The organism is Streptomyces sp. NPDC006208 (assembly GCF_040613775.1).
GTDB lineage: Bacteria > Actinomycetota > Actinomycetes > Streptomycetales > Streptomycetaceae > Streptomyces.
The window spans coordinates 1-52,333 of sequence record NZ_JBEXSW010000053.1 but is presented as its reverse complement, the minus strand read 5'-3'; the positions used below and the strand labels follow the sequence as shown (position 1 = coordinate 52,333).

Below are 52,333 nucleotides of genomic sequence, written 5' to 3'. Positions count from 1 at the left end.
CGGCCGGACCGCACCGCACACGGTCCGGCCGGCGCGCCCGGTACACGGCCGCCGTCCAGGAAGCGGCCGTCACCCCGGCCGGCCGGGCCGGGTCCCGCACCGCCCGGCCCGGCCTCTCGTCCCACCGACCGGCCGGGCCCCACGGCCTACCGCCCGGCCCTCTCCGCCCAGTCGCCTCCCTCGATCGTCCGGCCCCGGTCCCGCAGTTCGCGCGCGACACCCTCCGCGGCGACATACACCCAGGCCCGCACTGCCGTGCCGTCCTCGCCGATGACATCGCGCGCCACCCGCTCGTACAGATTGCGCGGGTGGCCCGGTGCGATGAACTCCTCCAAGTGGTCGAGCACCACGAGCAGCTCCCGGTACTCCCCCGGCGCCGCCGTCACCACCTCGCCGGCGACCGTGCCACCGGCGGGGTCCTCGACGGCGTACGGATAACCCGGCCCGTCGTACAGCAGCGCGCCCGGCAGGGTCGCGGGCTTCTCGGCGGCCGTGCGCCCGTGCAGAAAGGCGTCGTGGTTGTGCTGACCGGGGCGCAGCGTGCCGTAGACGAAGAACGGGAGCTCCACGGCGGTCATCGCGCGGCGGTCTCCGCCCGGACCCAGGCCGTGTACGCCGCGGAGCCGCGTACCACCGGCGTGGCGATGATCTCGGGCGTGTCGTAGTCGTGGGCCGCGATCAGATGGGCTTCGAGCGCGTCGTAGCTCTCCGGGGTGGTCTTGAAGAGGATCTGCCATTCCTCCGCGGTCTCGATCGCGTTCTGCCAGTGGTAGACCGAGGTGACGGGCGCGGAGATCTGCGCGCAGGCCGCCAGCCGTGCCTCCACCGCGCCCTGGGCCAGTTCATGCGCCTTCTGCGCGCTGTCTGTGGTGGTCAGCACGGCCAGCAGCGCCGGCGGGGCGGGCGGTCGGTCCACGGCTGGGACTCCTTCGTGGTGATCGGCGGATGCCGGGCCGGTAGGGCCCACGACGCCACCGTACGCAGGCCCCGGCCGCACGCCGCCCCCGGTGCGGCGAGCGCGCCCGGCCGGCGCCGACGGCACGGACGAGGCGCCCGCGTCACCCATTCGGTTCGGCCGGTGTCCCATGCCACCCGATCAGCCGCGCGCCAGGCGTTGACCTGCAAAAACGCTTTCTGTCCAGTGCGACACGCCATATCGACCAGGTGAATCTGATGGCTCATCAGCAGGCGCGACGGGCAGGTCGGCCCTTACCTCGGAAGAGGACGGCCCATCGCCCCACCCGCTTTCCGGAGGACTCCATGCGCAGCACGTCCCGCCTGCTCCCCGTCATAGCCCTGACTCTCGGCTGGACAGGCATCGGCGCCCTGGCTGCACACGCAGGGGACCGGGACGCGCTGGAGGTGTTCCCGTCACCGGCGAAGCCCGGAACGACGATCACCGTGAACACCACGGCGTGCGGCAAGGACGACCACGGGAAGAAGGACGACCAGGCGAAGGACGACCGCGAGAAGGGCGACCGCGAGAAGGGCGACCGCGGGAACGACGACCAAGCGAAGGACGATCGCGAGAAGAGCGACCGCGAGAAGGACGACAAAGCGAAGGACGACCGCGGGAAGAGCGACCGCGGCACAGGCGACGCGCGGTCGCTCGACGCCGGCGTGTTCCCGCTGCGGGCCGCCACCCACAAGGAGGTCTCGGTGGGCCAGTTCACGGTCCCCGACCACACCGACCCGGGCACCTACGAGATCAAGGTGCGCTGCAAGAACGGCAACAAGGCCAGTGGCGACCTGGAGGTGCGTGAGCACAGCAGGCCGAGCGGCCATGTCAGTACGGGCGTCGGAGGCAGCGTCGGCCCGGACACCACCCAGATCGCGGCGGGCGTGGCAGTGCTGGCCGCGACCGCCGCCGGCGGGACGCTGCTCCTGCGCCGTCGGGCGAGCGGCGCGCAGGACAGCTGACGGGCCGGTTCCACCGCCCGCACCGCCGAATCCCCCGCTCCCGTCCGGCCGATGACCGACGGGGGCGGGGCACTCTTTTCCCGGCGCCCGGATGCGCCCGGGCGCCCGATCCGCCCCGGCGCCCGGGCCCGGCCCTGGAGGCCGGGGATTCCCGGAGGCCGGAGGAAGGCGGCGAAGTGATGACGCGCAAGGGCAAGGGGTGGTGCATAGCGGTCGGCGTCTGCATCGGCCTGTGGCTCGTGCACAGCGGCATGCAGGGCATCACTCCGCCGATGCCGTCGGCGGCCGAGGCGTTCGCGGCCGGGCCGCGGATCCACACGGACGCCGCCGCCGACCCGCTGCCGCCGTCCGCACCGCTGCGCCTGCGCATCCCGGAGATCGACGTCGACGCCCCGGTCATGCGGCTCGGGCTGAACCGGAACGGCAGCCTGGCGGTGCCGCCCGCCGAGGACCGCAATCTGGCCGGCTGGTACAAGGACGGCACGGCGCCGGGCGCCAAGGGCACGGCGATCATGGCCGGCCATGTCGACAACGCGAAGGGGCCGGCCGTCCTCTACAACCTCGGCGCACTGAAGAAGGGCCACCGGATCGAGGTGGCCCGCGGGGACGGGCGGACCGCGGTGTTCACGATCGACGCCATCGAGGTGTACGAGGCCGACGCCTTTCCGGACGACAAGGTCTACGGGCCGAGCGGACGCGCCGAGCTACGGCTGATCACCTGCGGCGGCGGGTTCACGAAGGGGACCGGATACCGGGGCAACGTGGTGGCGTACGGGCACCTGATCGGAGTGCGCGGGAACGGTACCGCTCACAAATAGTAGCCATGGACATAGTATCCATGTACTGTATTCGCCATGAGCACGGAACCGAAGGGCCCTACGCCCGGCTATCTGGTCTGGCGGCTGTCGACGAAGTGGCGCGTCGCCGTCGACCGGGCTCTCGCACCTCTGGGGCTGACCCACGCGCAGTACACCCTGCTCGCCTCGCTGTACGGCATGCAGCGCTCCGGGCACAGCCCCAGCCAGCGCCGGCTGGCCGACCACACCGGTCTCGAGCCCCTGTACGTCTCCAAGCTGGCCCGCACCCTGGAATCCGCGGGGCTTCTGCGCCGCACGCCCGATCCGGCCGACACCCGGGCGGTACAGCTCTCGCTCACCCCTGAGGGCAAGGAGACCGCCGGGCGGGCCATCACGGTCACCCACGAACTGCTCGACCGCCTGCTGGCCCCGCTCGGCGGACTGCACTCCGGGCGCACCGAAGCGCTCACCCGCGAGCTGAGGCTGCTGCTCGACGCACCCCTCGACGCACCACCCGGCGCGCCCACGACACCGACTTCCACTTCGTCCGAGGAGTAACGATGTCCACCACCCCGACACTCAACAGCCAGATCGTCGGCCGGGCCCACTACGCGACGCGGGCCCTGCTCGACCGCGAACTGGCCCGTACCGGAAATACGTTCCTCCAGTCCATGGCCCTGAACGCCACCGCGAGCGAGGACGGCACCGCCGACGTGGACGCGATCGTGCACCGTCTGACGTCGACCCTGAAGATCGACGAGGCGGCGGCGCTCGCCACCGTGGCCGAGCTGACCGGCGCCGGGCTGCTCGAACCGGCCCAGGGCAAGGCGGGCCGCGTCGCCCTCACCGAGCCGGGCCGCGCCTTCCAGGCCCGGATCGCGGCGCTCGGCGCCGAGCTGGGCGCACGGGTCTACGGCGGCATCCCGGAAAGCGAACAGGCGATCGTCGCGCGGGTCCTGACCGAGATCACCGCACGGGCCGAGACGGTCTTCGCCGAGACGGCGAACGGCTACGCCTCCTGACCGAGGCCTGTCGGCGCCCGCCGGGTCAGTGAGTGCGCAGCAGCCCGGGCAGCGCCCGCATGTCGTCGAAGACCACTGTGTTCTGACCCTTGAGCCGGTGCGCCGGGGTGAGTCCTCCGCAGTAGCCGAAGGCACGCATCCCGGCGGCCCGGGCGGCCTGCACTCCGTAGGCACTGTCCTCGACCACCGCGCACCGCTGCGGCTCCACCCCCATGGAGCGGGCGGCATGCAGGAAGAGATCGGGCGCGGGCTTGCCCCGCGCCACATCGGCCGCACTGAAGATGCGCCCCTCGAAGTGTGCGCCCAGTTCGGTGATCTTCAGGCTGCGCCGGATGCCGTCATGGTGGCCGTTCGATGCCACACAGACGGCGGCGGTCAGGCCGGCCAGGGCTTCCACGATGCCGTCGACGGCGGTCAGTTCGGCGGCGAAGGCGGCGGCGTAGAGGTGCTCGTACCGCAGCTGCCAGTCCTTTTCCAGGCGGCGTCCGAGCCGCTGCTCCACAGCGGCCGTGTAGACCTCGGTGGAGGAGCCCACGAAATTCTCGATGATTTCGGCCTCGGTGAACGAGATCCCCAGATCCGCCATGATCAGCGCGTCCACCTTGACGCAGATCCGTTCGCTGTCCACGAGCACGCCGTCGCAGTCGAAGATCACCAGTTCAACGCTTTCCCGGGTCATTGCGGCAGCCTATGTACCGCCCGGGCAAGGGAGTTGGGTGGCCCCACCGCGCTGGGCACTCGCGGTGAGGCGTCCCCTCCGGCACCGCCGGGCACAAGCTGCAGCGGTGTGACCGACGCCCCCGCCCGCGCGCGGCCCCTAGGCCTGTCCGGGCGATCTTGTCGGGCCTGCGGCGACGGCTACGGCACCTCGCTGTGTTGTCGGAGTCACCCAAGTACGTCCGGTACGAGGGCGATCTCCCCCGGCCTCCGGGCGGGCGGTGCCCCAAACGCCTTGCGATGCTTCCCCTCGGCCCTGGCGGGCCCGGGGAGACCCCACGCCTCGGCCCTGGCGGGCCCGGGGAGACCCCACGCCTCGGCCCTGGCGGGCCCGGGGAGACCCCACGTATCTGACGCCGCAGGCCGATTCTCGAAGATCGCCCGGACAGGGCCTAGGCGGTCCACTGGTCGAAGCCCAGCTTCGCGACCAGCGAGAACACGACGACCAGCAGAACCCCGCGGACGAACTCGCTGCCCTTGCTCAGGGCCATCCGGGCGCCGATCATCCCGCCCGCCAGATTGAATACGGCCATCAGCGCGGCCGGCTGCCACAGCACCGTTCCCTGGTACGCGAACATCGCCAGCGCGCCGGCGTTCGTGCACACGTTGACGATCTTGGCGGTGGCCGACGCGGTCACCAGGTCGAGGTGGAGCACCGCGGTGAGCGCCAGGACCAGGAAGGTGCCGGTGCCCGGTCCGAACAGGCCGTCGTAGAAGCCGATCCCACCGCCGACCAGGACCACCGCCATGGCGGCACGGCTCCGGCCCACCTGCCGCCGGCCGGCGTCCGTCGCGGTGCCGAACGAAGGGCGCAGCATCACGAACGCGGCGACAGCGAGCAGCACCACCATGATCACGGGCCGCAGGACGTCGCTGCTGATCCCCGCCGCGAAGAACGCACCGCCCATCGAGCCGGCCAGGGCGGCCAGGCCGATCCGTACGGCGGTCCTCACCTGGACCGGGGTCTTGCGCACGTAGGTGACGGCGGCGCCCGTGGTACCGACGATGGCGACCGCCTTGTTGGTGCCGAGGATGTGGGCGGCGGAGGTGTGTGGCATTCCGAGCAGCAGGGCGGGCAGGAGCAGCAGTCCACCGCCGCCCACCACCGCGTCGATCCAGCCGGCCACCAGGGCGGCGAGGCACAGGAAGACGACTGTGGTCAGTGAGATGTCGGGCACGACGCGACCCTACGGACGGGATACATGCCCAGTCCAACGATCTGCCGAGTCTTGAGCGTCCCCTGAGGTTCGTGGGGCCCGTCGCCGCACGGCCCGCGGGCACCGGCCTCACAGGCCGGGCAGGGATGCGCTGAGGGCAAGGTTCCCCGTGGGAAACAGAAGGGAACCTGACGGGTAACACCGACGCCGCACGCTGCATGCATGACTTCGGAGATCGTGGTGATCGGCGGCGGGACGGCAGGTGCGCGACTCGCGCGCCAGCTGGGCGCGGGCGTTCGCGTCACCGTCCTCGGGGAGGAGCCGCACGCCCCGTACAACCGGGTGCTTCTCGCGGAGGTCCTCGCCGGGCGCTACGGCCCCGAGGTGATCGCCCTCCCCGAGGTACCGGTGCGGCGCGGCGTGCGCGCAGCATCCATCGACCGTGAGCGGCGCCTGGTGCACTGCGCGGACGGCACCCCGGTGCCGTACGACCGGCTGGTCCTGGCGACGGGATCGAACCCGGTGCTGCCGCCGCTGCGCGGCATCGGACCGGGGCTTCCGGAGGGCGTGCACCCCTTCCGCACCCTCGACGACTGCGCCGCGCTCTCCGCGGCCGTGGTCCCCGGAGTCCGGGCGGTCGTGGTCGGCGGCGGGCTGCTCGGTGTGTCGGCCGCCCGCGCGCTCGCCTCCCGCGGCGCGAAGGTCGTGCTGGCCCAGCAGGGCGAGCACCTCATGGAGCGGCAGCTGGACGTCTCCGCGTCCGCTCTGCTGCGCACGCATGTGGAGGCCCTCGGCGTCGAGGTGCACACCGAGTGCCGGGTGCGCGGGCTGCGCATCACCCCCGAGGGGGCGGTCAGCGCCGTGGTGCTCGCCGACGGCTACCCGCTGGACGCCGAGATCGTGGTGCTGGCCTGCGGGGTGCGCCCCCGGATCGGCCTCGCGGTGGACGCGGGTCTCACGGTGCGGCGCGGCATCGTCGTCGACGACGAGCTGCGCACCTCGGACCCGTACATCCACGCCATCGGCGACTGCGCCGAGCACGACGGCGTCGTCCACGGGCTTGCCGGCCCCGCCCTGGAACAGGCGGACGTTCTCGCGTCCCTCCTGAACGCCGAGGCCACGGACGGCGCCGCACCCCGCTATACCGGCACCCGGGCACTGACCCGGCTCACTCTGACCGCACCCGCACCGGCCGCCGAGAGCGACCGGCATCCGCACGGCGAGGCCGGACCGCTCGACCTGGCCGCGTTCGGCGACCCGACCCCCCGGCCGGGGGACGACGTCGTCCAGCTCACCGACGCCACCCGGGGCGCGTACCGCAAGGTCGTCGTCCGTGGGGACCGGCTCGTCGGCGGGGTACTGCTCGGGGATCTCGCCTCAGTCGGCGCGCTCGCCCGGGCCTGGGAGGGCGACGAGGCCCTGCCCGACTCCGTGCCCCTGCTGCACCTGCTCACGAATGATGGAGGCCTCTGACATGCCTGCGAAGTCCACCCCCACGATCGTGGTCGTCGGCCACGGCATGGTCGGCCAGCGATTCCTGGAGGCCCTCGCGGAGCGGGGGGTCACCGAGCGGGCGCGCGTCGTCGTGCTGTGCGAGGAGCCCCGGCCGGCCTACGACCGGGTCAAGCTCACCTCGTACTTCTCCGGGAACACTCCCGACGACCTGTCCATGGTCGAGGACGGCTTCATGGAGCGGCACGGCATCGAGCTGCACCTGGACGACCCGGCCGAGGCCGTCGACACCGCGGCCCGCACGGTCACCTCGCGGGCCGGCCTGACGATCGCGTACGACACTCTGGTGCTGGCCACCGGCTCGTACCCGTTCGTGCCGCCGGTGCCGGGCAAGGACTCCGAGGGCTGTTTCGTCTACCGCACGATCGAGGACCTGCTCGCGATCGAGGAGTACGCGAAGACGGCGCGCGTCGGCGCGGTCGTCGGCGGCGGACTGCTCGGCCTGGAGGCGGCGGGCGCGCTCAAGGGCCTGGGACTTCAGACCCACATCGTGGAGTTCGCTCCACGGCTGATGCCCGTGCAGGTGGACGAGGGCGGCGGCGCGGCGCTGTTGCGCACCATCGAGAACATGGGGCTGAGCGTCCACACCGGCGTCGGCACCCAGGAGGTCACCGCCGACGAGAACGGCACCGTGAACGGCATGGCCCTGTCGGACGGTTCGGTGCTCCCCGCCGACCTGGTCGTCTTCTCCGCGGGTGTACGGCCCCGGGACCAGCTGGCCCGCGACGCGGGCCTGGCCGTGGGCGAGCGCGGCGGCATCGTCGTCGACGAGCAGTGCCGCACCTCGGACCCGGCCGTTTTCGCGATCGGCGAGTGCGCGCTGGCTTCGGACGGCCGCGTGTACGGACTGGTCGCGCCCGGCTACGAGATGGCCGAGACGGCGGCCGCGGCACTGGAGGGCGACGTGTCGTCCTTCTCCGGCGCCGACACCTCCACAAAGCTGAAGCTGCTCGGCGTCGACGTGGCCTCCTTCGGTGACGCCCACGGTGCGGCCGAGGGCTGCCTCGACGTCGTCTACTCCGACTCCCGCGCGGGCGTCTACAAGAAGCTGGTCGTCGGCCCCGGCGGCGAACTGCTCGGCGGCATCCTGGTCGGCGACGCCGAGGCGTACGGCACGCTGCGCGCCTTCACCGGTGCGGTGCCGCCCGTCTCCCCCGAACAGCTGGTACTGCCCGCCGGCGCCGGCGCTCCCGTCGCGCTCGGCCCCGCCGCGCTGCCCGACGAGGCGGTCATCTGCTCCTGCCACAACGTCACCAAGGGCGCGATCCGCGGCGCGGTCACCGAGCACTCCTGCACGACCGTGCCCGAGGTGAAGAAGTGCACCAAGGCCGGTACGGGCTGTGGCAGTTGCGTCAAGGTGCTGGGCCAGCTGGTCAACGCCGAGCTGGAGGCGTCGGGCGTCGAGGTCGACAAGGGCCTGTGCGGCTGCTTCGGCCAGACCCGCCAGGAGCTGTACGAGATCGTCCGCGCGCTGCGCATCACCTCCTACCAGGAACTGCTGGACAGGCACGGGCGCGAGGCGGCCCGCGGCGGCAACGGCTGCGAGATCTGCAAGCCGACCGTCGGCTCGATCATCGCCTCGCTCGCGCCCACGATCGGCGCCTCCGGATATGTGCTGGAGGGCGAGCAGGCCGCACTGCAGGACACCAACGACCACTTCCTCGCCAACATGCAGAAGAACGGCTCGTACTCGATCGTGCCGCGCATTCCGGGCGGCGAGATCACCCCCGAAAAGCTCATCGTGATCGGCGAGGTGGCCCGCGACTACGGCCTCTACACCAAGATCACCGGTGGCCAGCGGATCGACCTGTTCGGTGCGCGCGTCGACCAGCTGCCGCAGATCTGGGCCCGTCTGGTGGACGCCGGCTTCGAGTCCGGGCACGCGTACGGCAAGGCGCTGCGGACCGTGAAGTCCTGTGTGGGACAGACCTGGTGCCGCTACGGCGTGCAGGACTCGGTCCGCATGGCCATCGACCTCGAGCTGCGCTACCGGGGTCTGCGCTCGCCGCACAAGCTGAAGTCGGCGGTCTCCGGCTGCCAGCGCGAGTGCGCAGAGGCGCAGTCCAAGGACTTCGGCGTGATCGCGACGGCGAACGGCTGGAACCTGTATGTCGGCGGCAACGGCGGCGCGACCCCGCGCCACGCCGATCTGCTCGCGCAGGACCTGTCCGACGCCGAACTGATCCGCCTGATCGACCGGTTCCTGATGTTCTACATCCGTACCGCCGACCGGCTGGAGCGCACCTCGACCTGGCTGGAGCGGATCGAGGGCGGCCTCGACCACATCCGTGACGTGGTGGTGAACGACTCGCTGGGCATCTGCGCCGAACTGGAGGCGCTGATGGCCGACCACGTCGCCAACTACCGCGACGAGTGGTCCGAGACCATCAACGACCCCGAGCGGCTGCGGCGGTTCGTCTCCTTCGTCAACGCGCCCGACGTGCCGGACCCCACGGTGAAGTTCGTGCCCGAGCGCGACCAGGTCAAGCCCGACCTGCCGCTGCTGTCCATCCGTCCGCTGGAAGAAGCCCTGGAAGGTACTGCCGTCCGATGACGATCGCCCCTGAGAAGACGGATACGCAAGTCCAGCTCCGCCTGGACGAGGACTGGCTGGCGGTGTGCTCGCTGTCCCAGCTCACCCGGGGCCGCGGGGTCGCGGTCCTGCTGCCCGGCGGCCGACAGGCCGCGGTCTTCCTGGACCGTGACGGCACGCCGTACGCCATCGACAACCGCGACCCGTTCGGCGGGGCCCAGGTCCTGTCGCGGGGACTGCTCGGCTCGGCCGCCGGCCGCCCGTTCGTCGCCTCGCCGCTGCTCAAGCAGCGCTTCGACCTGGAGACCGGGCGCTGCCTGGACGACGAGTCGGTGACGGTGGCGGCGTACGACGTGCGGCTGCACTGAGCCTGCACGCCCATCCGACTCCGCTCACGCGCCGCCTGTCTCTGCCCTGACTCTTCGCGGCGCGTGAGCGGCACCATCTGTGGCCCGGCCGGGCGGGCGTTCGTAGGCTGGACGGGGACACGCCTCGTCCACGAAGCGGAGGCCCTGCCATGACGGCCTGGCATGCCGGAGACATCCCCGACCAGCGCGGCCGCGTCGCGGTGGTCACGGGAGCCAACAGCGGGATCGGCCTGGTCACGGCCCGGGAACTGGCCCGGCGCGGGGCCCGGGTGATCCTCGCGTGCCGCAGCGAGGAGCGTGGCGCGCACGCGCTGGACCGTATCGCTGCCGACGCACCGGACGTCCTGGTGGAGGTCGGCGCGCTGGATCTGGCGGATCTGGCTTCGGTACGGCGCTTCGCGGACCGGTATCCGTACGACAGGCTCGATCTGCTGATCAACAACGCCGGGGTGATGGCCCTGCCCTACGGCAGGACGGCCGACGGCTTCGAACGTCAGTTCGGCGTCAACCACCTCGGGCACTTCGCGCTCACCGGACTGCTGCTGCCGAAGCTGCTGGACACCCCGGGAGCACGGGTGATCAGCGTCTCCAGCGTGGCGCACACGCTCGCCAACCTCGACATCGGCGACCTCAACAGCGAGCGCGGCTACCGCCGCTGGATCGCCTACGCCCGCTCCAAGACGGCGAATCTGCTGTTCGTGCACGAGCTGGCGCGCAGGCTCGGGGCGGCGGGCTCGGACGTGGTGGCCGCCGCGGCCCACCCCGGCTATGCGGCGACCAATCTCCAGACCGCCGGCCCGAAGATGGAAGGCCGCAGGGCAGCCACCCGGATCATGGAGTTCGGCAACCGGCTCCTCGCGCAGCCCGCCGAGTCCGGCGCGCTGCCGACGCTGTACGCGGCGACGGCTCCCGGCGTGGAGCCCGACTCGTTCACCGGGCCGCGCCTGCTTGGCTGGCGCGGCGGGCCGGCCCCGTCCATCCGGGCCGGCTGGACCAGGAACGACGTGGCGGGCGAACGGCTGTGGGCGGCCTCGGAGCAGCTCACCGGAGTGACGTACGGGGGTCTGGCGAGCCCGGAGCCCGGCACCGGGGCCCTGCCGGGCTGAGTGCCTGCGTCACCGCCCCTCGGCCATCGCCTTCCTCGCCGCGTCCTCGTCCATCCACATGACCTCCCAGTTGTGGTGGTCGGGGTCCTGGAAGGACCGCTCGTACATGAACCCGTAGTCGTGGGGGTCGTTGGCGGCCGTGCCGCCGGCGGCCAGGGCGGCGTCCACGAGCTCGTCGACCTTCTCGCGGCTCTCCGCGCTCAGACAGAGGATGACCTCGGTGGAGGTGGCGGCGTCCGTGATCTCCTTCTTGGTGAATTCCTTGAACTTCGGCTCGGTGAGCAGCATCGCGAAGATGGTGTCGCTGATGATCAGGCTGGCGGCGTTCTCGTCGGAGAAGTCCGGGTCGAAGGAGTAGCCCAGCTCGGTCCAGAACGCCTTGCTGGTCTCCAGGTCGCGCACGGGCAGGTTCACGAAGATCATCTGGGGCATGGCTGCCTCTTCTCATCCGTAAGGGGTGTTGTGCAGTGCGTTCCATGTGATGGACGGGGAGCGCGGGCCATACTCATCGCTGTCCCGGGAAATATTTCTCCGCAGCGGCGCAGCAGTTGCCCAGGCGCCGGGCACGAGCCGGGCACCGAGCATCACGGAGCACGACGATGGCCGACATCCGCAGCCTGCAGGACGCCGTGGCGGACCTCGTCCACGACGGCGACACCCTTGCCCTGGAGGGCTTCACCCATCTGGTCCCGTTCGCCGCCGCGCACGAGGTCATCCGCCAGGGCATCACCGATCTCACTCTCGCCAGGATGACCCCGGACGTCGTCCACGACCAGCTGATCGGCGCGGGACTGGTGAGGAAGCTGATCTTCTCCTGGGGCGCCAGCCCGGGCGCCCGCTCGCTGCACCGGTTCCGGGACGCGGTCGAGAACGGCTGGCCGCGCCCGCTGGAGCTGGACGAGCACAGCCACGCGGGCATGGCGAACCGCTATGTGGCGGGAGCGTCCGGACTTCCCTTCGCGGTGCTGCGCGGCTACCGCGGCTCGGGGACCGCCGCCGGATCGGACACGATCGCCGGCATCACATGCCCTTTCAGCGGCGAGGAGTTGACGGCTGTGGCGGCGCTCAACCCGGATGTCACGATCATCCACGCCCAGCAGGCCGACCGGTCGGGTGCGGTGCAGCTGTGGGGTCCGACCGGGGTGCAGAAGGAGGCCGTGCTGGCGGCGAGCCGCGTGCTGGTGACGGTGGAGGAGACCGTCGGTGAACTGACGCCGCGGCCGGGCGCGGTGGTGCTGCCCTCCTGGGTGGTCCATGCGGTGTGCGTGGTGCCGGGCGGCGCCCGTCCCTCGTACGCCGCCGGGTACGGGCAGCGCGACAATGCCTTCTACCCGGCCTGGGACTCGATCTCCCGGGACCGGACGGCGTTCACCGCATGGCTCGCGGACCTCAACGGCTGAGCGAGCGCGCGAGGCGTGCCGATCCGGCCACAATGAAACCGGTGTTGAGCGGGATTCATCTGGACGCCACTGTGACGCCGGTGGTCGAAGCGGCCGGCCGGGACGTGCGGGTGCGCCGGATCGATGGAGGTGACAGCGGTGCGGACGGAGCGGGATCCGGCTGCCGTGCACGTACGCAAGGCCGTCGGACCCCACGGTCGTCACCGCACGCACATGGCTGAATGCAGTCGACGTCTCTGCTTCATCGGTTGTTGACGTGCCGTCAACTCGTGCCTCCTAGGTTCCGGAAGCGCGCGACCCCATGGCGCCGGCCGGTGCCACGGGGCGGTCACCACCCTCCTGGAGTGACAAGTGGAACGACGCAGTTTCCTGCGCGGAGCGGTCATCGGCACATCGGCCGCCGCCTTCGGCGGCACCCTGTGGCAGGGCGCCGCGACGGCGGCTCCGGCACAGCCCGGCCCCGGCCCGTACGGTGCGCTCGGCTCGGCCGACGCCAACGGCATCCAGCTGCCCAGCGGCTTCACCAGCCGTGTGATCGCCCGGTCCGGCCAGGTGGTCTCCGGCACCTCGTACACGTGGCACAACGCCCCCGACGGCGGCGCCTGTTTCGTCGACGGCTCCGGCTGGATCTACGTGTCCAACTCGGAGATCAACCCCGGTGGCGGCGCAAGCGCCGTCAAGTTCAACTCCTCCGGCACCGTCACCGGCGCCTACCGCATCCTGTCCAACACCCGGCAGAACTGTGCCGGTGGCGCCACTCCGTGGAACACCTGGCTGTCGTGCGAGGAGGTCAGCCTCGGCTACGTCTACGAGACCAACCCCTTCGGAGGCGCCGCCACGCGCCGCGACGCCATGGGCAGGTTCAAGCACGAGGCGGCGGCCGCCGACCCGGTGCGCCAGGTGATCTATCTGACCGAGGACGAGTCCAGCGGCTGCTTCTACCGCTTCATCCCCAGCACCTGGGGGAACCTCTCCTCGGGAACCCTCCAGGTCCTCATGGCCGGCACCGCCACCTCCGGCTCCTTCACCTGGCAGACCGTCCCCGACCCGGACGGCTCCCCGACCGCGACCCGCAACCAGGTGTCCGGTTCGAAGAAGTTCAACGGCGGCGAGGGCTGCCACTACGCCAACGACACGGTCTGGTTCACCACCAAGGGCGACAACCGGCTCTGGCAGCTCAATCTGGCGAGCAGCACCTATGAGCTGGCCTACGACGACTCGCTCGTCGTGGGCGGCGGCGCGCCGCTGACGGGTGTCGACAATGTCACCGGGTCCTCGTCCGGCGATCTGTTCGTCGCGGAGGACGGCGGCAACATGGAGATCTGCATCATCACGCCGGACGATGTGGTCGCGCCGTTCCTGCGGATCAGCGGCCAGTCGGGCTCGGAGATCACCGGTCCGGCCTTCTCGCCGAACGGGCAGCGGCTGTACTTCTCCAGCCAGCGCGGCACGAGCGGCAGCTCGTCCGGCGGCATCACCTACGAAGTGACCGGTCCGTTCCGGGCGTAGGCCATGGCCTGAGGGGTGGCGCCGCCGCGCAGCAGGGCGGCGCCCAGCGGAGTGAGCGTGTGCAGTACCGCGTTGCCGTGGCGCAGGGTCACCACGAGCCCGGCCTCGCGAAGGACGGCGGCGTGCTGGCTCGCGGAGGCCAGGGACACCCCTGCCCTGCGGGCCAGCTCGCTGGTCGTACAGCCGTCGCGGATGGACTGGAGCACCGCGGAGCGGGTGTGGCCGACCAGCCGGCCGAGCGAGGGGGCCACGGCGTCGCCGAAGGCGGGCTCGCAGCCGTGGGACACCGGATAGACCAGTACCGGCGGCAGCGCGCTGTCGCGGTAGACCACCGGGGTGCCGCGGCAGAAGAACGAGGGCTGGAGCAGCAGCCCCCGTCCGTCCAGACGCAGTTCGCGGTCGACCGGGTAGTCGGCCTCCAGCACCGGGGCACGCCAGCGCAGCACCGGCGGCAGTGAGGCGAGCAGCTCCTCCGCACCGCCGTCGAGCAGCGCCCGTCCGCGCACCGCCCGGTCCGCCTCCACCCTGGCCTGGACATGCGGCCAGTACGGCTCGACCGCGGCCTTCCAGTAGGCGCGCAGCGCCCCGACGAGCCGCGCGAGCGGCTCGCTGCGGCCCTCGGCGAGCGCGACGAGCCGGCTGGGCAGCACGCGCAGCGCGGAGCGGTGGGCGGCCGCGAGGGCCAGCTCGGTGTGCAGCCGCGCGGGCGGTGTGGCACGCAGGGCCTCCAGACCCGCGTCGAGCCCGTCGCGGGTCTCGGGCGGAGTCAGAAAGTCCGGGAAATATCCATGCTGCGGAACCAGCGCGGCCAGCAGCCGTGTTTCACCTTTCAACCGGGTGCGGGCTTCGGAGCGCCATTCCCCGAACACCAGGGCACCGCGCCGGTCACGCAATCGGTGAAAACTGAGAATCGATTCCCACAACGCGTCCGGCCTGGCCGCCATCCTGACTCTGGCCAAGTCGTCCGCATTGAAATGAATACGAAGCACCGAACCCCCACTGTTGCATCCGCAATCGCCCCCGCCACTGAGTATGCATGCAGTCACGGGACGTTACCACGGTGTTTCAGCCACAGTTGAAAGCCCTCGCGGGCCTCGGGGGGCAACCGAAAAGCTGTACGACGTCGAGCACGAAACCTTCTGTCACCGAAGTGACGCAGCGAGGACCGTGGGGGGCTTTGCGCGTCCGGCGGCGGTGGTGGAGGTTGCGGCTCCGTGTTCGGCACGGGTAATGGGGCGTGGCTCGCGGGTGGGGATCCGCGGGCCGCGTCCCGCCCCATTCTTTGCGCAGTGAATGGCAGAAATTCGATTGCTGTTAAAGGTACGTGTCGGATCCATTGCTGGTCCGTGATTCAACGGCGGACCGCCCACCCGGTAAATCCCGGCCCCGAGGCCGGGAACAGCCGCAGCAGCCGGCCCGATGCGACCGGAGGCGTCCGAAGCGGCCGGAGACGACCCGGACGAGAGCATGCGGAAGGGGCGGGCGCCCCGCACAAGGCGCCCGCCCCTTCCTGTTTCGTGCTCCGGAACCGTCACCGGGGCACCGGTGAGGGTCAGGTGGTACCGGGTTCCGGAGGGCAGGCCCCGGAACCCTGCGACGGCTCCGGCGTCCTATCGGGAGTCGCTGCCGCTCGACTGGGCCGCGGCGCGGCCCGCCTCCAGGCGCGCCACCGGGATGCGGAACGGCGAGCAGGAGACGTAGTCCAGGCCCACCTCGTGGAAGAAGTGCACCGACTCCGGGTCACCGCCGTGCTCACCGCACACGCCGAGCTTGAGGTCGGGCCGGGTCGCCCGGCCGGCCGCGACCGCGTTGCGGACCAGCGAGCCGACGCCGTCCTTGTCGATGGTCTCGAACGGGCTGACGCCGAAGATGCCCTTCTCCAGGTACGCCGTGAAGAAGCTCGCCTCCACGTCGTCGCGGGAGAAGCCCCACACGGTCTGGGTCAGGTCGTTGGTGCCGAAGGAGAAGAACTCCGCGGCCTCCGCGATCTGTCCGGCGGTCAGCGCGGCGCGCGGCAGCTCGATCATCGTGCCGAGCGCGAGCTTCAGCTCCACACCCGTCGCCGCCTGGACCTCGGCGATGACCTGTTCGGCCTCGTCGCGGACGATCTCCAGCTCCTGCACGGTGCCGACCAGCGGGATCATGATCTCGGCCCGCGGGTCGCCCTTGGCCTCGATGCGCTGTGCCACGGCCTCCGCGATCGCCCGCACCTGCATGGTGAACAGGCCCGGGATGACCAGTCCGAGGCGCACGCCACGCAGACCCAGCATCGGGTTCTGCTCGTGGAGCCGGTGGACGGCCTGCAGCAGGCGCAGGTCGTTCTCGTGCGGGTCCTTGCGGGCCTCGGCGAGCGCGACGCGCACCGACAGCTCGGTGATGTCGGGCAGGAACTCGTGCAGCGGCGGGTCGAGCAGACGGACCGTCACCGGGAGGCCGTCCATCGCCTCGAACAGTTCGACGAAGTCCTTCTTCTGCAGCGGCAGCAGTTCCCGCAGCGCGGTCTCGCGCTCGTCGTCCGTGTCGGCGAGAATCAGCTTCTCGACCATCTCGCGGCGCTCGCCGAGGAACATGTGCTCGGTGCGGCACAGGCCGATGCCCTGCGCGCCGAACCGCCGTGCGCGCAGCGCGTCCTCGGCGTTGTCGGCGTTCGCCCGTACGCGCAGCCGGCGTACCCGGTCCGCGTAGGCCATGACCCGGTGCACGGCGGCGACGAGCTCGTCGGCGTCGTCGGCGCCCGCGTGCATCCGGCCCTCGAAGTACTCGACGACCGGGGAGGGCACGACCGGCACCTCTCCGAGGTAGACCTTGCCGGTGGAACCGTCGATGGAGACGACGTCGCCCTCCTCGACGACGGTGCCGTTGACCGTCATCCGGCGGCGCTTGGTGTCGACCTCGAGGTCCTCGGCGCCGCAGACACAGGTCTTGCCCATGCCGCGGGCGACGACGGCGGCGTGGGAGGTCTTGCCGCCGCGCGAGGTCAGGATGCCCTCGGCCGCGATCATGCCGTCCAGGTCGTCCGGGTTGGTCTCACGGCGGATCAGGATGACCTTCTCGCCGGATCGAGACCACTTGACGGCCGTGTACGAGTCGAAGACCGCCTTGCCGACCGCGGCGCCCGGGGACGCGGCGATACCGCGGCCCAGCAGCTCCGTCTTGGCCTTGTCGTCGAAGCGCGGGAACATCAGCTGCGCCAGCTGCGCGCCGTTGACGCGCTGCAGCGCCTCTGCCTCGTCGATCAGACCCTGGTCCACGAGCTGGGTGGCGATACGGAAGGCGGCACCGGCGGTGCGCTTGCCGACGCGGGTCTGCAGCATCCACAGCTGGCCGCGCTCGATGGTGAACTCGATGTCGCACAGGTCCTTGTAGTGCGTCTCGAGGGTCTCCATGATCTGCATCAGCTGGTCGTACGACTTCTTGTCGATCTTCTCGAGATCGGCGAGCGGCACGGTGTTGCGGATACCGGCGACGACGTCCTCGCCCTGGGCGTTCTGCAGGTAGTCGCCGTAGACGCCCTGGTGACCGGAGGCGGGGTCGCGGGTGAAGGCGACGCCTGTGCCGGAGTCCGGGCCGAGGTTGCCGAAGACCATGGAGCAGACGTTGACGGCCGTGCCCAGGTCGCCGGGGATGCGCTCCTGGCGGCGGTAGAGCTTGGCGCGGTCGGTGTTCCAGGAGTCGAAGACCGCGTGGATGGCAAGATCCATCTGCTCGCGCGGGTCCTGCGGGAAGTCGCGTCCGGCCTCGGTCTTGACGATCTTCTTGAACTGCTTGACCAGCTTCTTGAGATCAGCCGCGTCGAGGTCGGTGTCGACGGTGACCTTCTTGGTCTCCTTGGCCGCTTCGAGGGCCTCCTCGAAGAGCTCGCCGTCGACGCCCAGCACGGTCTTGCCGAACATCTGGATCAGACGGCGGTAGGAGTCCCACGCGAAGCGCTCGTCGCCGGCCTGCGTGGCGAGCCCGGTCACGGACTCGTCGGAGAGGCCGATGTTGAGGACGGTGTCCATCATGCCGGGCATCGAGAACTTCGCGCCCGAGCGTACGGATACCAGCAGCGGGTCGTCGGCCTGGCCGAGCTTCTTGCCCATCGCCTGCTCGAGGGCGTCGAGGTGAGCGGTGACCTCGTCGCGCAGCGCGGTGGGCTCCTGGCCGCTCTCGAGGTAGACCTTGCACGCCTCGGTGGTGATCGTGAAGCCGGGAGGGACGGGAAGGCCGAGGTTGGTCATCTCGGCGAGGTTCGCACCTTTACCGCCGAGCAGGTCCTTGAGGTCCTTGTTGCCCTCGGTGAAGTCGTAGACGAACTTCTGATCTTTGTTTTCCGACACGGGTCTCGACTCCTCGAGGACTCGGTGGCTGCCCTGACGGCGAGGAACATACCCAGATCGAAGGCACCTGGGTACGTCCACTTGCGCGTCATACGGCCTTAACCACTCGTCCGCCACCAGATCACAGGTGACCGCAGTCCGCACCTGGAACGGGTTTTCCGTTCATCCTCCGAAGGCCACTTGACCGAACCAAGGCCATACTCGCTCATCTGAGCAACTTTCACGGCAAGTGAGTTCAGGAGTTGAACACTCAAAGGGTGGCACTGAGTGCCACCCTTTGAGAGGTGCAATGACCCTCGATCCGCTCATCTGAGCGCCTCCCCTATCAAGGGTGGCGAGAATCACGCCGCAGGAACGGGCCGAATTCCAGCATCCGGTACACGATCCGGACTCATCCGCCCGACGTGTCCAGTTCCGCGTCCACGCTGACAGCCGCGCAGTCGTACGGGTCCTTCAGCCAGCCGTCCGGCAGCACGACACGGTTGTTCCCCGACGTACGCCCCCGCGGCCCGTCCGCGCCCACCGGCCACGGCTGGTCCAGATCGAGCTCGCTCAGCTGAGCGGCCAGCTCGTCCAGCGACGAGGTGATCGCCAGCTTCTTGCGCATCTCCGAACCGACCGAGAAGCCCTTGAGATACCAGGCCACGTGCTTACGGAAGTCGATCACTCCCCGCGTCTCGTCGCCGATCCATTCCCCCAGCAGCCGGGCATGACGCACCATGGCGTCGGCGACCTGGCGCAGCGAGGGGCTCGCGCCGTATCCGTCAGCGGCTCCGCCGGGGGCACCTTGGCCCTCGAAGGCGGCGACCAGATCCCCGAACAGCCACGGCCGCCCCAGACAGCCGCGCCCCACGACCACACCGTCGCAACCCGTCTCGCGCATCATCCGCAGCGCGTCACCGGCCGACCAGATGTCGCCGTTCCCGAGCACCGGAATCTCGGGGACGTGTTCCTTCAGGCGCGCGATGGCGTCCCAGTCCGCACTGCCGCCGTAGTGCTGCGCCGCCGTGCGCCCATGGAGCGCGATCGCCGTGACACCCTCCTCGACCGCGATCCGGCCCGCGTCGAGATAGGTGATGTGGTCGTCGTCGATGCCCTTGCGCATCTTCATCGTGACCGGCAGACCGCCCGCGTTCGAGACCGCTTCGTTCAGGATCGCGCGCAGCAGCGGCCGCTTGTACGGGAGCGCGGAACCGCCCCCCTTGCGGGTCACCTTGGGCACCGGGCAGCCGAAGTTCAGGTCGATGTGGTCGGCCAGGTCCTCGTCCGCGATCATGCGAACGGCCTTGCCGACGGTGGCCGGGTCCACTCCGTACAGCTGGATCGAGCGCGGAGTCTCGGTCGCGTCGAAGTGGATCAGGTGCATCGTCTTCTCGTTGCGCTCGACCAGCGCCCGCGTGGTGATCATCTCGCTGACGAACAGCCCCTTGCCCCCGCTGTACTCGCGGCACAAGGTGCGGAACGGCGCATTGGTGATGCCGGCCATGGGCGCGAGCACCACCGGCGGCTGCACCATGTGGGGGCCGATCTTCAGCGTCGGGGACGCCGGGGCCGTGGCAGGTGCAGCCGGCACAGCGGGCTGGGCGAGCGTGGTCGACGGGGCAGACGTGGTCATCCGCCCATTGTCGCGCACTCGCCGCGCCAGGAGTCAGCCCTACCGGCCCGGCGATCAGTCAGCCGTACTATGCGTGCATGCCGGAGCTCAGTCCCCGCAGGCGCATGCTGGTGCTGGCGATCTGCTGTATGAGCCTGCTCATCGTCAGCCTGGACAACACCATCCTGAACGTCGCCCTGCCCTCCATGCGCGACGAACTGGACGCTTCGGTCGCCGGAATGCAGTGGACCGTCGACGCCTACACCCTGGTCCTCGCCTGCCTGCTGATGCTCGCCGGATCCACCGCCGACCGCATCGGCCGCCGCAAGGTCTTCCAGGCCGGGCTCGTCGTCTTCACCGCCGGGTCGGTCCTGTGCTCACTCGCCCCGAACCTCGAGTCGCTCGTCGTCTTCCGCATGGTGCAGGCCGTCGGGGGCTCCATGCTCAACCCCGTCGCGATGTCGATCATCACCAACACCTTCACCGAGCCGCGCGCGCGGGCCCGCGCCATCGGGGTGTGGGGCGGAGTGGTCGGTATCTCGATGGCGGCCGGGCCACTCATCGGCGGTCTCCTCGTCGACGGGGTCGGCTGGCGCTCGATCTTCTGGATCAACGTTCCGGTGGGCCTCGCGGCCCTGCTCCTCACCTGGCGTTACGTGCCGGAGTCCCGCGCCCCGCGGCCCCGCCGCGCCGACCCGGTGGGCCAGCTCCTCGTCATGGCGCTCCTCGGCTCACTGACGTACGCGATCATCGAATCGGACCCCCTCTACGCAGCCGTCTCCGTCCTCGCCCTGACCGGTCTGCTGCTGTACGAGCCCAGACGCCGCGAACCACTGATCGATCTGCGCTTCTTCCGCTCCGCGCCGTTCAGCGGAGCCAACCTGATCGCGGTGTTCGCCTTCGCCGCGCTCGGCGGCTTCCTGTTCGTCACCACCCTCTATCTGCAGGATGTGCGCGGCCTCTCGGCGCTGGACGCCGGTCTGTACATGCTGCCCATGGCCGCCATGACCTTCGTCTGCGCACCCCTGTCGGGCCGGCTGGTCGGCACCCACGGGCCACGGCTGCCCCTGCTCGTCGCCGGCACGGCCATGACCGCGAGCGGCCTGATGTTCGCCGCGTTCGAGGCGGAGGCCACCGCGACCGGGCTGTTCACCGGCTTTGTACTCTTCGGTCTCGGCTTCGGCCTGGTCAACGCCCCCATCACCAACACCGCCGTGTCCGGGATGCCCCGCACCCAGGCAGGTGTCGCCGCCGCGATCGCCTCGACGAGCCGCCAGACCGGCCAGACCCTCGGCGTGGCCGTCGTCGGAGCCGTACTCGCCGCCGGAGTCTCCCCCTCCTCACCCACCGACGGGTTCGTCGACGCGAGCCGCCCCGCGTGGTGGGTCATCACCGCATGCGGGCTGGGCATCCTGGTGGCCGGGGCCCTGACCAGTGGCCGGTGGGCCCAGCAGACCGCTCAGCGGGCCGCCGAACGGCTGGAGCCGGCTACGGAGCAGCCGCTGCCCGCCTCGCGCTGACAGCGCGTGCCGGACCGGCTCCGGATGCGGCGTGGATCACCCTTCACCGGACCCGGTGGTGAGGGCGCGCCCGCTCGGCGAGGATGCGGCGGGTGAGCGGCAGTCGAGCGTGCGCGGTGTGCGGGAACGAGCTGGGCCGGCGAAGCGGGACGGGAAGAGGCGGACGGCCCGCACGCTACTGCTCCGACGCCTGCCGGCAGCGTGCCTTCCGGCGCCGCTCGGTGCGCCACGACGACGATCCCGCCGGCCCGCTGCCACCGGCCGCAGGGCTCCCCCGGGCGCTGGACTCCTTCGTCGGACGCCACGACGAACTGACCCGGCTGCGTGCCCTGCTGAAGTCGTCGCGGCTGGTGACCCTCACCGGACCCGGCGGAGTGGGAAAGACACGGCTGGCCCTCCACACCGTCGCCCACCTGCGCGGCGCAGCCTCCGGCAGGCGGGCACGGCTGGTCGAACTGGACACGCTGCACGACGGCGACCGGCTGCCGCAGGCCGTCGCCGCCGCACTCGGGGTCGGCGAGCGGCACGGACGGACCGGCGTCGACGTACTCGTCCATGCACTCGGCGGCGGTTCGGCCATGCTGATCCTGGACAACTGCGAACATCTGGCCGAGCCGTGCGCCGAGCTGGCCGCCCAGCTGCTCGCCCGGTGCCCTCGGCTGCGGATCCTCGCCACCAGTCGGGAGGCGCTGCGCGTACCCGGCGAGGTGGTGTTCCGTGTGGCCGAACTGTCGCTGGCGCCCGCCCACGGCCCGGACGACCCGGCGACCGTGCAGCACTGCGACGCCGTCCTGCTGTTCGCCGAACGGGCCGCCACCGCGGCACCCGGATTCACCCTGAACACGTCGAACGCCCACACGGTGGCCGAGATCTGCCGCCGCCTCGACGGACTGCCGCTCGCCATCGAGCTGGCGGCCCGCCGCGCCGGAACCCTCCCTCTCGGCGACATCCTCACCGGTCTCGACGACCAGCTCTCCCTCCTCACCGACGGCAGCAGGACCGGTCCGGGGCGGCACCGCGAACTGGCGGCCGCGATCGACTGGAGCCATCGATTGCTCGAACCGCGGGAACAGGCCTTCCTTCGTCGGCTGGCCGTCCTCGTCGGCGGATTCGACGCGACGGGGGCGGCCGCGGTGTGCACAGCCGGCGGAGCCGACGACGACCTGGGACCGCAGCAGGTGCTGCGCGTGCTGTGCGCGCTGGAGGCCAAATCACTGCTGGTGCGGCTGCCGGGCGATGCAGCGGGAGCAGCCCGCTTCCGGCAGCTCAGCTCCGTACGCGCATACGCCCTGGACCGCCTGACCGAGTCCGGCGAGCTCCACGACACCTGGCAGCGTGCCGTCGACTGGCTCACCCGGTTGCTGGCGCCGACGGGGGACCAGGTCTTCGTCGACCAGGCGGGCGGGGCGCCGACCGAGGAGCGGGAGAACCTCGCGGCGGCCGTCGCCCACGCCGGGCAGGAACGCGACATCTCATATCTGCGGCCGGCGCTCGCGCTGGCCCGGGTCCTCTACCAGCAGGAGCAGCTCACCGCCTCCCGCGCCCTGCTGACCCGGATCCTCCAGGACGACACCGAAGGCGTCCTCGGCGGCGCTGCCCTGGCCCTCGCCACCCGCGCCGCCTGTCGGCAGGCCGACCGAGCCGCGGCCCTGCGCTTCGCCGAACAGGCCGTCGCGGTCGAACGCCGCGGCCACAGCCCCGCAGCCCTCGCCAACGCCCTGGACGCGCGGGCCGCCGCACACCTGTGCCGCGGCGACTTCGCCGGCGCGGTCGTGGACTTCGCCGAATGCCTCGACCTCGTCGTCCCGCTCGGCCGCCCCCGCGACACCGCCTGGTGCCGCCACCATCTGGCCTGGGCACTGCTGCACACCGGAAAGGCGGCCGAGGGCGACGCTCTGATGTCCCTGTGCCTGCCGCTGCTGCGGACCTGGCCCGACGGGGGCGCATCGTCGGCCGCACTGCACACCGCCGGTGCGATACGCCTCGCGCTCGGCGACCTCGACGCGGCCGAAGAACTGTTCGCCGAGGCTCTGCGCACGGTCCCCGGGCAGAGCCTCCATGCGCTCTATCCGCTCGAAGGGCTGGCGCTGGTGGCAGGCGAACAGGGCGACGCACGACGCTCGCTGCGGCTGCTCACCGCCGCGGCTCAGGCACGCCGACGCCTCGACACCGAGCCCGAGGCCGCATGGCAGCGGCAGGTCGAGGCGGCGGCCGTACGCGCACACGCCGCCCTGCCCCCGCCGGCGCGCGACGCCGCCGTGGCCGATGGGCGCCGGCTGCGCTGGCGGCAGTTGCTCGGTCACGCCCTGCACCTTGACGACAGGACTGAGACCGCGGACCCCGCGGCCGGGCGGGACGACATGTCTCCGCTGACCGGACGGGAGTCGGCGGTGGCCGCGCTCGTCGCCGAGGGGCTCACCAACCGCGAGATCGCGTCCCGGCTCGGGCTCGCGGCGAGCACGGTCTCCACCCACCTCGACCACGTGCGGGACAAGCTGGGCATGCGGTCACGGACCCAGATCGCCCTGTGGGTGGCCGAAAGAGCACGGGTCACCGCAGGCCGGCGACCGCCCCGGGTTTCGTAACGCGCCGAACCCGCCGGTCATCCGGCCGATCCGCTCGCACCCGGCAGCGGCCACGCTGCTCGGAACAGGGCATTGCGAGGACTCGTGCGCCTGGTGCCGGTCCTTACCCCCACGGAATGCCCTGCCGCACAGACGATCGGCAAGGAGACGCGATGCGCCAGGACCACGATGCCGGCGGCGGGCACACCAGCTCGCGCAGGACGTTCATCAGGGCCAGTTCGATGGGCATGACAGCCGCGGCGCTCGCGGCGACCGGCGCCGCGTCGGCGGCGGCACACCCGCAGACCGCGGCACACCCGGTGACCGCAGTGCAGCAGGCCCGGGCACAAGGCCGCCCCCTGGCCGTCACACCCGCCTGCGACGGCCACGAGACCCCGGCGGCGACCGAAGGCCCGCTCTTCAAGCCCGAGTCCCCCGAGCGCGGCAATTTCGTCACCCCCGGCATCAGCGGGGTACGCCTCGACCTCAGCGGCGTCGTCTACGACACCGCATGCGCCCCCGTGGCGGGCGCGCTCATCGAGTTCTGGCAGTGCGACCAGAACGGCGACTACGACACTTCCGGCTTCGCACTCCGGGGCCACCAGTACACCGACAACCGGGGCGCGTTCCGGCTGCAGACGATCATCCCCCGTGACTACTGGGGCCGTTGGGGCAACCGCGCACCTCACATCCACACCCAGGTGCAGGCTCCCGGCGGACCGGTCCTGATCACCCAGCTGTACTTCCCCGACGGCACCCAGGCCTACGGCCGGGACTTCGCCGCGCTCAACGCCCAGGACCGGCTCCGCAACAGCGCCTGCACGATCACGCTGTCGGCCCCGCAGGACGGCCGCTACACCGGCGCCTTCGACTTCGTCATCAAGACCACGGTCTAGTACCGACCGCCGAACACCAAGGACTCCCGTGACGAACACGAACACCTCATCCCGGCACCGGCGCGTACGGCGGCGGCCTCTGCTGGCGTCACTGGCCGCGGGTGCCATCGCGACCGGCAGCCTGGTCGTCGCCAACGCCTGGGCCGGTCCCGCTTCCGACACGGGCGAGGCCCCGGCCGCGGCCGCGCGGGCCGGGCAGTGGACAACGACCCCCACCCCGGTGGAGAAAGGCGACCTCACCGCCGTCGCCGCGCTCGACGACAAACAGGCGTGGGCCGTCGGCTACCGGCTGAAGGACAGCACCAACATCAAGAACGAGGCGGTCGCACTCCGCTGGGACGGGACCTCGTGGAAACAGGAGTCGACCCTGCCCGCCGACAGCTTCCCTCAGGCCCTCGCCGTGAAGTCGGCCGACGACATCTGGACGGTCGGCGCCTCCTCCGCGCACTGGGACGGAACCGCCTGGACCGCACGCGCCTTCGACCGCGACCCGGGCGGCCGCCTCACACCCGACGCGGTGGCCATCGCCTCCGACGGCAAGGCCTGGGCAGTCGGCCGTGCAGTGCCGCAGGGCATCAAGAACGGTGTGCCCGCCGTGCAGGCGTGGGACGGTTCGGCCTGGCGCAGACAGGCCCTCCCCGATGTCGGCAAGGGCGAACTGACCAGCCTCGCCGTCGTCGCACCCGACGACATCTGGGCGGCAGGCTCGTCATTCGCCGGCGCCGACACCGAACAGACCGCGCTGCTGCTGCACTTCGACGGCACCTCCTGGACGCGCATGGAGGCGCCCGGGGGCAAGCAGGGCGAGCATCGTTGGTTCGCGGGGATCACGGCGGTGTCCGCCGACGAGGTGTGGGCGGTGGGCGGCTCCGTCACCGGCAGCTCGGAACGCCCCTTCGCCGCGCGCTGGGACGGCAGGAAGTGGACCGCCGTCAGCACCCCGGACGTCCCCGACGGCCGGCTGCGCGCCGCAGGCCGCTCCGGCGACAACGCCCTGTGGGCGGTGGGCGGGAAGGGCTCGGTCTCCGTCGCCCTGCGCTGGGACGCCACGCAACGCCGCTTCGAACAGGCTCCGGACCCGTCGCTGGTGATACGCGGACTGGCGACGGTGCCGGGCACCGCGGACCTGTGGACCGTCGGCATCGCCAAGAAGGGCGATCTGATCCCCGCGGCGGCCCGCTTCAAGGGCTGACCGGGGCGGGGCGGCAACGGCCGGGGCGCTCACACCCGGCGAGCGCGAGCGCCTGGAGCTGGACCAGGCGCTCGCGCGACGCGTCGTCGTGGGCCCGGTCCGGGCCCACAGGTGTGGTCAGGCCTCGGGCTGAGGCGTCTGCTCGTCGTCCGTCTTGCCCTGGGCCCGCTCGCGCATCTTGCGGAGCAGGTCCTGCTTCTGGTCGGCGGCCGCCTTGCGGTCGTTGTTACGGGCGGGGCCGTTGCCCTGCTGGTCGGCGCGGGACAGCTTCCGGCGCTGCCCGCCAACGCCGAGGAGGTTGTTACGGCTCTTGGCCACGGGGTTCTCCCATCGGGGTGAGAAGTGACTCGGGAATGGTCAGGCGAGGACGGATGACCGCCGCGCTCTCACTCGTACATCTGGAAGAACGAAGACATGCACAGGACGCTAGCGCGCCCGGGGGGCGGGAGCACCTGGTTTTCGGGCGTGCCGCGAGAGCGGAGCCGCACGGGTGACGTCGAGCGGCACACCGACGAACTCGTCGAGCAGCTGCGGAAGATCGTCGAAGAGGGCGTGCCGGCGCGAAAGTTCACGCTGGTCGCACCCAGTGGCACGGCGCGTGCGGTCCACGGCACCACGGCCCTTTTCCGATCCGGCCTGTGCGCCCCCGTGGCAGAAGCCGGGTAACGACGGCGAGTTCGCGGCGGTCGCGGATCTGCTGCTGCGCGGGCCTGCGGCCGGGCCGGGCGACACCGGTCCGGCGTAGCGGCGGCTCAGCCGCCTGCCGGGTCCACGGTCGCCTGGTGCGCCTCGGTGAGGTGTTCCTCGGCCTTGAGCCACGGCAGGAACTGCGCGTTCTTGCGCCAGCCGCAGGTGCGGCAGGTCAACTGCCGCTGGATTCCCGCCTTCTGTACCTGCACCACGTGTTCTCGTCCGTGCTGGTCCCATCTGCTCACCTTGCTGCTGGTCATGGACGGCATGCTTGCCTCCTGGCGCCTGCGGGTACGCGTGCGCCCAGTGTGCAACGAAGCCCCCGGTTCCGGGTACGGAACCGGGGGCTTCTCGCCGAACGGCCGGCGACGGTCAGCAGCCGAGGAGGCGGCTGCCCAGGTAGCCCTGGATCTGGTCCAGGGAGACGCGCTCCTGCTTCATGCTGTCGCGCTCGCGCACGGTCACCGCGTTGTCGTCGAGGGTGTCGAAGTCGACGGTGACGCAGTACGGCGTGCCGATCTCGTCCTGGCGGCGGTAGCGGCGGCCGATGGCGCCCGCGTCGTCGAACTCGATGTTCCAGTTCTGGCGCAGGTCGGCGGCGAGGCCCTTGGCCTTCGGCGAGAGCTGCGGGTTGCGGGACAGCGGCAGCACGGCGACCTTGACGGGTGCGAGGCGCGGGTCGAGGCGCATGACGGTGCGCTTCTCCATGACGCCCTTGGCGTTGGGGGCCTCGTCCTCGTTGTAGGCGTCGAGGAGGAAGGCGAGCATGGTGCGGCCGACGCCGGCGGCGGGCTCGATCACGTAGGGGATCCAGCGCTCGCCGGCTTCCTGGTCGAAGTACGACAGGTCGGTGCCGGACGCCTTGGAGTGCGCGTTGAGGTCGTAGTCGGTGCGGTTGGCGACGCCCTCGAGCTCGCCCCACTCGCTGCCGCCGAACTGGAAGCGGTACTCGATGTCGGCGGTGCGCTTGGAGTAGTGGGAGAGCTTCTCCTGCGGGTGCTCGAACCAGCGCATGTTCTCCTCACGGAGACCCAGGCCGGTGTACCAGTTCCAGCGCTGCTCCATCCAGTACTCGTGCCACTGCTCGTCCTCGCCGGGCTTGACGAAGAACTCCATCTCCATCTGCTCGAACTCGCGGGTGCGGAAGATGAAGTTGCCCGGGGTGATCTCGTTCCGGAAGGACTTGCCCATCTGCGCGATGCCGAAGGGCGGCTTCTTGCGGGAGGTCTGATGGACCTGGCCGAAGTTGGTGAAGATGCCCTGGGCGGTCTCGGGGCGCAGGTAGGCGATCGAGCCGGAGTCCTGGGTGGGACCGAGGTGGGTGGAGAGCAGGCCGGAGAACTGCTTGGGCTCGGTGAAGGTGCCCTTGTTGCCGCAGTTGGGGCAGTTGAGGTCGGCGAGGCCGTGCTCGGGGAGCTTGCCGTGCTTCTCCTCGTACGCCTCCTCGAGGTGGTCGGCCCGGTAGCGCTTGTGGCAGGAGGTGCACTCCGTGAGCGGGTCGGTGAAGGTGGCGACGTGGCCGGAGGCCTCCCAGACCTCGGTGGCCAGGATCACCGACGAGTCGATACCCACGACGTCCTCGCGCGAGGTGACCATGTACCGCCACCACAGGCGCTTGATGTTCTCCTTGAGCTCGACACCCAGCGGCCCGTAGTCCCAGGCGGCCTTTTGACCGCCGTAGATCTCGCTGCACGGGTAGACAAAGCCACGACGCTTGCTCAGGTTGACGATGGTGTCGATCTTGTCGGCGGCCACGGTGCTCTCTTCATTACGACGACGAATTTGGACTTGGGGGGCGCGAAAGCGCCTCGATGAGGGGTGGTGGTCGGGGTGGCGGGCGGGCGAATGCTTCAGGTTACCGGCGGCCGCACCCCCCGGATCAAATCGGTCTGGGGTAGCGGGCAGCCACCATCCTTGTTGACAATCGTTTCCAATTTTGTTGAAAATGACTGTCATGAACGTACGACGCCTCATACCCACCACCGCCGTCGCCGGAGCGGTCGCGCTCGGCCTCGTGGCCGTCTCCGCGTGCTCCACCTCCGCCGCTTCGGACGGCCGCAGCGGCGGCAAGCTGAGGGTCGTGGCGTCCTTCTACCCCATGCAGTATCTCGCCGAGGAGATAGGGGGCGCTCATGTGTCCGTCTCCACTCTCACTCAGCCCGGCATCGAGCCGCACGATCTGGAGCTGAAGCCGCGGCAGACCGCCGAGCTGAACGAAGCGGGCTTCATCCTCTATCTCAAGGGTGTGCAGCCCGCGGTCGACGACGCAATAGCCGAGGCCGATGTCGAGCACAAGGTCGACGCCGCCACCCTCACCACGGTGGAGCACCACGGCGCGGCAGGCGGGCACGACCACGGCCACGAAGCCGGGGACGAGGGACACGCCGAGGAAGGCCACGAGCACGGGGGCCATGAGTCCGAGGGCGGCGACCCGCACATCTGGCTCGACCCCGTGAAGTACGCCGAGGTCGCCGAGAAGGTCGGTGCGAAGCTCGCCAAGGCGGACCCCGACCACGCCGCGGACTACGAGAAGAACACCGACGCGCTGGTCGCCAAGCTCACCGCGCTGGACACCGACTTCCAGCAGGGCCTGAAGAACACCGCCACCAAGACGTTCATCACCACCCACTCCGCGTTCGGCCACCTTGCCGAGCGCTACGGGCTGGACCAGGAGGGCATCGCCGGCCTCGACCCGGAGGGCGAGCCGAGCCCCGCGCGCATCAGGGAACTCCAGACCATCGCGAAGAAGGAAAAGGTCACCACCGTCTTCTTCGAGGCGCTCGCCAGCGACAGGACCGCCAAGACCCTCGCGGCCGACACCGGTCTGAAGACCGACGTCCTCGATCCGCTCGAGGGAATCACACCCGAGTCCCACGGCGACGACTACCTCGAGGTCATGCGGTCCAACCTCGCGGCACTGGAGAAGGCCCTCGGCGCACGGTGACACCCGACCACACGAACCCCACCCCACTCCCCACGGAGGGGCCTGCCATGGATCACAGCATGGATCACACCGCGAACGCCTTGGAGCCGGTCATATCCGTCCGCGGAGGCCGGGCCACGCTCGGCTCGCGGCCGGTGCTGCGCGGTATCGACCTGACCGTGCGCCGCGGTGAGGTCGTCGCCCTGCTCGGGGCGAACGGTTCCGGAAAGTCCACCGCGGTGCGCTCGGTCATCGGCCAGGTACCGCTCACCGGCGGCGAGATCGAACTGTTCGGCACGCCGCTGCGCCGCTTCCGCCAGTGGGCACGGGTGGGCTACGTACCCCAGCGCACGACCGCCGCGAGCGGTGTGCCCGCGACCGTCCGGGAGGTCGTCGCCGCGGGCCGGCTCTCCCGCAGCCGCTTCGGACTGCCGTCGCGTTCCGACAGGGCGGCCGTGCAGCGCGCCATCGACCTCGTCGGCCTCGCAGACCGCGCCAAGGACTCGGTGAACGCCCTGTCCGGCGGCCAGCACCAGCGGGTGCTGATCGCCCGGGCCCTCGCCTGCGAACCCGAACTGCTGATCATGGACGAGCCGATGGCGGGCGTCGACCTGGCGAGCCAGGAGGTGCTGGCCGGGACGGTGCGCGAGCAGGTCGCCGCCGGTACGACGGTGCTGCTGGTGCTGCACGAACTGGGCGCGCTGGAGCCGCTGATCAACCGGGCCGTGGTGCTGCGCGACGGCTGTGTGGTCCATGACGGACCGCCGCCCGAGGCCGTGGGCCAGCATGCGCTGCCCGGCCACGACCACGTACATCCGCACGCGGCCGACGAGCCGCTCCGCACGGGACTGCTGACCTGATCATGGACATCCTGGACACCGCTTTCATGCAGCGGGCGCTGCTCGCGGCCGTGCTGGTCGGTATCACCGCCCCCGCGATCGGCATCCACCTCGTGCAGCGCCGCCAGGCCCTGATGGGCGACGGAATCGGCCATGTCGCGATGACCGGCGTCGGCCTCGGCTTTCTGCTGTCCACCAACCCGATCTGGACGGCGACGATCGTCTCGGTGATCGGCGCGGTCGTGATGGAACTGATCCGTGCGTACGGCCGCACCCGCGGCGACATCGCGCTCGCGCTGCTCTTCTACGGCGGCATGGCGGGCGGTGTGCTGCTGATCAACATGTCGGAGACCGGGTCGACGGCGAAGCTCAGCTCGTTCCTGTTCGGTTCGCTGTCGACGGTCTCCGAGGAGGACCTCACAGCGATCGTGCTGCTCGCGGCGTTCGTGGTGGCGGTGTCGCTGGGGCTGCGCAGACAGCTGTTCGCGATCAGCCAGGACGAGGAGTTCGCGCGGGTGACCGGGCTGCCGGTGCGGACGCTGAATCTGCTGATCTCGGTGACCGCCGCGGTCACGGTGAGCGTGGCGATGCGCGTCGTGGGGCTGCTGCTGGTCAGCGCCCTGATGGTGGTGCCGGTGGCCGCGGCCCAGCAGGTCTCGCGGTCCTTCCGGGCCACGTTCGCGCTGGCCGTGGCGATCGGTGTGGGGGTCTCGCTGGCCGGAACCGCGACCTCCTACTACCGGGATGTGCCGCCGGGAGCGACGATTGTTCTGCTGGCCATCGCCGTCTTCGTTCTGCTGACCGCGCTCGCCATGCCGTTCGCACGGCGCCGGGCCAGGGCGGTGGAGGCGCCCGGGGCGCAGTGCTCGGTGGACATGCCGGGTGCGCGCGGAACGAGCGACGACGTCAAGGTCTGAGCAGGTCCGCACCATATGCGGGCCGCGGCGCGTAGGACCGCGTCAAGGCTCGTACGCGGGCCTGGCACAATAGCCCGACGTATGCGCGGGCAAGCGAGGAGGCACCTGTGACCACGGCGCCAACCGGCGGAAACACAGCCCCGGTGCGAGGCCGGTCGACCCGGCAGCGTGCCGCGGTGGCGGCGGCGCTCGACGAGGTGGACGAGTTCCGCAGTGCGCAGGACCTGCACGACATGCTCAAGCACCGCGGAGATTCGGTCGGCCTGACGACGGTCTACCGCACGCTGCAGTCACTCGCCGACGCGGGTGAGGTGGATGTGCTGCGCACCAGCGACGGCGAGTCGGTGTACCGGCGCTGCTCGACGGACGACCACCACCATCATCTGGTGTGCCGCCTGTGCGGCAAGGCCGTCGAGGTGGAGGGCCCGGCGGTGGAGCAGTGGGCGGAGTCGATCGCGGCCCAGCACGGCTACGTGAATGTGGCGCACACCGTGGAGATCTTCGGTACGTGCGCGGAGTGCGCGGCGGCGGCCGAGCAGTAACAGCCGGACCATCGAGGTGGCCCGCACCCCTGCCGGGGCGCGGGCCGCTGCCGTGCGTCCCGCCGGCGGCTACAGGTCGAAGCAGTCGTAGCTGCCGTCGTCGTTGCGTCCGACGGTGTTGTGCTCCCAGCAGTGCAGGGCCGGTGCCAGCGTGTACATGCGCCAGGTCAGTGCCGCGGCCACGCAGACGGCCGCCGCGAGCGCGAGGCGTGAGCGGCGTCCGGCGACGGCCAGGCCGCCCCATGCGGACAGAATGGCCAGGACGACGGAGAAGACGGCGAACCCGGCATGGTTGGGGCGGAAGCCCGGGAAGGTCTCCATCTCGACGGTGGCGCCGAAGCTGACGTACGCGAGGAGCGCGGCGAGGGCGAACAGTGCGGCGGCGCCGCAACCGCGGGCGGTCATGTTCGCCGGGTGTGCCGGTCGAGCAGGGCGCGCAGCCGGTCGGCGTCGCCGCCCTCGCGCACACCGCGCTCGGGAAGGATCACGAGCCCGATGCCGTGTCTGTCGCCGGAGGCCCGCAGCGCGGCTGCCATGTCGGCGGCGGTGGGCTCGTAAGTGAGCGCCACCGCCTGCCCGTTGTCGCGCTGAACCTCGGTCACGGCCCTCCCCGACTCCCCGATCATGGTGACGAGCCGTGATCGTACCGGGAGTCCGGCAGGTCAGGCCGTCGGCTTCTCGAGCCGTCCCTGCATCTCCTCGAGCTCCTCGTTCGGGACCGCGCCGCCGAAGCGGCGGTCGCGCTGCGCGTACTCGAGGCAGGCGCGCCACAGGTCGCGCCGGTCGAAGTCGGGCCACAGCACGTCCTGGAACACCATTTCGGCGTAACTGCTCTGCCAGATCAGGTAGTTGGAGGTGCGCTGCTCGCCACTGGGGCGCAGGAACAGGTCGACGTCCGGCATGTCCGGGTAGTACAGGTACTTCTGGAAGGTCTTCTCGTTGACCTTCGACGGGTCGAGCCTGCCGGCCGCGACGTCCCGCGCGATCGCCTGCGCCGCGTCCGCGACCTCGGCGCGACCGCCGTAGTTGACGCAGAAGTACAGCGTCATGGCGTCGTTGTCCTTGGTCTGCTCCTGGGCGACCTGAAGCTCCTGGACGACGGACTTCCACATCTTGGGCATCCGGCCGACCCAGCGGATACGGATGCCGAGCTCGTCCATCTCGTCGCGGCGGCGGCGGATGACGTCGCGGTTGAAGTTCATCAGGAAGCGGACCTCGTCGGGCGAGCGCTTCCAGTTCTCCGTGGAGAAGGCGTACAGGGAGAGGTTCTTGACGCCCATCTCCAGGCAGCCCTTGAGTACGTCGAGGACGACACCCTCGCCGACCTTGTGCCCCTCGGTGCGCGGCAGCCCGCGCTCCTTGGCCCAGCGGCCGTTGCCGTCCATGACGCACGCGACATGCTTGGGAACGAGCTCGCCAGGGATTTTCGGCGGGCGTGCCCCGGAGGGGTGCGGCTCGGGGACCTTGTACTCGCGGCGGGACCTGCCCAGGATTCCGCGTCGTGCCATGCGGGTCACATCTCCCTATTTCTCTACGTATCTGAGCGAGCGCAGGCCGCGCTCCAGGTGCCAGTGCAGATAGGCGGACACCAGGCCGCTGCCCTCCCTGACGTACCGCGCCTCGCACGCGTCCGCCGTGGCCCAGTCGCCGGTCAGCAGGGCGCTGAGCAGTGCGATGGCCTCCGCAGAGGGTACGACGCTGCCGGGCACCCGGCAGTCGCCGCATATGACACCGCCGGCGGCGACGGAGAAGAAGCGGTTGGGTCCGAGCAGTCCGCATTTCGCGCAGTCGTCGAAGCTGGGGGCGTAGCCGTTGACGGCGAGGGAGCGCAGCAGGAACGCGTCGAGGACGAGGTGCGGAGCGTGTTCCCCGCGCGCGAGGGTGCGCAGGGCGCCGACGAGCAGCAGATACTGCTGTACGGCGGGCTCGCCCTCGTGGTCGGTGAAGCGTTCGGCGGTCTCGAGCATGGCGGTGCCGGCGGTGTAGCGGGCGTAGTCGCTGACGATGCCGCCACCGTAGGGAGCGATGGTCTCGCTCTGGGTGCACAGGGGCAGCCCGCGTCCGACGAGTTCGCTTCCGCGCGCGAAGAACTGCACGTCGACGTGGCTGAAGGGTTCGAGCCTCGCCCCGAACTTGGACTTGGTGCGCCGCACCCCGCGGGCCACGGCGCGTACGCGGCCGTGACCGCGTGTGAGCAGCGTGATGATGCGGTCCGCTTCACCCAGTTTCTGGGTGCGCAGGACGACGCCGTCGTCACGGAACAGGCTCATGGGCCCATTCTCTCGTACGGTCCGGGCCCGGTGGCCAGGGGATGGGAGGTGGTCCTCGCGGGGTCTGTGCGCAACGAGCCCGAGGGATCCGCTCAGTCCTGGATCCGCTCCACGAGCCGTACGGTCACGGTGTCACCGGCCTCCTTGCCGATCGCCTTGCGCACGTCGGCCTTGACGGGCAGCTTGTGGGTGCCGTCCCCGAGCGCCATGAAGGAGCTGCGGAAGGGATGCCCGTCGATGGTGCCGCGGACCTTGACGAGTCCCCGGGTCCCGAAGAAGTCGACGGACCCGGGCCACACGAGGTAGGTCCAGCCGCCCTTGGCGGGGCTCTTCCGCAGGGTCGCGCTGAATTCCTTGTCCATGGAGAGGGGACCGGGGCCGGCGCCGGAAGTCATCGGGCCGGCCCCCGCCGAAAATCCCGTGCCGATGCACCCGCTGCTCCGCTAGCGTCGCCGCCCATGACGCCTTCCCGCACCCGGCCCCCCTTCACCGCGGACGAACGGACCCAGCTCGTCGGCTGGCTCGACCTGCAGCGCGCGATCATCCACTACAAGTGCGAGGGCCTGTCCGACGAGGACGCCCACCGCACCCTCCTGCCGACGTCGCCGCTGATGACCATGGCCGGTCTCGTCTCCCACATGCGCTGGGTCGAGAACTCCTGGTTCGAGGTCCTCTTCCTCGGCGGACCGGCCGAAGGGCCCCAGTTCGTGGAGGAGCCCGAGAACGCCGACATGAGGGTCGAGGGCACTCCGCTCGCACAGCTCCTCGACGATTACGAGAAGCAGTGCGCGGTGTCGAACGAGATCATCGCCGCCCATTCGCTGGACGAAGTGGGCAGGCACCCGGACTACCGCTCGGCGGCGGCGTCCCTTCGCTGGATGCTGATCCACATGATCGAGGAGACCGCCCGGCACGCGGGCCACATGGACACGATCCGGGAGCTGCTCGACGGCGAGAAGGGTTACTACTGAGCCGTCCGGGACTGACCGGCCGTCACGGCAGTTCGCCGCGGCTGCGGGCGTTCACGTACGCCGTCGTCGCGCTGATCCGCTCGGCGTCCGTGGCGGGACGCACCGTGTCCGGCGGGCACTCCCACTCCCGGCCGCCGCCGACAGGTCTCAGGCTGAGCCGCGGGCCCGCCTCCCCCATGAGCCGGCCCACCCGCCCCGTTCGGGTGTCGACGACGTACGAGCCGACGGGCGGAACGTGGGTCATGAGGTCCGTTGCCCTTCCCTTGGCAGCGCGGCCGCGATCATCCGCACGGTGTCGACGTTGCAGCGCCCCAATTCGACGAGTGCGCACGGCACATCGCGTGCGTAGGAAGCGGGGTCCAGGCGCAGCGAGGGAAGCGTGACACCTGACCGCTTCAGAGCCGCACGCAATGAGTTCACAGCATCCTCCGCCTCTTCGACGCACGCGATCGAGTGCCGCGCCCTTTCGTTGCCCGCCATTGTTTCCCTTCCTCGTCCGAGTTCACGTTTCGCATTACAAGCGTGGCGCTCCGCGACTACCCTCGACAGGGGTGCGCCCACTACAACCGGGCAGCTGGGCAAGGGGGATTGATCCATGGCCAAAGCTCCGCGGCAGGCGGCATGGGAATTCTTCGGCGCGGAACTCAAGCGCCGCAGGGAGGTCGCCGAACTCACGCAGGAGGAGCTGGGCAGGCAGGTGTTCGTATCGGGCGGATACATCGGCCAATTCGAACAGGCAATCAGGAAACCACAGTTGGACGTGGCGCAGCGGATTGACGACTCACTGCAAACCGATGGCTTTTTCGAGCGCATGTGCAGAAAGCTGATCGACAAGTCGCCGTACGCGGAGTATTTCCGGGCGGTGGCGGAGCTCGAGGTGCTCGCGACGAAGATCTGCGAGTTCGCCCCGACGGTGGTCCCGGGCCTCCTGCAGACCGCCGAGTACGCGCGGGCCGTGACGATCGCGGCCAACCCGTTCGCGACCGAGGCGTACGTGGAGGAGAAGGTGGCGGCCCGGACGGAGCGGGCGCACATCCTCAAGGGCACTACAAGGCCCGAGTATTGGGCGGTGCTGCACGAGAACGTTCTGCGGGTGCCGGTGGGCGGGGCGGACGTGATCGCGGGGCAGCTGGAGCACTTGATCGCGGCGGCAGGGGCACGGCAGGTGCTGGTGTCGGTGATCCCGTACGAGGCGGGGGCGCATGCGTCGATGGCCGGGAACCTGAAGTTGATGGAGTTCGACGATGCCCCGCCAACGGCCTATACGGAGACGTCGTTTTCGGGGACTTTGGTGGACGATCCGGCTGTGGTGAAGCGGGCACAGCGCGCCTACGATCTGTTCAGGGTCGCCGCATTGCCACCGCAGGCGTACCTGACCCTGATCGAGTCGGCAGCCGAGGACTACAGACGATGCGCGAGTACGACCTGAGCAACGCCCGCTGGCGCAAGAGCAGCTACAGCAACGGCCAGGGCGGCGACTGCGTCGAGGTGGCGTACGACTTCACCGGCACCGCCCCGTGGCGGAAGAGCACGTACAGCAACGGCGAGGGCGGTGACTGCGTCGAGGTGCTCGACGACGTCCCCGGCGTCGTGCCGGTCCGTGACAGCAAGAACCCCTCCGGTCCCGTCCTGGTCGTCACGGCCTCGAGCTGGGCCACCTTCATCAAGGGATTCTTTGAGACCCCATAAGCCCCGCTTATGAGGTCATAGAGGTGGGGCGGGTACCAGGTAAGGCAAGCCTTTGTTTAGGGTGGGTCGGACGAGACAGCTGATGCCACTCGAAGGGACCCTGACATGCCTCGCCCCCTGCGGGTAGCCATCGTGGGAGCCGGCCCCGCCGGGATCTACGCCGCCGACGCCCTGCTCAAGTCCGAGACCGCGACCGCGCCCGGTGTGTCCATCGACCTCTTCGAGCGGCTGCCCGCCCCGTTCGGACTGATCCGGTACGGCGTCGCGCCGGACCACCCGCGGATCAAGGGCATCATCACCGCGCTGCACCAGGTACTCGACAAGCCGCAGATACGTCTCTTCGGAAACGTCGACTACCCGAACGACATCAACCTCGACGATCTGCGCGCGTTCTACGACGCGGTGATCTTCTCCACGGGCGCGAACGCCGACCGGGCACTCGACATCCCCGGCATCGACCTCGACGGCTCGTACGGTGCGGCCGACTTCGTGTCCTGGTTCGACGGGCACCCGGACGTGCCCCGTACCTGGCCGCTGGAGGCCGAGAAGGTCGCCGTCCTCGGCGTCGGCAACGTCGCGCTCGACATCGCCCGCATCCTCGCGAAGACCGCGGACGAGCTGCTGCCGACGGAGATCCCGCCGAACGTCTACGACGGGCTCAAGGCCAACAAGGCGCTCGAGGTGCACGTCTTCGGGCGGCGCGGGCCGGCGCAGGCCAAGTTCAGCCCGATGGAGCTGCGGGAGCTCGACCACTCCCCCACCATCGAGGTCGTCGTCGACCCCGAGGACATCGACTACGACGAGGGCTCGATCGCGACCCGCCGTTCCAACAAGCAGGCCGACATGGTCGCGAAGACGCTGGAGAACTGGGCGATCCGCGACATCGGCGACCGCCCGCACAAGCTGTTCCTGCACTTCTTCGAGTCGCCCACCGAGGTGCTCGGCGAGGACGGCAGGGTCGTGGGCCTGCGTACGGAGCGGACCGCTCTGGACGGCACGGGCAACGTCAAGGGGACGGGCGAGTTCCACGACTGGGACATCCAGTCCGTGTACCGCGCGGTCGGCTACCTCTCCGAAGAACTTCCCAAGCTGCCCTGGGACATGGACAGCGGCACGGTCCCGCACGAGGCCGGCCGGGTGATCGAAGGCGGCGAGCACCTGCGGTCCACGTACGTCACGGGCTGGATCAAGCGCGGCCCGGTCGGCCTGATCGGCCACACCAAGGGTGACGCGAACGAGACGGTGGCCAACCTGCTGGAGGATTACGCGGGCGGCCGCCTGCAGACGCCCACGGCACCGGAGGCCGAGGCGGTCGTCGCCTTCCTCGAGGGCAGGGACGTCCGCTACACGACGTGGGACGGCTGGTACCGCCTGGACGAGGCGGAGAAGGCACTGGGCGAGCCGCAGGGCCGCGAGCGGGTGAAGATCGTGGACCGCGAGGGCATGCTGCGGGCCAGCGGCGCGTAGCTGCCGGAACGACCTGCCAAGGGCCCGGCGGCTTCGGCCGCCGGGCCCTTTTCGGATCCGCCGCCGGTCACCGGCTCACGTCCGCCTGGCGGAGCTCGGCGAGCAATTCACTCTGACCGACGATGAGTTCGGTGAGGATTCGTCGCGCAGCGCGCAGCAGTTCGGCGACATCGCCGCCGGCGAGGGCGTAACTGACGGTGGAGCCGTCACGGATGGACACCACGATGCCGGAGCGGCGCAGCACCGCGAGCTGCTGGGACAGGCTCGACGGTTCGATCTCGATCTCGGCAAGCAGGTCTCGCACGGGTAGGGGGCCGTTCTGCAGCAGCTCCAGCACACGTATACGGACAGGGTGTCCGAGCATGCGGAAGAACTCCGCCTTGGCCTGGTACAGCGGTACCTGCATATGAATGCTCCTGCTGGGTTCGACGGCCTGCCGTGTGCCGAGGCCTCTGCTGCCGCCGTCATGGCTGCGGTGCAGTGCAGGGTCGATCCTCCCGCCTTCGAGTGCCGCACTCCCAGGGGGTTCAGCGCATCGGGATGTGGCGATGTGGGTACTTGAAGAAATCTTCAAGTACTGGGCAGACGAAGGCGGGAGAGACCGGCTGAGTGCCTAGACTTCCAGCTCCGCCTCGATGCGCTTGAGCTGATGGCGGGCCATGGCCAGGTTCGACTTGGCCTTGTCGAGCACGAGGTAGAGGAAGAGCCCGTTGCCGCCGCGGCTCTTGAGCAGGCGGATGAGGTGGTACTGGCCGCCGAGGGTGATCAGCACGTCCTCTATGTCGTCCTTGAGGCCGAGGTGTTCCATGGTGCGGGTCTTGGCCCGGATCACATCGGTGTTGCCGGCGGCGGCGACAGCCAGGTCGAGGTCCTTTCCGCCCCCGAGAGTACCCAGCGCCATCCCACTGGTGTAGTCCACAAGGGCAGCGCCGACACTGCCCTCGATCGATGTCATGGCTTCCTTGAGAGAGGTCTCCACACTCGCCACGTCAGGCACACTCCTCGTCAGACTGCATGGGTGGACGGCGCTCGCGATGCGAGTGCCGACGGATTGCGACGGAGACGCTACTGCTCGTGTGCAAGGTCCGGGTGGATATGCCGGAACCGGGGCGAAGGTCGGTGATCACCCCGTAGGATGCGCGTCACCGCGGACCGAAGGGGCCGTCAGGTGCGCAACCATCGTGTGTATGACCCTCACGCCCGTACCCGAGCGCATGACCGACGCACATGACCGGATCAAGATCTGGTACCGCTTCGAGTCACGCGACGGGTGGCTGCCCTATGACACCGAGGGCCTGTGGGCCACACGCCTGAGCGAGGACACCGCCCGCGTCGCGAACGTGCCCTTCCTGCAGGACGGGGTGGCCGAGGGGGAGATCGTCCGGTTCGTCACCGGCGCCGACGGCCTCTACTGGGCCGTGGAGCGGGTGGAGGCATCGGGGAACTGCACCATCCGGGTTCTTCCCGTACCCAGCGGCCCCCTGGGGAGGAGCGCCGAGGCGGTCCACGAGAAGCTGGCGCCTTTCGGTCTGGGCGGGGAGAGCTTCAGCAAGGACTTCCCGCTGGTCGCCCTGACCGTGCCGGCCGACGCGGACCTCGGCGGGATCAAGGCGCTGCTGATCCGCGGGGAGGAGGAGGGCTGGTGGCACTTCGAGACTGCCTGTGTCACCGACGCCTGGCGCGCTGCGTAGCTGAACGGGCCCGACGCCATGAGGCGGTGGCGGCGTCAGTCGTCGAGGAGCCGGTCGTCCCGGTGCGCCCCGTAGAAGTCCGCCTGGCGGGCCATGATCGTACGCATCGGCGTGCCGCGCGGGACTCCGTAGACCGTGCCCGGGAAGTCCAGGCCGCGCTGCTTCTCCCACAGCTCGTCGTGCCTGTCCGGAGAGAACAGCTCCGCCGGGTCGCCCGCCGCGATCCAGCCGATGGGGAGCACCGTCCCCGGCTCCAGGCGCGAATTGACGTGCAGCACGCTGTTGATCCGCAGCTCGCAGCCCGCTCCCGCAACGGCGCCGGGGAACGCTGACGCACCCGTCGCCACGAAGACCTCGTCCCCGATCCTCGCCCCGTTGATGTGCGCATGCGGGCCGATCAGTACGGCGTCCCCGAGCACCGCCGGATGGTTCGCCCGGCCGCGGATCAGCGCGTTCTCCATCACCACGACATCCACGCCGGTGCGCACTTCGCCGTCCTCGGCCGTGAGAACCGCGCCGTGCAGGACGCGCGCCCGCTCGCCCAGCACCACCGCGCCGCACAGGACGGCCGAGGGGGCGACATACGCGGACTCGGGGACCACGGGCCTGGTGCCGCGATGTGCGATCAGCATGGACGGAGCCTAGGCCGTGTGCGCGTCGCCGGGGGTCACCAGGCCGGACTCGTAGGCCACGATCACCAGTTGGGCCCTGTCGCGGGCGCCCAGCTTGCCCATGATGCGGCTGACGTGGGTCTTGGCCGTCAGCGGGCTCAGGCCCAGCGTCTCGGCGATCTCCGTGTTGTTCAGGCCGCGGGCCACCAGCGTCAGCACCTGGCGTTCACGGTCGCTCAGGCCGCCCGGGCCCGCCGTCACCGGCGGCGGGGCGGACGGGGCGCTCAGGACGCGGGCGATCAGGTGGGACGTGGGGCCCGGCGAGAGCAGGGACTCCCCCGCCGCGACCGTCCTGATGGCGGCGAGCAGGTCCGCCGGCCTGGTGTCCTTGACCAGGAAACCGGAGGCGCCCGCGCGCAGCGCTTCGAGGACGTGCTCGTCCGTGTCGTAGGTCGTCAGGACGAGCACCTTGACGCCGGCCAGATCATCGTCGGCCGCGATCAGGCGGGTGGCCTCGATACCGTCGAGTTCGGGCATGCGGATGTCCATGACGACCAGGTCCGCCCGTTCGGAGCGGGCGAGTTCGACGGCTTCGGCTCCCGTGCCCGCCTGGCCGACGACCTCCATGTCGCGGGCCGATTCGACGAGCATCGCGAACGCGGCGCGGACGAGCGTCTGGTCGTCCGCGAGCAGGACGCGGATCGGGTTCATGCCAGGACCTCCGACGGCTGGAGCGGTTGCAGCGGCAGGGCGGCCGCGACTTCGAAACCGGCACCGTCGGGGCGCGGGCCCGCGGACAGGGTGCCGCCGACGCTGCGGGCGCGCTCCCGCATGCCGATGATGCCGAATCCGGATCCGGGGGTGCTCCCGTCCGCCGTTCCGTCGTCGGTGACCGTGACATGCAGGGACGTGGCGCGGCGTTCGACGGCCACTTCGATGCGTACGCCCCGGCCGGCGTGCCGTACGGCATTGGTCAGCGACTCCTGCACGATCCGGTACGCCGCGGCCTCGACGGCGGGCGTGAGCTGCTCTTCGCCGGTGCGGAGGCGGAGTTCCGCACCGGCCGCCCGTACAAGATCGGGCAGCGCGGCCAGGTCCGGCAACGGGCCGTCGCAGTCGGGGCCGTCCGCCCTGAGCACCTCCAGGGTGGTGCGCAGCTCGCCGCGGGCGGTGCGGCAGGTGTCCGCGATGTCGTCGAGCGCCGTGGCGATCGCGGCCCGATCGAGCCGGTCCGGGTCGACGGTCAGGACATGGGAGGCGACCGAGGTCTGCACACCGATGAGGGTGATGGAGTGTGCGAGCAGATCGTGCAGATCGCGGGCGATGCGCAGCCGCTCCTCGGCGACGCGGCGGGCCGCTTCTTCCTCGCGGGTGCGTTCGGCCCGCTCGGCGCGGCTGACCACGGAGGCGATGTAGAGGCGGTAGACGCGGACGTCGACGCCGAAGACGAGTGCGGCGAAGATCCAGCCGGAGGTGCGCAGGGCCTCCAGGCCCTCGTGGGTGCCGACGTTGAACATCACGGTGAGGCTGAGGCCGATGACACCGCAGCCGACGAGGAGCGTGTGCAGCGGACGGGCGGTGGCGGCCACGGTGTAGAGGGCGAGCAGCGAGCCGGGCACCGGCGCGGCATGGGTGTTGTCGAGGGCGTGGTACGGCCCGACGCACAGCAGTACGGCCACGAGCACCCAGGCCGGCCGGGACCGGCGCCAGGCCAGCGGCACGGTGGCGCCGGCGAGCAGGGCCCAGCCGAGGGCGTCCGGTCGCCGGCCGTCGTCGACGAACAGGGCCAGCAGGAGCGCGAGTACGCCGACGGCGGCGGCGAGGATCGCGTCGTTGCGGCGGCGGTCGGGCACGGCGAGCGGATCGCGGCTGACCGCGGTGAGTATGCGCTCGCCGAGGCGCGGGCGTGCGGAGGCCGTGACGGGGGCAGGCGGGGGGCTGGTCTGTGGCTGCTGCACGGTTCCATCCTGGGTCAGGTGCGGTCTGTTCCCCACCCCGCCCCCTTCCCGTTCCCCGGGGCTCCGCCCCCGGCCCCGCGCCTCGATCTCCCCCGGACTCCGTCCGGGTACCCCCACCGGGCCCCATGTGCCTGATCCTGCCGTCGCACCGCCGCCCCGCCCCACCCCGCCTCACACGCCCGCGAGGCTTGACCGCTGGGCCGGGTCCGTGGGCGTCGTGTCCGGCGCGCGCCTGCTCAGGCCACCCGGCCACCACACGCGCCGCCCCAGCAGCAGGCTCGCCGACGTCACCAGATACGTACGGACCAGGAAGGTGTCGAGCAGCACGCCGACCGCCACCACGAAGCCCATCTCGACGAGCGCCACCAGCGGCAGGTTCATCAGCACCGCGAACGTCGCGGCCAGCACGATGCCGGCCGATGCGATCACCCCGCCCGTGGTGCGCAGCGCGGTGAGCGCCGCGGCGGCCGGTTCGGCGCCCGCGAGGGCCTCTTCGCGCATGCGGTGCATCAGGAAGATGCCGTAGTCGACGCCGAGGGCGACCAGGAACACGAAGGAGAGCAGCGGCAGTCCGGGATCGATGCCCCCGAAGTCGAACACGGGCCCGAAGAAGAGGCCGCCGAGTCCCATGGCCGCGCCCCACACCGCGACGACTGCGACGATGAGGATCAGCGGGGCGACGAGACTGCGCAGCAGGGCGATCAGGATGAGCACCACCGCGCCGAGCACGAGCGGGATGACGACCTTGCTGTCGCGGGTGTTGGTGTCCTCCAGGTCGATCTGCTGGGCGCTCGGCCCGCCGACGTAGCTGTCCTCGAGACCGGCGCGCAGCGCCTTGATGGTGGCCGTCTCGCCGGGAGTCTCGGGTGCGTCCTTCGCGAACACGGCGATGGCGGTCCAGCCGTCGCCGCTGCGTCCGCGTTCGGCGGCCACGACGCCTTCGGTGGCGCGGGCCTCGGTGAGCGCCTCGTCCGCTCCCGCGGTCGGCGCGATCACGCTGATGGGCTGGCTGCTGCGCTCGGGATAGGCATCGGCGAGCGTCCGCATCGCGGAGACGGACTCGGGCCGCTCGGTGAAGCTGTCCTCCTGGGCGACACTGCCGGGAAGGTTGAACACCCCGAGGGCGAGCGTGCCCAGCAGGAGTGTCCCGAGGACCAGGACGGCCGCCGGCCGGCGGCTCGCGGAACTGCCCATCGCCGCGAACAGCGAGCGCCGCTGCGCGGCTTGGCTGCCGTGGACGGGTACGAGCGGCCAGAACACCCGGCGGCCCAGCAGGACGAGCACGGCGGGCAGCAGGGTGAGCATCGCGGCCAGTGCGCACACCACGCCGACCGCGCCGACGGGGCCGAGGCCGCGGGCGCTGTTGAGGTCGGCGGCGAGCAGGCACAGCAGCCCGGCGGCGACGGTGCCGGAGGAGGCGAGGACGGCGGGGCCGCAGCCGCGCAGGGCGGCGACCATGGCGTCGTGCGGCCGCGGGAGGCGCCGCAACTCCTCGCGGTAGCGGGCGACGAGCAGGAGGGCGTAGTCGGTGCCGGCGCCGAAGACGAGGACGGTCATGATGCCCGCGCTCTGGCTGGTGACGGTGAGGTCGAAGCCTTGGACGAGGCCGTGGATGACGGCACGGGAGGCGAGGGCCGCGACGCCGACGACGACGAGCGGCACGAGCCACAGGAACGGGCTGCGGTAGGTGAGGATCAGCAGGACGGCGACGACGATGACGGTCGCGATCATCAGGGTGCCGTCGATGGTCTCGAAGACCGCCTCCATGTCGCTCTGCATGGCGCCCGGCCCGCCGACTTCGACGGTGAGTCCGGCGTCCGGCCCCTCGGTGCCGAGCCGTTCGCGGATGTCCTCGACGAGAGCGGCCCGCGCGTCGTTGTCCACACCGGGTTCGGTGGACGACAGCGGATACATCAGCGTGGCGCCGTCCTTGGCGGGGATCGCGGCCGGCGGCCGCTCGCCGGTGAGGCGGTGGGCGGCGGCGATGTCCGCGATCTGCCGGCCGGCCGTGGCGCGGTCGGTCGCGGTCAGCCCGCCGTCGCGGTGGTAGACGACGACCAGGTCGGTCGACTCGCCGCCGGGCAGAGCCTGCTGGATCCTGGCGACCTGGGTGGAGTCGGCGCCCGCCGGCAGATAGTCGACGATGTTGTCGCGCTGCACGTCGCCGAGTTTGCCCGCGTAGGGGCCGGCGAGTGCGACGACCGCGAGCCAGAGCAGCACGATCGCCCAGGGCACGGCGCGGCGCCGCGCGGTCGGCTGCGCCGACGGTGGCGCCTTCTCGGTAGGTACGGCCCCCATGGGTGTCTCCCCTTCGTCCCGGGTCCGGTGACTGCGTGCGTCACCAGGCTCCCGCCGGTCGGAAGCGGTTTCGTCGCGCTCGGGGGTGAGATGGGGCGTACTGCCCGGGGTGTCACCTGCGGGCTGTTACTCCCCGGGGAGTACCGGACCGCGCGCAGGAGCGGGTGCAGGACGCACCACAGCCGGGTGTACGCGGCGTCCCCCGCCTAGAACGGGGTGCGGGCCGTCGCCAGGAGGCGGGCCGTATCGTCCTCGCACAGCTGCAGCGCCGCGCCCACGGTGGTGAGGACCTCGCGTTCGGCGGGGCTGTAGGGGCCGTCGGCGAGGGCGATACGCGCGCCCTGCAGCAGGATCGACTCGCGTCCCGCAGGGGCCAGATGGGGGGCGAGCGGCTCCAGCGCCTCGTGCAGTTCGATGGCGAGCGCCGCTCCGTAGGGTGCGGCGTCGGTGATGAAGCGGCCGGTGTCGGCGGCGAGCGCCTCGATCAGCGAGGTGAGCTGGTCCTCCGTGCAGTCGTCGAGGCCGGCGGCGCGGACGGTGGCGACGGCGGTCTCACGGACCGTACGCGAGGAGGTGCCGCCGGAGGCGAGGACCGCGAGGGCGACGGTGTGCACGGCGTCGCGCAGCATCGCGGAGAAGCGGCCGGTGGTGGGGTGGTCGAGGACATCGGTGCCGAAGCGGGTGTGGCATGCGGCGCATTCGACGACCGGCCCGGCAAGTCCCCGCGGCAGCAGCGGCACCCCCACGACGGTGAAGCGGCGGCGGCCCGTGCGGCGGCGGTAGTTGCGGTCGCCTCCGCAGCCTGGGCAGAAGAACTCGCCGTCGCCGATGGTGCTCCACGACGTATGAATGCCGCATACCCGCAGTTTTCGGCCGAATACTCTCCGGGCTTGCAGCACGTCGCACCTCCGTAACGCTGCGGCAACATTGCCGCGTTGACGTGATGTTAGCCACAGCGACGAGGCCGCGTCAGCACCCCGACAGGAGTACACGAGGACATGGCCGATTCCATGCCCCGCCGCGCGCCGCGGACTCGGACGTGGGAGCCGGGTGGCCTGCGCCGCGGTATGCAACGCCGTCGGCCGCGGGCTCGGGGGCGAGCCTGCGGCCGACGACCGGGAAGAGCGGTGGGCAACTGCCTCAGCGGGCGGCGCGGTTGACGGCCGAGACGACCGCCTTCAGCGAGGCGCGCGTGGTGTTGGCGTCGATGCCGATGCCCCACAGCACCTTGCCGTCGATCGCGCACTCGATGTACGAGGCGGCCTGCGCGGACGCGCCCTCGCTCATGGTGTGCTCCTGGTAGTCCAGCAGCCTGACGTCCACGCCCACCGCGTTCAGGGCGTCGAAGAAGGCGGAGATCGGACCGTTGCCGGTACCGGTCAGCACGGTGTCGGTGCCGTCCACGACCGCTTCGACGGTCAGGGTGTCGATGCCGTCCTTGTCCGTGGTGCTCTGGCCGGACCGCAGCTTGACGCGGCCCCACGGGTTGTCCGGGTTGGGCAGGTACTCGTCCTGGAAGACGGACCAGATGTCCTGCGGCGTGACCTCGCCGCCCTCGGCGTCGGTCTTGGCCTGGATGATCCTGGAGAACTCGATCTGCATCCGGCGCGGCAGGTCCAGCTTGTGGTCGTTCTTCAGGACATAGGCGATACCGCCCTTGCCGGACTGCGAGTTGACGCGGATGACCGCCTCGTAGGAGCGGCCGACGTCCTTGGGGTCGATGGGCAGGTACGGCACTGCCCACTCGATGTCGTCGACACTCTTGCCCTGGGCGGCCGCGTCGGCCTCCATGGCGTCGAAGCCCTTCTTGATGGCGTCCTGGTGGGAGCCGGAGAAGGCCGTGTAGACCAGATCGCCCGCGTAAGGGTGGCGCGGGTGGATCTCCATCTGGTTGCAGTACTCGCTGGTGCGACGGATCTCGTCGATCTGCGAGAAGTCGATCTGCGGGTCGACGCCCTGCGAGAACAGGTTCATCCCCAGCGTGACCAGGTCGACGTTGCCGGTGCGCTCGCCCTGGCCGAACAGGCAGCCCTCGATGCGGTCCGCGCCCGCCATGATCGCCAGCTCGGCGGCGGCGACGGCGGTGCCCCGGTCGTTGTGCGGGTGGACGGACAGGCACACGAACTCGCGGCGGGACAGGTTGCGGGCCATCCACTCGAACCGGTCGGCGTGCGTGGACGGCGTCGAGCGCTCCACGGTCGCGGGCAGGTTGAGGATGATCTCGCGGCCCTCCTCCGGCTGCCAGACGTCGCAGACCGCCTCACAGACCTCCAGGGCGAAGTCCAGCTCGGTGTCGGTGAAGATCTCCGGGCTGTACTGGTAGCCGAAGGTGGTCTCGGGGCCCAGCAGCTTGTCGGCGTACTCCATCACCAGCCGGGTGCCGTCGACGGCGATCTGCTTGATGTCGTCCTTCGAGCCACGGAAGACGACGCGGCGGAAGGTCGGCGCGGTGGCGTTGTACAGGTGCACGGTGGCGCGCTTGGCGCCGATCACCGACTCGACGGTGCGCTCGATCAGGTCCTCGCGGGCCTGGGTCAGCACGGAGATGGTGACGTCGTCGGGGATCGCGCCCTCTTCGATGATGGAGCGTACGAAAGCGAAGTCGGTCTCTCCGGAGGACGGGAAGCCGACCTCGATCTCCTTGTAGCCCATGCGCACCAGCAGGTCGAACATCTCGCGCTTGCGGGCGGGGGACATCGGGTCGATCAGCGCCTGGTTGCCGTCACGCAGATCGGTGGACAGCCAGCGGGGCGCCTTGGTGATGCGCCTGTCGGGCCAGGTGCGGTCGGGGATGTCGACGGCCTCGTACCGGCCGTACTTGTGGATCGGCATCCCGGACGGCTGCTGCGCGTGCGTCGTGTTCGTGATCGGGGTGGGCCGGCCGATCCACTGGGACTGAGACATTGCGTAGGGCTCCTCGGGTGTCCTTGAAAGGGACGGCCGACTGTGTCGAAGCAGCACCAGACTCCGCGGGGAGGGGGTCGGCCTACGACTACAGGCCCTCGCCGCGGCAGCTAAGAAGAAGCAGCCCGAAACGCATGATGCGCAGAAGCCTAACCGAGCTTCGACGGGAATGTCGGACGCGTTTCACTATGCGGGACGACCGATGAGTAACGGGCAAAGAGTGATCTATCACTCCATTTCATTAATCATGGTCGCACCTGGTGACACCGTCATGACCAAGTGCCACATTGCGGGACATGGACATCACTGCACCCGTCTTCTGCGGCATCGTGCCGCCGCACGTCCTCGACAAGCTCGCCCGCTCGGGCGATCCGGTGATTGCCGGGCCCGCCCGCCGCACCCTGCAGGCGGACGCCGCACAGCGCACCGGCCGCCGGCTGACCACGGTCCTCGGCGGCGCCGCTCCGCCGGCCGGGCCCGCCGGAGGGCTGCGCAGGACCCTGTACGACGCCGGGAACGGCACGGCGCTGCCGGGCACCAAGGTGCGCGGCGAGGGCGACGAGCCGGTCCAGGACGCCACCGTCAACCGCGCGTACGCGGGCCTCGGAGCCACCTGCGAGCTGCTGCGGTCGGCCTACGGCCACCACTCGGTCGACGGCGCCGGCCTCCCGCTGAACGCGACCGTCCACTACGACGAGAAGTACGGCAACGCGTTCTGGAACGGCGAGCAGATGGTGTTCGGCGACGGTGACGGCGAGATCTTCCTCGACTTCACGGTCGCGGTCGACGTCATCGCCCACGAGCTGGCGCACGGAGTGACCCAGTACACCGCCAACCTCAGCTACTTCGGTCAGCCGGGCGCGCTGAACGAGTCGATGTCGGACGTGATCGGCTCGCTGGTCAAGCAGCACACCCTGAACCAGAGCGCCGAAGCGGCCGACTGGCTGATCGGCGCGGGACTGCTCGCGCCGCGGGTCAGCGGGGCCGCCCTGCGATCCCTGAAGGCGCCGGGTACGGCGTACGACGACGATGTGCTCGGCAAGGACCCTCAGCCCGCGACGATGGACGACTACGTCCGCACGGGCCGTGACAACGGCGGTGTCCACATCAACTCGGGCATCCCCAACCACGCCTTCTATCTGCTCGCCACCCAGCTGGGCGGACCGGCCTGGGAGCGCGCCGGGCGGATCTGGTTCGACGTGCTGACCGGCGGCGAGCTGCCCGTGGACGCCGACTTCGCGTCATTCGCCCGGCTGACGGTGGCGGCGGCCGAGGCCCGGTTCGGGGACGGGGCGGAGCACGAGGCGGTGCTGAAGGCCTGGTCGCAGGTGGGTGTGCCGACCGGCTGAGGCACCCGGCAGGCGGGTCCGGGCGGGTGGGTCCGGGCGGGTGGTCGTGGGCCACTCCGCTGTCGCCCGGACCCGATCCGTATTAGAACGGGTCCCATGCGTATCGAGATAAGGCGTACCGGCGGATTCGCCGGGATCGAGCACCACGCCGAGGTCGACACCTCCCAGCGAGCCGATGCCGAGGAGGTACAGGCGCTGGCCGAGCGGGCGGCCGCCGAGGGCCGTCAGACCCCGCCCGTGGGGGTTCCTGACGGCTTCAGCTACCAGATCACGATCGACGGGCGTACGGTCTACTGCTCCGATCCCCGACTGACCGAGGCGCAGCGGGAGTTGATCTCGCTGGTGCTCAAGGAAGGTTCGTGACGGGGTCCTGCCCGAGACCGGCGGCCACCGACTCCGCGGCGCGGCCCGGCTCGTCGCCCGCCGCCACGGCGAAGTCGCGCAGCGCCCCCGCGAGCACCTGACCGGGCGGGTGGCCGCCCATGAGGTAGCCGGCCCTGGCCAGTTGGGCGATGCCGTGCATCTGGGCGAAGAGCTGGCGTACGAGCAGGTCGGGATCGATGTGGTCGCCGAACCTGCCCGCCTCCACGCTGCGGCGGATCGCGTCGCGCGGGAAGCGCAGTACGCTCGCGCCCATCTTCCGGTCGTCGTCGTCGAGCTCGAAGCCCGCGAGTGTGGAGCCGCCGAAGAGGACGGCGTAGACGTGCGGTTCGTCGCGTGCGAAGTCCTGGTAGCAGCGGCAGAGCGCGGCGATGTGGGCGACCGGGTCGTCGCCCCGGCGTACGGCGAGGGCGCGGCCCCGGAACCGTTCGAACCCTTCGCGCATCACCTCACGCACCAGGTTCGGCATCGAGCCGAAGTGGGTGTAGACGGCCATGGTCGAGGCGCCGACCTCCTTGACCAGGCGCCGGGCGCTCAGGGCGGCGGGGCCGTGCTCGGCGAGGACACGGGCGGCCTCGTCGAGGAGCCGTCTGCGCACGGAATCAGCGGTCGACACGGCAGCACTGTAACGCCGTTATGGGGCATACCGGCGCCACGAGCACCTGTGGCCCGTGGCCCGGCCGCCCGGAACCGCCGGGCTCAGAAACCCAGCTTGCGCAGTTGCTTCGGGTCGCGCTGCCAGTCCTTGGCGACCTTCACATGAAGGTCCAGGAAGACGGGCGTGCCCAGCAGCGCCTCGATGTGCTTGCGGGACTTCATGCCGACCTCCTTCAGGCGCTTGCCCTTCGGGCCGATGATGATGCCCTTCTGGCTGGGGCGCTCGATGTAGACATTGGCGTGGATGTCCAGCAGAGGGCGGTCGGCCGGGCGGTCCTCACGCGGCAGCATCTCCTCGACGACCACCGCGATCGAGTGCGGCAGCTCGTCCCGTACGCCCTCCAGCGCGGCCTCACGGATCAGTTCCGCGACCATGACCTGCTCGGGCTCGTCGGTGAGGTCGCCCTCGGGGTAGAGAGCGGGGCCCTCCGGCAGCAGCGGGATCAGCAGGTCGGCGACCAGCTGCACCTGCTTGCCGCCCACCGCCGAGACCGGGACGATCTCCGCCCACTCGAAGCCGAGCTCCTTGCTGAGCTGGTCGATCGCGATCAGCTGCTCGGCGAGGGTCTTGGAGTCGACCAGGTCGGTCTTGGTGACGACCGCGACCTTCGGGGTCTTCTTGATGCCCGCGAGCTCCTTGGCGATGAACCGGTCGCCGGGGCCGAGCTTCTGGTCGGCGGGCAGGCAGAAGCCGATCACGTCGACCTCCGCCCATGTGGTGCGCACCACGTCGTTGAGCCGCTCGCCGAGCAGGGTGCGCGGCTTGTGCAGCCCAGGGGTGTCCACCAGGATCAGCTGGGCCTCCGGGCGGTGCACGATGCCGCGCACGGTGTGCCGGGTGGTCTGCGGCCGGTTGGAGGTGATCGCCACCTTCTGGCCGACCAGAGCGTTCGTGAGGGTGGACTTGCCCGCGTTGGGGCGGCCGACGAAGCAGGCGAAGCCGGCCCGGTGGGGGGCTTCGGAAGACTGGGTAGGAACGCTCATGGCGCCTATTGTCCCTGATGCCGGACGGCCTCCGGTACGCGCTCCCGCCCTCGGCGCGCTCTGGCCCATACCCCCGCCGCCGCCAGGCCCGCGATGAGCACGGCCACGACGAGCCAGGGCAGCGCGAGGAACGACACGCCCGCCGACTCGCGTACGTCGCGTGCGCTCGCGGTGAGCGTGATCTCCCCCCATTCGAGCTGGGGCGCGCCGGCCCACCGCTCCGTGAGCCGGATCTTCTGGCGGGGCAGCAGCTCGGAGGGGATCTTCCCCAGGTCGCGCCGGAGCAGATCTCGGCCGAACAGTCCCTCGGCCTTGAGCACCACCTTGGGGTCGAGCGTGACGTTGCCCCGGTTGTGGAGCGTGTACGAGATGAGCGCGCTGCTCCTTCCGGTGCCGGGCACCAGGGGCCGCTGATGGCTCATCGTGACGTCCTCGACGGACAGCGCGGGCACGGCGGGGCCGTTCACCCGCAGATAGACGCGAGCGCCCACCGCCTGCCGTACGGCGACCGCGACGGATCCGCCCGGCGCCGAGAGGCGTTCGTCGAGGGCGACGAGCGCGCCCGCATGGTCACCGGGCTCGGCCGTGGCGGGGACGGTGAGGGTGTACGGCACGGTGACCGAGCCGCGGGCGGGCACGGTGACCTTGTCGCGTTCGGGTCTGGCCCACGCGCCGACACCGCGCTGCTTCTCCTTCTCGGTCCGCACGGCGAAGCCGCCGTCCCGTTCGGTGTTGTACGCGTCGGCGGCGTAGAGCCGGAAAGTGAGCGGGGCGGTGGTCTTGTTGGTGACGGTGACCTGGTCGGTGAGCGTGGTGCCGGGGTCGGCGGAGAGATAGAAGTACGGGCGGCTGCCCAGCTGGGACGCGGTGGGGAACACGGACCAGCTGCCGTTGTCGGCGGCGTGCGCGGCCGGGGCTGCGTACAGCAGCGCGGCGAGTACCGCCCCGAGGACATGGAGCTTGCGCATGGCCCGCCATGAGCGACACCAAGGCCCGCCAGGAGGGCCTGGACGACAAGGGCAAGAAGACCGGCGAGGGCGTCGACTTCGTCGACTACTTCAACTCC

At 70.6% G+C, this 52,333-nt stretch carries 55 protein-coding genes and 1 pseudogene; 27 read left to right on the top strand and 29 right to left on the bottom strand.

Annotated elements, in window-relative coordinates; all coding sequences use genetic code 11:
• Positions 1-146: 146 nt before the first annotated feature.
• Positions 147-578, bottom strand: coding sequence for a gamma-glutamylcyclotransferase family protein (locus tag ABZ208_RS32915; RefSeq protein ID WP_356913110.1), 432 nt, complete (start codon positions 576-578; stop codon positions 147-149).
• The gene (gene cutA / locus ABZ208_RS32910) at positions 575-916 is read right to left on the bottom strand and encodes a divalent-cation tolerance protein CutA (RefSeq protein ID WP_356913109.1); all 342 of its coding nucleotides are present in this window, start codon (positions 914-916) and stop codon (positions 575-577) included. Before cutA ends, ABZ208_RS32915 begins: the two co-directional genes overlap by 4 nt.
• Before the next feature lie 344 nt (positions 917-1,260).
• On the opposite strand from cutA, the gene ABZ208_RS32905 reads away from it, so the two are divergent.
• The 4 genes from ABZ208_RS32905 (at position 1,261) to ABZ208_RS32890 (ending at position 3,739) form a co-directional block, all read left to right on the top strand.
• Positions 1,261-1,920, top strand: coding sequence for a hypothetical protein (locus tag ABZ208_RS32905; protein ID WP_356913108.1), 660 nt, complete (start codon positions 1,261-1,263; stop codon positions 1,918-1,920).
• Positions 1,921-2,099: 179 nt separating this feature from the next.
• Positions 2,100-2,738: a class F sortase gene (locus ABZ208_RS32900; protein WP_356913107.1), complete on the top strand. Its 639-nt coding sequence runs from the start codon at positions 2,100-2,102 to the stop codon at positions 2,736-2,738.
• Between the two features lie 36 nt (positions 2,739-2,774).
• Complete coding sequence (locus ABZ208_RS32895; protein ID WP_356913106.1) at positions 2,775-3,275, top strand: MarR family transcriptional regulator; 501 nt, start codon at positions 2,775-2,777, stop codon at positions 3,273-3,275.
• 2 nt (positions 3,276-3,277) lie between these two features.
• A complete protein-coding gene (locus tag ABZ208_RS32890) occupies positions 3,278-3,739 on the top strand; it encodes a hypothetical protein (protein ID WP_356913105.1) in 462 nt (153 codons plus the stop codon).
• A gap of 25 nt (positions 3,740-3,764) precedes the next feature.
• Here the strand turns inward: ABZ208_RS32890 and ABZ208_RS32885 are convergent, their stop codons facing one another.
• Together ABZ208_RS32885 and ABZ208_RS32880 are read right to left on the bottom strand one after the other, a co-directional pair.
• A complete protein-coding gene (locus ABZ208_RS32885) occupies positions 3,765-4,418 on the bottom strand; it encodes an HAD family hydrolase (RefSeq protein ID WP_356913104.1) in 654 nt (217 codons plus the stop codon).
• A gap of 430 nt (positions 4,419-4,848) precedes the next feature.
• Entirely contained in the window at positions 4,849-5,634 is a 786-nt protein-coding gene (locus ABZ208_RS32880; protein ID WP_356913103.1) for a TSUP family transporter, read from the bottom strand.
• 201 nt (positions 5,635-5,835) lie between these two features.
• Here ABZ208_RS32880 and ABZ208_RS32875 point away from each other — a divergent pair, with 201 nt between their 5' ends.
• From ABZ208_RS32875 to ABZ208_RS32860, 4 genes are all read left to right on the top strand, one after another.
• Positions 5,836-7,086, top strand: a complete 1,251-nt coding sequence (locus ABZ208_RS32875; RefSeq protein WP_356913102.1) for an FAD-dependent oxidoreductase — start codon at positions 5,836-5,838, stop codon at positions 7,084-7,086.
• A 1-nt stretch (position 7,087) separates the two neighbouring features.
• Complete coding sequence (gene nirB / locus ABZ208_RS32870) at positions 7,088-9,679, top strand: nitrite reductase large subunit NirB (RefSeq protein WP_356913101.1); 2,592 nt, start codon at positions 7,088-7,090, stop codon at positions 9,677-9,679.
• Positions 9,676-10,026 carry a nitrite reductase small subunit NirD gene (nirD, locus tag ABZ208_RS32865; RefSeq protein WP_356913099.1) on the top strand — a complete coding sequence of 117 codons (351 nt, stop codon included), beginning with the start codon at positions 9,676-9,678 and terminating at the stop codon, positions 10,024-10,026. Before nirB ends, nirD begins: the two co-directional genes overlap by 4 nt.
• Before the next feature lie 149 nt (positions 10,027-10,175).
• Entirely contained in the window at positions 10,176-11,132 is a 957-nt protein-coding gene (locus ABZ208_RS32860; protein WP_356913097.1) for an oxidoreductase, read from the top strand.
• A gap of 9 nt (positions 11,133-11,141) precedes the next feature.
• Here the strand turns inward: ABZ208_RS32860 and ABZ208_RS32855 are convergent, their stop codons facing one another.
• The gene (locus tag ABZ208_RS32855; RefSeq protein WP_356913096.1) at positions 11,142-11,564 is read right to left on the bottom strand and encodes a VOC family protein; all 423 of its coding nucleotides are present in this window, start codon (positions 11,562-11,564) and stop codon (positions 11,142-11,144) included.
• A 167-nt stretch (positions 11,565-11,731) separates the two neighbouring features.
• Here ABZ208_RS32855 and ABZ208_RS32850 point away from each other — a divergent pair, with 167 nt between their 5' ends.
• Positions 11,732-12,532 carry a CoA-transferase gene (locus ABZ208_RS32850; RefSeq protein ID WP_356913095.1) on the top strand — a complete coding sequence of 267 codons (801 nt, stop codon included), beginning with the start codon at positions 11,732-11,734 and terminating at the stop codon, positions 12,530-12,532.
• A 351-nt stretch (positions 12,533-12,883) separates the two neighbouring features.
• On the top strand, positions 12,884-14,041 hold the full coding sequence (locus tag ABZ208_RS32845; RefSeq protein WP_356913094.1) for an alkaline phosphatase PhoX: 1,158 nt from the start codon (positions 12,884-12,886) through the stop codon (positions 14,039-14,041).
• Here ABZ208_RS32845 and ABZ208_RS32840 read toward each other — a convergent pair.
• From ABZ208_RS32840 to dusB, 3 genes are all read right to left on the bottom strand, one after another.
• Positions 14,011-15,030: a winged helix-turn-helix domain-containing protein gene (locus tag ABZ208_RS32840; RefSeq protein ID WP_328400825.1), complete on the bottom strand. Its 1,020-nt coding sequence runs from the start codon at positions 15,028-15,030 to the stop codon at positions 14,011-14,013. The genes ABZ208_RS32845 and ABZ208_RS32840 overlap by 31 nt on opposite strands.
• A 621-nt stretch (positions 15,031-15,651) precedes the next feature.
• A complete protein-coding gene (gene ppdK, locus ABZ208_RS32835) occupies positions 15,652-18,360 on the bottom strand; it encodes a pyruvate, phosphate dikinase (RefSeq protein ID WP_356913093.1) in 2,709 nt (902 codons plus the stop codon).
• A 391-nt stretch (positions 18,361-18,751) separates the two neighbouring features.
• Positions 18,752-19,876, bottom strand: coding sequence for a tRNA dihydrouridine synthase DusB (dusB, locus tag ABZ208_RS32830; protein WP_356913112.1), 1,125 nt, complete (start codon positions 19,874-19,876; stop codon positions 18,752-18,754).
• A gap of 176 nt (positions 19,877-20,052) precedes the next feature.
• On the opposite strand from dusB, the gene ABZ208_RS32825 reads away from it, so the two are divergent.
• From ABZ208_RS32825 to ABZ208_RS32810, 4 genes are all read left to right on the top strand, one after another.
• Positions 20,053-21,474, top strand: a complete 1,422-nt coding sequence (locus tag ABZ208_RS32825) for an MFS transporter (RefSeq protein ID WP_356913092.1) — start codon at positions 20,053-20,055, stop codon at positions 21,472-21,474.
• Between the two features lie 83 nt (positions 21,475-21,557).
• Complete coding sequence (locus tag ABZ208_RS32820) at positions 21,558-24,059, top strand: LuxR C-terminal-related transcriptional regulator (protein ID WP_356913091.1); 2,502 nt, start codon at positions 21,558-21,560, stop codon at positions 24,057-24,059.
• A gap of 152 nt (positions 24,060-24,211) precedes the next feature.
• A complete protein-coding gene (locus ABZ208_RS32815; RefSeq protein WP_356913090.1) occupies positions 24,212-24,934 on the top strand; it encodes a dioxygenase in 723 nt (240 codons plus the stop codon).
• A gap of 28 nt (positions 24,935-24,962) precedes the next feature.
• A complete protein-coding gene (locus tag ABZ208_RS32810) occupies positions 24,963-26,126 on the top strand; it encodes a hypothetical protein (RefSeq protein WP_356913089.1) in 1,164 nt (387 codons plus the stop codon).
• Positions 26,127-26,243: 117 nt separating this feature from the next.
• On the opposite strand, the gene ABZ208_RS32805 is transcribed toward ABZ208_RS32810, so the two are convergent.
• The gene (locus ABZ208_RS32805; RefSeq protein ID WP_356913088.1) at positions 26,244-26,444 is read right to left on the bottom strand and encodes a DUF6243 family protein; all 201 of its coding nucleotides are present in this window, start codon (positions 26,442-26,444) and stop codon (positions 26,244-26,246) included.
• A gap of 147 nt (positions 26,445-26,591) precedes the next feature.
• Here ABZ208_RS32805 and ABZ208_RS32800 point away from each other — a divergent pair, with 147 nt between their 5' ends.
• A complete protein-coding gene (locus ABZ208_RS32800; RefSeq protein ID WP_356913087.1) occupies positions 26,592-26,792 on the top strand; it encodes a hypothetical protein in 201 nt (66 codons plus the stop codon).
• Between the two features lie 86 nt (positions 26,793-26,878).
• Here ABZ208_RS32800 and ABZ208_RS32795 read toward each other — a convergent pair whose 3' ends face one another.
• Both ABZ208_RS32795 and ABZ208_RS32790 read right to left on the bottom strand, forming a co-directional pair.
• Complete coding sequence (locus tag ABZ208_RS32795) at positions 26,879-27,085, bottom strand: hypothetical protein (RefSeq protein ID WP_356913086.1); 207 nt, start codon at positions 27,083-27,085, stop codon at positions 26,879-26,881.
• Between the two features lie 103 nt (positions 27,086-27,188).
• Positions 27,189-28,571, bottom strand: a complete 1,383-nt coding sequence (locus tag ABZ208_RS32790; RefSeq protein WP_356913085.1) for a glycine--tRNA ligase — start codon at positions 28,569-28,571, stop codon at positions 27,189-27,191.
• Between the two features lie 199 nt (positions 28,572-28,770).
• Between ABZ208_RS32790 and ABZ208_RS32785 the strand changes: the two genes are divergently transcribed.
• The 4 genes from ABZ208_RS32785 (at position 28,771) to ABZ208_RS32770 (ending at position 32,037) form a co-directional block, all read left to right on the top strand.
• Positions 28,771-29,760 carry a metal ABC transporter substrate-binding protein gene (locus ABZ208_RS32785; RefSeq protein WP_356913084.1) on the top strand — a complete coding sequence of 330 codons (990 nt, stop codon included), beginning with the start codon at positions 28,771-28,773 and terminating at the stop codon, positions 29,758-29,760.
• A 59-nt stretch (positions 29,761-29,819) separates the two neighbouring features.
• The gene (locus tag ABZ208_RS32780) at positions 29,820-30,599 is read left to right on the top strand and encodes an ATP-binding cassette domain-containing protein (protein WP_356913083.1); all 780 of its coding nucleotides are present in this window, start codon (positions 29,820-29,822) and stop codon (positions 30,597-30,599) included.
• 2 nt (positions 30,600-30,601) lie between these two features.
• Positions 30,602-31,495: a metal ABC transporter permease gene (locus ABZ208_RS32775; protein WP_328400798.1), complete on the top strand. Its 894-nt coding sequence runs from the start codon at positions 30,602-30,604 to the stop codon at positions 31,493-31,495.
• A 107-nt stretch (positions 31,496-31,602) separates the two neighbouring features.
• On the top strand, positions 31,603-32,037 hold the full coding sequence (locus ABZ208_RS32770) for a transcriptional repressor (protein ID WP_328400796.1): 435 nt from the start codon (positions 31,603-31,605) through the stop codon (positions 32,035-32,037).
• 69 nt (positions 32,038-32,106) lie between these two features.
• Here ABZ208_RS32770 and ABZ208_RS32765 read toward each other — a convergent pair whose 3' ends face one another.
• The 5 genes from ABZ208_RS32765 to ABZ208_RS32745 all read right to left on the bottom strand — a co-directional run bounded on the left by ABZ208_RS32765 (position 32,107) and on the right by ABZ208_RS32745 (position 34,669).
• Positions 32,107-32,442 carry a hypothetical protein gene (locus ABZ208_RS32765; RefSeq protein ID WP_356913082.1) on the bottom strand — a complete coding sequence of 112 codons (336 nt, stop codon included), beginning with the start codon at positions 32,440-32,442 and terminating at the stop codon, positions 32,107-32,109.
• Positions 32,439-32,639, bottom strand: a complete 201-nt coding sequence (locus ABZ208_RS32760) for a hypothetical protein (RefSeq protein ID WP_356913081.1) — start codon at positions 32,637-32,639, stop codon at positions 32,439-32,441. The genes ABZ208_RS32765 and ABZ208_RS32760 overlap by 4 nt, the downstream gene beginning before the upstream one ends.
• Before the next feature lie 60 nt (positions 32,640-32,699).
• Positions 32,700-33,545, bottom strand: coding sequence for an isoprenyl transferase (locus ABZ208_RS32755; RefSeq protein ID WP_356913080.1), 846 nt, complete (start codon positions 33,543-33,545; stop codon positions 32,700-32,702).
• 15 nt (positions 33,546-33,560) lie between these two features.
• A complete protein-coding gene (gene recO, locus ABZ208_RS32750) occupies positions 33,561-34,307 on the bottom strand; it encodes a DNA repair protein RecO (protein WP_356913079.1) in 747 nt (248 codons plus the stop codon).
• A gap of 92 nt (positions 34,308-34,399) precedes the next feature.
• Positions 34,400-34,669 (bottom strand): DUF1905 domain-containing protein, encoded by a 270-nt coding sequence (locus ABZ208_RS32745; RefSeq protein WP_356913111.1) that lies wholly within the window; start codon positions 34,667-34,669, stop codon positions 34,400-34,402.
• Between the two features lie 96 nt (positions 34,670-34,765).
• Here ABZ208_RS32745 and ABZ208_RS32740 point away from each other — a divergent pair, with 96 nt between their 5' ends.
• Positions 34,766-35,278, top strand: a complete 513-nt coding sequence (locus ABZ208_RS32740) for a DinB family protein (RefSeq protein WP_356913078.1) — start codon at positions 34,766-34,768, stop codon at positions 35,276-35,278.
• 22 nt (positions 35,279-35,300) lie between these two features.
• Here the strand turns inward: ABZ208_RS32740 and ABZ208_RS32735 are convergent, their stop codons facing one another.
• Both ABZ208_RS32735 and ABZ208_RS32730 read right to left on the bottom strand, forming a co-directional pair.
• A complete protein-coding gene (locus tag ABZ208_RS32735; RefSeq protein WP_356913077.1) occupies positions 35,301-35,522 on the bottom strand; it encodes a hypothetical protein in 222 nt (73 codons plus the stop codon).
• Positions 35,519-35,758 (bottom strand): hypothetical protein, encoded by a 240-nt coding sequence (locus tag ABZ208_RS32730; RefSeq protein WP_356913076.1) that lies wholly within the window; start codon positions 35,756-35,758, stop codon positions 35,519-35,521. The genes ABZ208_RS32735 and ABZ208_RS32730 overlap by 4 nt, the downstream gene beginning before the upstream one ends.
• A 115-nt stretch (positions 35,759-35,873) precedes the next feature.
• Between ABZ208_RS32730 and ABZ208_RS32725 the strand changes: the two genes are divergently transcribed.
• The 3 genes from ABZ208_RS32725 to ABZ208_RS32715 all read left to right on the top strand — a co-directional run bounded on the left by ABZ208_RS32725 (position 35,874) and on the right by ABZ208_RS32715 (position 38,434).
• Positions 35,874-36,707, top strand: a complete 834-nt coding sequence (locus tag ABZ208_RS32725) for a helix-turn-helix transcriptional regulator (protein WP_356913075.1) — start codon at positions 35,874-35,876, stop codon at positions 36,705-36,707.
• Positions 36,689-36,967, top strand: coding sequence for a DUF397 domain-containing protein (locus tag ABZ208_RS32720; RefSeq protein ID WP_356913074.1), 279 nt, complete (start codon positions 36,689-36,691; stop codon positions 36,965-36,967). The genes ABZ208_RS32725 and ABZ208_RS32720 overlap by 19 nt, the downstream gene beginning before the upstream one ends.
• A 105-nt stretch (positions 36,968-37,072) precedes the next feature.
• Complete coding sequence (locus ABZ208_RS32715; RefSeq protein ID WP_356913073.1) at positions 37,073-38,434, top strand: FAD-dependent oxidoreductase; 1,362 nt, start codon at positions 37,073-37,075, stop codon at positions 38,432-38,434.
• 67 nt (positions 38,435-38,501) lie between these two features.
• On the opposite strand, the gene ABZ208_RS32710 is transcribed toward ABZ208_RS32715, so the two are convergent.
• Together ABZ208_RS32710 and ABZ208_RS32705 are read right to left on the bottom strand one after the other, a co-directional pair.
• Positions 38,502-38,840, bottom strand: coding sequence for a metalloregulator ArsR/SmtB family transcription factor (locus tag ABZ208_RS32710; RefSeq protein WP_328400781.1), 339 nt, complete (start codon positions 38,838-38,840; stop codon positions 38,502-38,504).
• 207 nt (positions 38,841-39,047) lie between these two features.
• On the bottom strand, positions 39,048-39,422 hold the full coding sequence (locus ABZ208_RS32705; protein ID WP_356913072.1) for a hypothetical protein: 375 nt from the start codon (positions 39,420-39,422) through the stop codon (positions 39,048-39,050).
• 199 nt (positions 39,423-39,621) lie between these two features.
• Between ABZ208_RS32705 and ABZ208_RS32700 the strand changes: the two genes are divergently transcribed.
• Entirely contained in the window at positions 39,622-40,125 is a 504-nt protein-coding gene (locus ABZ208_RS32700) for a DUF4265 domain-containing protein (protein ID WP_356913071.1), read from the top strand.
• A 35-nt stretch (positions 40,126-40,160) separates the two neighbouring features.
• On the opposite strand, the gene ABZ208_RS32695 is transcribed toward ABZ208_RS32700, so the two are convergent.
• The 6 genes from ABZ208_RS32695 to leuA form a co-directional block, all read right to left on the bottom strand.
• Positions 40,161-40,757 carry a gamma carbonic anhydrase family protein gene (locus tag ABZ208_RS32695; protein WP_356913070.1) on the bottom strand — a complete coding sequence of 199 codons (597 nt, stop codon included), beginning with the start codon at positions 40,755-40,757 and terminating at the stop codon, positions 40,161-40,163.
• 9 nt (positions 40,758-40,766) lie between these two features.
• Positions 40,767-41,447, bottom strand: coding sequence for a response regulator transcription factor (locus ABZ208_RS32690; RefSeq protein ID WP_356913069.1), 681 nt, complete (start codon positions 41,445-41,447; stop codon positions 40,767-40,769).
• Positions 41,444-42,694 (bottom strand): histidine kinase, encoded by a 1,251-nt coding sequence (locus tag ABZ208_RS32685; protein ID WP_356913068.1) that lies wholly within the window; start codon positions 42,692-42,694, stop codon positions 41,444-41,446. Before ABZ208_RS32685 ends, ABZ208_RS32690 begins: the two co-directional genes overlap by 4 nt.
• A gap of 171 nt (positions 42,695-42,865) precedes the next feature.
• Entirely contained in the window at positions 42,866-44,992 is a 2,127-nt protein-coding gene (locus tag ABZ208_RS32680) for an MMPL family transporter (RefSeq protein ID WP_356913067.1), read from the bottom strand.
• Between the two features lie 206 nt (positions 44,993-45,198).
• A complete protein-coding gene (locus tag ABZ208_RS32675) occupies positions 45,199-45,891 on the bottom strand; it encodes a TerB family tellurite resistance protein (protein ID WP_356913066.1) in 693 nt (230 codons plus the stop codon).
• Positions 45,892-46,132: 241 nt separating this feature from the next.
• Positions 46,133-47,896, bottom strand: a complete 1,764-nt coding sequence (leuA, locus tag ABZ208_RS32670) for a 2-isopropylmalate synthase (protein WP_356913065.1) — start codon at positions 47,894-47,896, stop codon at positions 46,133-46,135.
• A 296-nt stretch (positions 47,897-48,192) separates the two neighbouring features.
• Between leuA and ABZ208_RS32665 the strand changes: the two genes are divergently transcribed.
• A complete protein-coding gene (locus tag ABZ208_RS32665) occupies positions 48,193-49,245 on the top strand; it encodes a M4 family metallopeptidase (protein ID WP_356913064.1) in 1,053 nt (350 codons plus the stop codon).
• A 96-nt stretch (positions 49,246-49,341) separates the two neighbouring features.
• Positions 49,342-49,608 (top strand): protealysin inhibitor emfourin, encoded by a 267-nt coding sequence (locus ABZ208_RS32660; RefSeq protein ID WP_356913063.1) that lies wholly within the window; start codon positions 49,342-49,344, stop codon positions 49,606-49,608.
• Here ABZ208_RS32660 and ABZ208_RS32655 read toward each other — a convergent pair.
• The 3 genes from ABZ208_RS32655 to ABZ208_RS32645 all read right to left on the bottom strand — a co-directional run bounded on the left by ABZ208_RS32655 (position 49,592) and on the right by ABZ208_RS32645 (position 52,235).
• A complete protein-coding gene (locus ABZ208_RS32655) occupies positions 49,592-50,242 on the bottom strand; it encodes a TetR/AcrR family transcriptional regulator (protein WP_356913062.1) in 651 nt (216 codons plus the stop codon). The genes ABZ208_RS32660 and ABZ208_RS32655 overlap by 17 nt on opposite strands.
• Before the next feature lie 83 nt (positions 50,243-50,325).
• Positions 50,326-51,267 (bottom strand): GTPase Era, encoded by a 942-nt coding sequence (gene era / locus ABZ208_RS32650; protein WP_356913061.1) that lies wholly within the window; start codon positions 51,265-51,267, stop codon positions 50,326-50,328.
• 5 nt (positions 51,268-51,272) lie between these two features.
• A complete protein-coding gene (locus ABZ208_RS32645; protein ID WP_356913060.1) occupies positions 51,273-52,235 on the bottom strand; it encodes a DUF916 domain-containing protein in 963 nt (320 codons plus the stop codon).
• Between the two features lie 5 nt (positions 52,236-52,240).
• Between ABZ208_RS32645 and ABZ208_RS32640 the strand changes: the two are divergent.
• A pseudogene (locus tag ABZ208_RS32640) lies at positions 52,241-52,333 on the top strand (ABC transporter substrate-binding protein); the annotation flags it as partial.

What these genes read in the sequence shown, in the direction of transcription:
- ABZ208_RS32915 (WP_356913110.1), bottom strand. Translation starts at nt 578, where the DNA reads ATGACCGCCGTGGAGCTCCCGTTCTTCGTCTACGGCACGCTGCGCCCC.
- ABZ208_RS32905 (WP_356913108.1), top strand. Translation starts at nt 1,261, where the DNA reads ATGCGCAGCACGTCCCGCCTGCTCCCCGTCATAGCCCTGACTCTCGGC.
- ABZ208_RS32900 (WP_356913107.1), top strand. Translation starts at nt 2,100, where the DNA reads ATGACGCGCAAGGGCAAGGGGTGGTGCATAGCGGTCGGCGTCTGCATC.
- ABZ208_RS32895 (WP_356913106.1), top strand. Translation starts at nt 2,775, where the DNA reads ATGAGCACGGAACCGAAGGGCCCTACGCCCGGCTATCTGGTCTGGCGG.
- ABZ208_RS32890 (WP_356913105.1), top strand. Translation starts at nt 3,278, where the DNA reads ATGTCCACCACCCCGACACTCAACAGCCAGATCGTCGGCCGGGCCCAC.
- ABZ208_RS32885 (WP_356913104.1), bottom strand. Translation starts at nt 4,418, where the DNA reads ATGACCCGGGAAAGCGTTGAACTGGTGATCTTCGACTGCGACGGCGTG.
- ABZ208_RS32875 (WP_356913102.1), top strand. Translation starts at nt 5,836, where the DNA reads ATGACTTCGGAGATCGTGGTGATCGGCGGCGGGACGGCAGGTGCGCGA.
- nirB (WP_356913101.1), top strand. Translation starts at nt 7,088, where the DNA reads ATGCCTGCGAAGTCCACCCCCACGATCGTGGTCGTCGGCCACGGCATG.
- nirD (WP_356913099.1), top strand. Translation starts at nt 9,676, where the DNA reads ATGACGATCGCCCCTGAGAAGACGGATACGCAAGTCCAGCTCCGCCTG.
- ABZ208_RS32860 (WP_356913097.1), top strand. Translation starts at nt 10,176, where the DNA reads ATGACGGCCTGGCATGCCGGAGACATCCCCGACCAGCGCGGCCGCGTC.
- ABZ208_RS32855 (WP_356913096.1), bottom strand. Translation starts at nt 11,564, where the DNA reads ATGCCCCAGATGATCTTCGTGAACCTGCCCGTGCGCGACCTGGAGACC.
- ABZ208_RS32850 (WP_356913095.1), top strand. Translation starts at nt 11,732, where the DNA reads ATGGCCGACATCCGCAGCCTGCAGGACGCCGTGGCGGACCTCGTCCAC.
- dusB (WP_356913112.1), bottom strand. Translation starts at nt 19,876, where the DNA reads ATGGTGCAGCCGCCGGTGGTGCTCGCGCCCATGGCCGGCATCACCAAT.
- ABZ208_RS32825 (WP_356913092.1), top strand. Translation starts at nt 20,053, where the DNA reads ATGCCGGAGCTCAGTCCCCGCAGGCGCATGCTGGTGCTGGCGATCTGC.
- ABZ208_RS32820 (WP_356913091.1), top strand. Translation starts at nt 21,558, where the DNA reads ATGCGGCGGGTGAGCGGCAGTCGAGCGTGCGCGGTGTGCGGGAACGAG.
- ABZ208_RS32815 (WP_356913090.1), top strand. Translation starts at nt 24,212, where the DNA reads ATGCGCCAGGACCACGATGCCGGCGGCGGGCACACCAGCTCGCGCAGG.
- ABZ208_RS32795 (WP_356913086.1), bottom strand. Translation starts at nt 27,085, where the DNA reads ATGCCGTCCATGACCAGCAGCAAGGTGAGCAGATGGGACCAGCACGGA.
- ABZ208_RS32785 (WP_356913084.1), top strand. Translation starts at nt 28,771, where the DNA reads ATGAACGTACGACGCCTCATACCCACCACCGCCGTCGCCGGAGCGGTC.
- ABZ208_RS32780 (WP_356913083.1), top strand. Translation starts at nt 29,820, where the DNA reads ATGGATCACACCGCGAACGCCTTGGAGCCGGTCATATCCGTCCGCGGA.
- ABZ208_RS32775 (WP_328400798.1), top strand. Translation starts at nt 30,602, where the DNA reads ATGGACATCCTGGACACCGCTTTCATGCAGCGGGCGCTGCTCGCGGCC.
- ABZ208_RS32765 (WP_356913082.1), bottom strand. Translation starts at nt 32,442, where the DNA reads ATGACCGCCCGCGGTTGCGGCGCCGCCGCACTGTTCGCCCTCGCCGCG.
- ABZ208_RS32755 (WP_356913080.1), bottom strand. Translation starts at nt 33,545, where the DNA reads ATGGCACGACGCGGAATCCTGGGCAGGTCCCGCCGCGAGTACAAGGTC.
- recO (WP_356913079.1), bottom strand. Translation starts at nt 34,307, where the DNA reads ATGAGCCTGTTCCGTGACGACGGCGTCGTCCTGCGCACCCAGAAACTG.
- ABZ208_RS32745 (WP_356913111.1), bottom strand. Translation starts at nt 34,669, where the DNA reads ATGGACAAGGAATTCAGCGCGACCCTGCGGAAGAGCCCCGCCAAGGGC.
- ABZ208_RS32740 (WP_356913078.1), top strand. Translation starts at nt 34,766, where the DNA reads ATGACGCCTTCCCGCACCCGGCCCCCCTTCACCGCGGACGAACGGACC.
- ABZ208_RS32735 (WP_356913077.1), bottom strand. Translation starts at nt 35,522, where the DNA reads ATGACCCACGTTCCGCCCGTCGGCTCGTACGTCGTCGACACCCGAACG.
- ABZ208_RS32730 (WP_356913076.1), bottom strand. Translation starts at nt 35,758, where the DNA reads ATGGCGGGCAACGAAAGGGCGCGGCACTCGATCGCGTGCGTCGAAGAG.
- ABZ208_RS32725 (WP_356913075.1), top strand. Translation starts at nt 35,874, where the DNA reads ATGGCCAAAGCTCCGCGGCAGGCGGCATGGGAATTCTTCGGCGCGGAA.
- ABZ208_RS32720 (WP_356913074.1), top strand. Translation starts at nt 36,689, where the DNA reads ATGCGCGAGTACGACCTGAGCAACGCCCGCTGGCGCAAGAGCAGCTAC.
- ABZ208_RS32715 (WP_356913073.1), top strand. Translation starts at nt 37,073, where the DNA reads ATGCCTCGCCCCCTGCGGGTAGCCATCGTGGGAGCCGGCCCCGCCGGG.
- ABZ208_RS32710 (WP_328400781.1), bottom strand. Translation starts at nt 38,840, where the DNA reads ATGCAGGTACCGCTGTACCAGGCCAAGGCGGAGTTCTTCCGCATGCTC.
- ABZ208_RS32700 (WP_356913071.1), top strand. Translation starts at nt 39,622, where the DNA reads ATGACCCTCACGCCCGTACCCGAGCGCATGACCGACGCACATGACCGG.
- ABZ208_RS32695 (WP_356913070.1), bottom strand. Translation starts at nt 40,757, where the DNA reads ATGCTGATCGCACATCGCGGCACCAGGCCCGTGGTCCCCGAGTCCGCG.
- ABZ208_RS32690 (WP_356913069.1), bottom strand. Translation starts at nt 41,447, where the DNA reads ATGAACCCGATCCGCGTCCTGCTCGCGGACGACCAGACGCTCGTCCGC.
- ABZ208_RS32680 (WP_356913067.1), bottom strand. Translation starts at nt 44,992, where the DNA reads ATGGGGGCCGTACCTACCGAGAAGGCGCCACCGTCGGCGCAGCCGACC.
- leuA (WP_356913065.1), bottom strand. Translation starts at nt 47,896, where the DNA reads ATGTCTCAGTCCCAGTGGATCGGCCGGCCCACCCCGATCACGAACACG.
- ABZ208_RS32665 (WP_356913064.1), top strand. Translation starts at nt 48,193, where the DNA reads ATGGACATCACTGCACCCGTCTTCTGCGGCATCGTGCCGCCGCACGTC.
- ABZ208_RS32660 (WP_356913063.1), top strand. Translation starts at nt 49,342, where the DNA reads ATGCGTATCGAGATAAGGCGTACCGGCGGATTCGCCGGGATCGAGCAC.
- era (WP_356913061.1), bottom strand. Translation starts at nt 51,267, where the DNA reads ATGAGCGTTCCTACCCAGTCTTCCGAAGCCCCCCACCGGGCCGGCTTC.
- ABZ208_RS32645 (WP_356913060.1), bottom strand. Translation starts at nt 52,235, where the DNA reads ATGCGCAAGCTCCATGTCCTCGGGGCGGTACTCGCCGCGCTGCTGTAC.